This window comes from Allopusillimonas ginsengisoli, from assembly GCF_004153455.1.
Lineage (GTDB): Bacteria > Pseudomonadota > Gammaproteobacteria > Burkholderiales > Burkholderiaceae_B > Allopusillimonas > Allopusillimonas ginsengisoli.
Genome location: NZ_SDQE01000016.1, coordinates 1 through 57,333 on the forward strand (window position 1 = coordinate 1; position 57,333 = coordinate 57,333).

Sequence of the window (57,333 nt, forward strand, 5' to 3'; positions counted from 1 at the left end):
AAACCGGCAAGATTGTGGCGCCCCAGCTGTATGTGGCGGTGGGTATCTCCGGGGCCATCCAGCATCTGGCCGGCATGAAGGACTCCAAGGTCATCGTGGCCATCAACAAGGATGCCGAAGCGCCCATCTTCGGGGTGGCCGACTACGGCCTGGTCGCCGATCTGTTCACGGCCGTTCCCGAGTTGGCCGACCAGCTTTGACCTCGTCCTGCCTGCTTTGCTTGGATCTACGGTACGCTGGAAAGCTGACGCCCCCCCCTAACCCATCAATCCTCTATTTACGGTACTGACACTCATGAAATACGAAGATTTTCAATTTATACGCTTCGACCGCCATCCGGACGGCGTACTTCTGGTCACGCTGAACCGCCCCGAAGTCATGAATGCCACCAACGCCCGCATGCACTGGGAACTAACCAAGCTGTGGTCTCTCGTGAACGACGATCCAGCTGTCAAGGTAGTCATCGTGACGGGTGCCGGCGACCGCGCCTTTTCGGCAGGCGGGGATCTGGCCTGGGTGGAGGAAATGGTAGGCAACCCCGAGGTGGTAGCCACTGTCATGAAAGAAGCGGGTGACATTGTTTACAACATGCTGGCTTGCGATAAACCCATCATTTCAGCCATCAACGGCACAGCGGTGGGTGCTGGCCTCGCCGTTGCCTTGCTGGCCGACGTCAGCATCATGGCCGAAACCGCGCGCCTGACTGATGGCCACGCTCGGCTGGGGGTTGCGGCTGGAGATCACGCCGCCATCGTGTGGCCGCTGCTCTGCGGCATTGCAAAGGCAAAGTACTATTTGATGACAGCCGATTTCATAGACGGGAAAGAGGCCGAGCGTCTCGGTTTGGTCACGTTCAGTGTTCCCAAGGAACACGTTCAGGAAAAAGCCTTGGCTGTGGCTGCTCAACTGGCACGCGGCAGCCAGGTTGCAATTCGGGCCACCAAGAAATCGCTGAACAACTGGATACGGGCCGCCGGACCCATTTTCGACAATTCGCTGGCGCTCGAGATGCTGGGCTTTCTTGGGCCCGATGCCCGCGAAGGTTTAGACGCTGTGCGAGGCAAGCGCGCACCCGACTTTCCTTCCGCCAAATTGGCCAGCGAGTAAGCATGCTCAGATAGAGCGACCGCTTTTCAGCACATACACGTATAAACACCAAAGTACGGAACAAGTGCTTTATCAGTGTTGTCGCGGCCCGAATTGGCGAGTTCAATTGGCGCGATGGGCCGAGCTGATTGGGTTCCAGTTACAACTGCCTCAGTTTGAATGCTGAGCGTTTTTTTGTATCATTGAAACCTAACAAACAAACGTTAGTTAACAGCCTTAAACAAAACAATAAAGTCAGCTAATGACACTGTATGGAGACAGTATGACAATCACCAATAGTCTGTCGCTAGAGGCAGCGGCTGTGCAATTCATCCAGGAACTGAAGTATCAGCATCTGGATGCAGCCGCACATGCAGGCGTCAGCCGCCTTATGCGCGACCAACTTGCGCTGCAGATTGGCATTTCACAGATGCCCTGGTCAAAGCAACTGCTGAAATACGCCACCGCCCAGAAGCGTGTAGGCGTTAGCCGCGTCGCGGCCAACACCCAGACCATGAGCGCCGCGGATGCCGCTTTCGTCAACGGTTCTTATGGTCACGGTTTTGAATACGACGATGCCCATGGCCCCAGCTTCAGTCACCCAGGCAGTTGCGTAATACCCGCTGCGTTAGCGATCGGCGAAGAACTGGGGTCCACACTGGAAGAAGTCATTACCGCGATGGTCGCCGGCTACGAAGTCTATACCCGTATCGGGGTGCTGGCAGCGCCTGATTTGCTGCGGCGGGGCTTCCACCCACATGCTGTATTGTCCAACTTCGGCGCGGCAACTGTCGCAGCGAAGTTGCGCAAGTTCGACACACAGACTACGCTACATGCGCTTGCCATCGCACTCAGCCACGCCTCGGGCACCACGGAATACACCTCCACCGGCGGCTCCATCAAACGCATCCATGCCGGCATCGGCACTCGCAACGGTATGGTGGCAGCCGATATGGCTCAAGCTGGCATTACCGGACCGCGCGCATTCCTGACGGGCAGCAAGGGCTTCTTCCATACCTTTCTGCAGCGCGATCCAGGCAATGACGCCGCGCAGCGCTTCGGGCAAGACCAATCCTTTGAGATCGGCACGGTGTGGCTCAAGGCCTACTGCGCCTGCTACTGCACACATGCCTATATCGACGCGCTGCGCCCCTTCGCCACACGACGCAGCGACATCACCAATATTCACTTGAAGATAGCACCTCACTTCAACGTCGTCGTTGGTACCGCCAACGCTAACGCCTATGAACCTGAAAACATCGAGCATGTGCAGTTCAGCCTGCCTGTTCAGGCTGCATTCGCGTTGCTCGGCAAAGGGAATGGCTACCGAATCCATCGCGACTATCTGGACGGCAACGTTGACATGACATCCATTATCGAGATGGCTCGTGCAATCCACATCACCGAGGTGCCTGAACTGGAGCAAAAGTACCCTGGCAAGTTCGTTGCCGATGTCACCCTGACCTTCAAGGATGGAACATCACAGCACGTATTCGTCGAAGATCCCTTGGGCACGGACAAAAATCCTATGTCTGACGACGAACAGGATGCCAAGTTCATGGAGTTGACCACCGATGTGCTTGGCAATGCCCAGGCTCAAACTCTGCTGGTGACCCTGCGAAACATGACTCCACATATGCCGACGAGAGATCTCATGGCACTGTGCACCCCGCCTCAATAACTATATAGCCATCATCCAAAGGAGCAACGCATGATTTCACGCCGCCATTTCCTGCACACGCTACCCGCGCTTCCTGCAGCGCTGGCCTCCGGCATGACGCTGGCTAAGCCAATCGCGAAGAAGCCTATTCATCTGATGGTCGCCGCAGCGGCCGGAACAACCGTAGACGCAGCAGCGCGGTTCGTCGCCGAACCGTTGTCCAACATAGTTGGCGTGCCTGTCGTGGTCGAAAATCGCCCTGGTGCCGGAGGTGCACTGGGCAGCGCCGTGGTCGCCAGGGCACCGGCAGACGGCCACACGCTTTTAATGACCGGTGTGACGCACTTTGCCGCCCTCTACTCGGGCGAAGCTGCAGCCACCTACGACCCGCTGGCGGACTTCAAGGGAATAGCCCGTGTATGCAGCGCCGCACTGGCCGTGGTCGTGCCAACCAACTCACCTTACAAAACCTTTGCCGACCTATTGGCAGCCATGAAAGCCAACCCCGGCGAGATCAACTATGGCTCAGGCGGCGTGGGGAGCACCTCGCATCTGTGCACGGTCATCATGAATGACCGGACCGGCACCACCGCCAAACATATTCCGTATAAAGGAAACACGCAAGCCGTCACCGATACGGTGGCAGGCATTGTGGCCTTCACTTGCCAGGGCTCTGGCGGTGTTCTACCGTTGATCAAAGCTGACAGACTGCGTGCCTTGGCCGTGACCAGCCGGAAGCGCTGGGAGGCATTGCCCGATGTCCCCACCGCCATAGAAAGCGGCATTCCAGACTTCGAAGTAGCATCCTGGATGGGCGCATTCGCACCAGCCAAAACGCCTGATGCCATGATCGCATTGCTATCGGACGGTCTTGCCAAGGTCGCCCGTTCACCCGAGTTCAAAGCCTTTTGCGACAATCAATCCATGTACGTAGAGTTGGTAGAGCATCGTGAATTCCAGGCTGGCATGCCGGAAGAAGACGCCCACTGGCGACATGTCGCCGAGTTGATCAAACGCGCTTAGACACTGATTTTGAGTGGCAACGCGTAGCCGGCCAAGCGCCAGGCTACGCGTCGAAACGCAAGATACCGCTTTAGCGCCTGCGCGCGGGCAATCGGTGTACGCCACGCTCACGCGCTTACCGCGCACTAGCTACACAATGCGTTGCTCCCGCAACTTCGCAATGGCTGCAACGTCATAGCCGATTTCCGCCAAGACTTCATCGGTATGCTCGCCAGTGAGCGGTGGTCGCTGCCTAATTTCCGGTGGCGTACGCGACAGGGTGACCGGCGAAGTGAAAATCGGAATCTGCCGCGCCACACCTGGATGATCCATCCAGTGAATAACGTCTGCGGCGTTAATCGTCTCATCTTGAAGCGCCTGGCGGGGCGAGTTGACCGGACCGGCAGGAATTCTCGCCTTTTCCAGAAGCGCCAGGGCTTCGCTCTGCGACAAGTCTTTACACCACTCCGACATACGTTCACACAGCACCTCTCCGTGCTCACCACGCGACGTATCATCCGCGAAGCGTGGATCATCCAGCAGCTCAGGGTGGCCTACCAACTTCGTCCAGCGCTTGAACATCGGATGACCGATAACCTGCGTAATAATCCAGCCGTCTCGCGTCTTGAAAATATCCGAAGGGCCATAGCTGGGGCTGCGGTTGAGCATAGCCTGACGATCCAGTCCCAGCACAGCCTCTTCGATCAGCGCGCCGCTGGCCATGTTCAGCCCCGTCGATAGCAGCGAAGCGCTCACCTCCTGCCCCAATCCACTGCGCTGACGTTCATACAATGCGAGCATAGTGCCTAAAGCGCAAGAGAAGGCGGTTGCGAAGTCCACCACGGGCACCATGGCTTTCTGAGGTTGGTCGGGCGTGCCGGCAATGTGCACGGCACCACTCAACGCCTGTCCTACGCCGTCAAAGCCAACACGGTCGCGCACCGCAGGGTTGGCACCAAAAGCGGTGGAGGCTGTCAGAATGATGTCTGGACGGATCTGCCGCAAGCTCTCGTAATCCAGACCCAGGCTCTGCAAGGTACGTGGCGGCATATTGGCGATCACCACGTCGGCGTCCGCTACAAGTTTGCGCACGATCGCACGGCCTTCTGCACTATCCAAATCCAGCGTGATCGAGCGCTTGTTTCGATTAACCTGCAAGAATAGGGCTCCCTCCCCCTGCTCGGTCACTGGCACGATGAACCTATCCTCACCCCCGCCGACCCGATCAATGCGGATCACTTCGGCGCCATAATCCGCCAATAATGCTGCGCATAACGGTCCTGCAATGAAACGGCCAAAGTCCAGAACTTTGATTCCCTCAAGTACTTGCATCTTTTCTCTTTTCCATAGAAAGCATAGTTCATACAATGCAATCCCGCTGGCTTACCGGTCAACGCGACACAATGGTTTGTTCCGTACCTCGGCATATGAAAATTCACGATCCACCCTTCCCCCTGCCTATTGCATTTCCATTTTCCGGAACATCTATTTTTAATCGATCACAGCCACTCTCTTAGCCTGTTCCGCATAAGCTTGCCGTTGGCACCCATAGGCAACTCAGCGATGGCAATGATTCGCATTGGCAGTTTATAAGGCGCTAGATGTTCGCGCAGATACCGTTGCAACGCAGCCTCACCCGACGGATGCGCAGGGTCCTGCACTACAAAGGCAATCACCGCATAATTACCGTCTGCTTCCTTCCGACCTATGACTGCCGAATTCAAAATGCCTGGAAAGCGGTTGAGCACCTGCTCTACTTCTCCAGTGTTAACGTAGCGCTTTCACACCAGCCAGATCCACCAGGCGCGCCCACTTGTCGAACTCTTTAGGCGCGGAGACCTTCAAATCAGCAGGTCCCTGGATTGCAACATCGAGGCCCTGAGCCTCACATAGTTTCTTGAATCCAGGTGTGGCCGCCGCTTCCGTCATGGCGGCACCGATGACGTCCACGATGGAAGCAGCCGTCCCAGCACGTACCAAGGCCAGAATGGGCGTAACAAAGTCGTATCCTTCCAGTCCCGACTCATTCATTGTGGGTACATCGGGAAGCGATGCTGAGCGCTCGAGACTGGTGACCGCCAGAATCCGAATCTTGCCGGCGTGCAGCAAAGGCAACGTCACGCCTGTGCCATTGAAACCCACCTGAGCTTGCCCTGAAGCCACCTCCAGCGCCGCCTGCGAGGCCGACTTATAGGGCACATGCAGCATTCGGATATCGGCCTGCGTGCTCATCATGACTGCGGCCAAGTGAGAGGAGGTACCGGTTCCTGGCGACGAATAGCTCACTCCGTCCGGCATTTTCTTAGCAGCCTCGATCACATCTTGCACCGTTTGGAAGCGTGAATCCGCTGGCACAAACATCACAATAGGAGCCTGGGCGATCGACGCCACAGGCGTGAAGTCTGTCTCCGCATTGAAGGCGAGCTTGTCATACAGCGCGGGAAAGCTAAAGTGCGCACCGGTCGTAAACAGAATCTCATAGCCGTCCGGAAAGGATTTCGCAACATAGTCCGTACCAAGTGCTCCGCCTGCACCGGCCTTGTTTTCAACGACGATCGGCACACCCCACTTCTCGCTCATTTGATTGGCGATAAAGCGCGCCGTAATATCGGTGCCGGTGCCTGGCGCGTTACTGACGATGACACGCACAGGCTTATTCGGATAGGTGTCTGCCTGCGCGACAAAGGGCAGCATCACACTGGCAGCAGCTGCAATAAAAAAGCGACGCATAAACATTTTCATTTTAGTATCTCCAACATTTAATAGCTGTAGGTCAGCTCTAAGGTAAATGGCCAGGCAGATGGGTCAATGACCCGTGCTGTTCACCCAATCAGCACTATGCTGTGGGCCAAAGGTTTGAACTTCATTACATCGTCAAGCATCGTTGCCTGTGGCATGCCTCTTGCTCGCAAATCCATGGACGCCCTCCTCTAACGCTGACGACTGCGTACGGTAGCGATGCTGCATCCAACGCTCGTAGCGCAGTCCTTCCCTCAAGGGCAGCTCCATTGCATGGCGCGCCATCAGTTTCATGGTGGCCAAGGCCGTCGCATCCGCCGCGCCAATCTCCTGTGCAAGCTGCAGCGTTACATCATCCAGTTCATTGGCGGATACTGCCTGTGCAGCCAGCCCCATGTCCACCGCCTCGCTTCCCGTCATGCGACGCCCGGTCACAAGGTAGTACAGGGCGCGCTGCAATCCGAGCTTGCGGGGCAATCGCTGAGAACTGCCGCCGCTGGGCAGCAAATTGCGACGTATATGTTCGTCACCCAGTTGGGCCGCCTTGTCCGCGATGACCAGGTCGCAAGCTAGCGCCAGCTCGAAACCGCCCGCGACTGCAAAGCCATTGACACAGGCCAGCACAATCTGTGGCGCGGACTCCAAACGCTCAAAGGTTTCCTGCATCAGATCTTGGTGGCGCATGTGCGCCGCACGATCTTCGAGTATGCCGCTCGCAAGCCATTTCAGGTCATTCCCAGCGCAGAACGCTCGACCGCTGCCACGGATCACGAGAACCTTGATATCACTCGCCACTGCGCAATCCTTCACTGCATCGTAGAGCGCCTGCAACGTTGGCCCATCCAACGCATTCATACGTTCCGGGCGATTAAGCGTGAGGCGCCGTACATTTCGCGCGGGGTTATCAATCAGAAGCGATGCCATATTATTTCCCTGCACGTTCTCAAACACTCAATCCGACAGTTCCCTGGTTCGTATAGCGGTCAGCGCAGCCGTCGGGGCGCTCACACAAAGCGCACCAGCTCGTCCATAGGTGCGCGGCTGGTGCGGAACTGATTGACAGGATGACTATCTTCCGCATAGCCGAACGAGATACCGCAGACCATATGCTCCGTATCGGGGATGTCGAAGTAACTACGTACGAAGCGCGCATGGCGGGCCAATGCGGCTTGCGGTGTGGAAGCCACGCCATGTGCTTGGGCAGAAAGCAGGAAGTACGCAACTAACCCACCGGCATCCACTAAAGCATACGACCCGAGACAAGCGGGCACGGTAACTATCGCCACATGGGGCGCGCCAAACAGTTGGTAGTTCTCAAAAGCTTGGCTCGCACGTCGCTCCGTATCTTCACGGGTAATGCCCAGTGCTGTGTACAGAGCAAGGCCCGCGCTACGTCGACGCTGTGCATGCACCCCCTGGTATCCCGGAGGGAAAGGCAAGTCGGAGTCTATCGCCGAAGAGTTAGCAGCATGATCCACGAGTGCTTGACGGAAGTGCGCTGTGCTTTCCTCATTCGCGGTGATGACCAGTTTCCAAGGCTGCACATTGCACCACGAAGCGGAGCGACTCGCCATACTCACGATACTGCGGATCGTCTCGTGGTCCACCGTCCTCGACTGATAGGCACGACTGGTATAGCGGCTAGCAGTAAGACGATCAAGTGCGGAAAGGTCGGCGCATTGTGATTTCATGAGTTAATCCTTTCCAAGCGGCGGCACCGCGGGGACAGTGGAGAAGTGATGATTCAAGATATGCCAACGCCCCGCTGCCCGGTTCAGCACCAGCGTGGCACGCAACGCCGACCGCGTGCACTGGCCGTCTGACAGCTTGAAAGAAAATTCGGCCATGCCTTGCGCCAGCACACAGTCGCTGCCAAGAATGCGCAAAACGATGTCCGACAATGTCATCGCGCCGAAGTGAATCGCCCCCTCATATGACGCGAAGTAGCGTTGTATGGCCTCGCGTCCCACTGAGTGTCCAGGCCGCCCGCCGAACAACATGGCATCCTCTGTGTAGACAGCGGCGATGGCAGCCGCGTTCCACGTCTCTCCCGCACAATTCCAGTCGGCAAGCACTTGAGCCAAAGCCGCCTGGCCATCAGGCATATTGTTGGTTATCTGCATGGCGCATTGCCCTCTCTTTAATCAGCTTTGACACCGGCAACGCTCATCAGCTTGCGCCACTTCTCCAACTCGCCGGGGCCGGCAGCCTTGGCTGTTGCGGCATCCTGGACATCCACTTCCAGTCCTTGCTGCAGACACAATGCTTTGAATTCCGTAGATTGAGCCTGACGCGTCACAGCTTCCGACAGCATATCGATAACCGCCTGAGGCGTGCCATGCGGCGCAAAAATCCATACAGGCGAGGCCGCCTCATAGCCAGGAAAGCCTTGCTCTGCCACAGTGAGTACGTCAGGCAGGCTGAGCGAGCGCGTGGCGGTTGTCACCGCCAGAGGCCGCAGGCGACCGCCTTTGATCAAGGGCAGCACCGAGGACATGCCATTGAAACTCAAGTCAATCTGCCCCGAGGCCGCATCCAGCGCCACCTGGCCTGGCGCTTTGTAAGGTATGTGGTTCATGGAAATGCCGGCCATGCTGGAAAACAAGGCCGCAGCCATGTGAGAGGTAGTGCCATTACCAGAGGAACCGTAGGTAATGATGCCCGGGTTTTGCTTGGCCTCTTCAACGACGTCAGCCAAGGTCTTGTAGGGCGAGTCCGTGGCGACCGAAATGACCAGGGCGGAATTCGCCACTCGGGCGATAGGGTCAAAATCCTGTACGGCGTCATAAGGCGTATTCCGCACCAGCTGATTGGTATAATGCTGTGCATAGGTGGCAAGCAATGTGTACCCATCCGCCGGAGCCTTGGCCACAAAATGGGTGCCAATCACACCGCCAGCGCCAGTCTTGTTTTCAACAATGACAGGGGCGCCTATATCTTTGGACATGCCCGCTGCAATCTGGCGCGCCGTCAGATCGGAGCCCGAGCCAACGCCGGTGGCCACGACGAGATGAATGGGCTTGCCACCGGGAAATGCCTCCGCCAAAGCCGTTGTGGCAAAAGCGAGCGCCCACGTGGCAACGAATATATGTGTCGCAATACTGACAAATGCGCGTCTGAATATCATGTGAGCCTCCTTAGATGAATGTTTTTCGCGTTCGATATGCTTCAATTCGCGTCGCCGGCAGCCATTCTTGCAACGCCACAATGGCGTTATCCGTGCTCAATGCTGAAGGCGGCTCCGGGCGCGCTGCGGGTGTGCGAGAAAAACGCGGCCCGGGCGCCGGTTGAAAAACCCCTTCGATCTCGGTGATAGTGCCCCGCGCCTGAATATGCGGGTGGTAGGGTGCCTCGTCAAAATCCAGTACCGGCGCGATGCAGACGTCCAAACTACCTAACAATCGGGTCCATTCATCACGTGTTCGTTCTTTGAACTTTGCGGCCAGCACCTGCTTGGCCTGTGGCCATTGCGTTCGATTCATCTGTTCACGCAATAGTGGATGGTTCTGAAGCTGCAGTTTTTCCAGCAACTGCTGGTAAAACTTCCCTTCTATCGGGCCGACCGAAACGTACTTGCCATCGGCACACGCATAAACTTCGTAGAACGGTGCGCCAGAATCGAGGAGATTGGTACCACGCTGCTTGGTAAGCATGCCCGCCGCATGGAGGCCTAAGGTTACCGTCATTAGTGACGCCACACCGTCCACCATGGCCGCATCGATTACTTGCCCCTGCCCTGAGCTTCTTGCCTCCAGAATGCCTGCCAGCAACCCGAATGCAAGATACAAGGAACCGCCAGCATAGTCGCCAAGCACATTGAGGGGCATAGTGGGCGCCTGGCCTTCTCGGCCCATGGCATTCAGTGCGCCGGTAATAGCAATATAGTTAAGATCATGTCCTGCCACATGCGCCATCGGACCGTCTTGGCCCCAGCCCGTCACCCGGCCATATACCAGACGCCGGTTGCGGGCAAGGCATACGTCAGGACCCAAACCCAAGCGCTCCATGACACCAGGCCGAAACCCCTCGATCAGCGCGTCGGCCTGCGCGACGAGATCCAGAACCAACTCTCTGGCATCGGGCTCTTTCAGATCCACGCGGATGGATTTGCGATTGCGCAGTCCCAAGTCGTGCACCAAAGGGCGCGGCGCACCCAAGCCTGAAGGCACCTTGCGGTCCACGCGAATGACTGTCGCCCCCAGGTCAGCCAGAAACATCGCCGCCAATGGGCCCGGGCCAATACCCGCAATTTCCACTACCTTTATGCCCGCCAGAGGACCGGCGCGAGACCGAGTTGAAGACATTTCAGATAACCCCTTGCTCCTGCAAGCGCTGTAGTTCAGCCTCAGACAGATTGAGCAATCCTCGATACACGTCTTCATTGGAGGCGCCCAGCGCCTGCGCGGGCTGGTCGAACCGTACTGGTGATTCGGAAAACTGAATGGGCAGACCCATGCCCATCGCCGTGGCTCCACTGGAAACCAAGCCCGCATGTTCCAACGGCACCACAGCGCCGCGTGCCTGCAAGTCTGCATCGCTCAAGACCTGCTGCGGTGTGCGCACCTCGGCACAGGGTACGCCTCGTTTCTCTTGCAACTCGCGGATTACTTCGGCGCTGGTACGTTGAAGCAACCAGTCCTGAATAATCACGTTAATTTCGCCTGAGTGTTTGGTGCGTGGCCCCAATGCAGAGAAGCGCGGATCTTGCGCTAGCTCCGGTTGCGCCATGGCTTCGGTGAGGCGTTTGAACCACGCTGACTGAAAGGCAACGAGCGCCACGTACCCATCCTGAGTCTTATACACACCGAAGGGAGTCAACCGCTCCATGAAGTTCCCGGAGCGTTTCGGGTAGCCCTCCTTCAAGTAAACATCAAAGTGCTCTTCGGCCATCAACGAGGCCAGGCAATCGAGCATGGACACCTGCACATGCTGGCCCACCCCGGTTTTGCCTCGATGAATCAAGGCCGACAGAATACCGTTGACCGCAAAGAGCGGTGCAATCATGTCTGCCATCGGCAAACCCAGGCGCGTGGGTGGACAGTCGGGAAAGCCTGTGACATCCATGATGCCGCTCAGCGCCTGAACGATGATGTCCATGCCTTTAAGCTGAGGATAAAGGCTAGGCTCGCCAAACGCCTTTATGGAGGCATAAACGATCTTGGGGTTGGCTGCGCACACGCTGTTGTAGTCCACGCCCAGCCGACTCGTAACACCTTCGCTGGCATTCTCGATCAGCACGTCGCACTCTTTGGCCAGCCGCATGAACAGCTGCCGGCCTTCCGTGGATTTGAGATTCAGCGTAATACTTTTCTTGTTGCGCGCACGATTGAGGATAGACAGCGACACATCTTCCTCGTGGCGTACGCCAAAGTGAATGCCCTCCTGATTGACATACGGAGGATTGTTCCGGGCGATGTCGCCCCCGTCAGGAGACTCAACACGTATCACCTCCGCTCCCAGCCCTCCGAGTAGCAATGACCCGTAGGGGCCAGCCAGAGCTACCGTCAAATCGAGTACCCGAATGCCCTCCAAGGGCTTTGCCGCTGACATGCTAGTCTCCTGAAACCCGTCTACAGACTAGCCCTGAATAACTATCAGGACTGGTCTGTAGACAGCTTGTCACTGGTTTTATGAGTGCGCCTGGCACACTTATCCTGCGTACGCCGGCCAACCAGACACAAGCCCGTCGTGACGGCCGGGCCGGTGTGGCGCCAGTTGCTCAGTATGATTTCGGCAAGCCGAGCACTTTATGGGCTACAAAATTACATACCATTTCCTGCGAAACCGGCGCCAAGCGCAGTAGGCGGACTTCTCGCCACAACCGCTCAATGTGATATTCCTTCGCATACGCAAACCCGCCATGAGTTTGCATCGCCTGGTCGCAAGCCTGATAGCCAGCATCCGCCCCCAAGAATTTGGCGGTGTTAGCCTGCGGGCCGCATGACTGATGATTGTCGTAGAGCATGGCAGCGTGAAGCGCAACGCTTTCCGCACCCTGCAGACGCATCCAGCATTCAGCCAACGGGTTGGCCACCGCCTGATTTTTACCAATGGGTCGATCGAATACCACACGCTCATTGGCGTATTGCACCGCCATATCGAGCGCGGCATAGCCTATGCCGATTGCTTCCATCGCTACCACCACACGTTCGGGGTTTAGGCCGTCCAGCAGATGACTGAAACCCTTGCCCACCTCGCCGATAACGTTTTCTTCGGGAACCTCCAAACCATCGATGAAAACCTCGTTGGAGTCCACTGCTGCGCGACCCAGCTTATCGATAACGCGCACCTCGCAGTGCTTGCGATCCAGGTCAGCGTAGAACAGCGTCATCCCGTCGAGAGGACGTTTCTCATCACGCGGCGAGGTGCGCGCCAGTATCAGATACTTGGTTGCATTCTGCGCATTGGTGCTCCACACCTTCTGGCCGTTGATGATCCAGCGATCCCCCTTCTTTTCGGCACGCGTCTTGATCCGGGAAGTGTCCACGCCGGCCGTCGGCTCAGTCACACCAAAGGCCATCAGTGTTGTGCCGTTCACAAAGCCAGGTAATGCACGTCGTTTCAGATCTTCTGAGCCATGACGCAGGATAGGTGCAGGTGGAAAAACATAGAAGTGCATTGCGGAGGCACCACTCATGCCGGCGCCGGATGCACCTATTTCACGCAGCATTACCGCCGCTTCGGCCAGGCCCAACCCCATGCCGCCATACTCCTCGGGCATCATGATGCCCATCCATCCTGCTTCTGCAAAGGCATTCACAAAATCCCAGGGATATTTGCTTTCCTTGTCGCATTCTCGCCAGTAGGCCAGGTCGAACTTGTCAGCCAATGTGCGCGCTGCCTGACGGACATCGTTCAGTTGCTCTTCGCGCGCCGAGTAGACGGCAAAGTAGTTGGGTACATCGGACATGGTGTCTCTCCGGGTAACAGGTTACGTCTGCTGCGGACGCAGCATCATCAGACCAGTGCGCATGGCCGTGCAGACGATCTCGTCACGCTGGTTCTTTGCGACGTGCTTGAAAGTGACGATCCCCGAATCCGTGCGACTCTTCGAAAGACGCGTTTCCAGGATCTCGGTTTGGACGCGAATGGTGTCGCCGTGAAAGGTAGGCTTGGGAAAGGCGATCTCACCAAACCCCAGATTGCCCAACGTCGTGCCCAGCGTCGTTTCATACACCGTGATGCCCGCAACCAGCGCCAACAGGAACATGCTATTGACCAAGCGCTGGCCGTAGAACGTGTTCTTGCTGTACTCCGCATCAATGTGCAACGGCGCACAGTTGTAGGTCATGGCTGAAAACAAGACATTGTCAGTTTCAGTCACGGTTCGGCGTATGGCGTGTTCGATCACCATGCCAGGTTTGAACTCTTCAAAATAGAGGCCAGCCATTTGTCTATCTCCCGCGTAGTAATTAGCTGTTGAATGTGCGCGCGAGCTCAATGATTTCGCGAGCAGTCTTAACGTGCGCAATATCAATGTGCTCGCCATCGTAGATACAAGAAGCCCTGCCTTCGGACTGGGCATTCTCCAGCGCCACAATCATTCCTTCGTAAAATGCCACCTCTTCGTCTGAAGGGCTGTACATTTTGTTTACGATCTCGACGTTGGAAGGATGTAGAAGCAGTTCTCCGCTCATACCCAACTGGCGATCCTTTTCGGACGAAACCTTCAACCCCTCAAGATCGTGCACCTGCTGCCACACACCACCGATGGGCAATTTTCCGGCAGCCCGTGCAGCCATCACGATGCGCGACTTCAGGAACAACGTTTCGCGACCATCAAGCGACCAGACCGTATTCAGGGCTCGAGCGACGTCGGCGTTCTTGGCAGTAGCACCCACAATGGCCGGCACGCGTTCGCACGACGCGATTTCGTAGGCAAATTGCAGAGAGCGAGCTGTCTCCAGCAGTGGAATCACCTTGGTATGGCCCAGTTCGACACCATTGCGATACTCGGCCTCGGATAACATCGACGAAACGGTATGAATGTCTTCCGGACCGCAAGGCTTGGAGATTACGATGCCCTCCACGTGAGTGCTGACCACAGACAGAATGTCATCGAAGTCGTACAAATGAGGGCTACGATTAATGCGCACCCAAACCCGCTGCCCCTGTTCGGCCAGCCACGCCAGCTTTGATTTGACAATCTCTCGGGCTTCCGCCTTGTTGTCAGGAGGAACGCTATCCTCCAGATCCAGGATCAGCGCATCGGCCTTGGCCTTGATCGACTTTTCAATCCAGCTTGGCTTATTGCCCGGAACAAAAAGAAAAGAACGTATGGGTTTCATCTGCGTCGTCATGCCTACCTCGGGCTAGTGAATAGTCTGGCCATTTATATCTTGAAATCTACCTAACGATTGATAGTTAGTTTGACGTTTCCGAGGATTTCACACTACTGGGGTTTACACCTAAAAACCAGGAGAGCCAATTCTGAACTACGGAACAATCATCTGCCTTGGCATCACCAAGTCATCAACATTCCAGTATCGTGACTATCGTCAGAAAGGAGGAACTATGGACATGGGACTCGCGGGAAAACGCGTGCTGATTACAGGCGCCTCTCAAGGCATTGGCGCAGGTCTTGCAAAATCCTTTGCCACAGAAGGATGTGAATTATCACTGGTAGCACGCTCCGCGGAAAAACTCAGCGCGCTGGCGAGCGAATTGCAATCCGAACATGGCGTTCAAGTGAACGTGCTGGCGCTCGATATGACCCGACAGGGCGCAATTGCCGACATCATGGCGTTTGCAGGATCGTCCGATATTCTTGTCAACAATGCCGGCGCCATCCCCGGCGGCACCTTGTGGGAAGTCGACGAAGATGCATGGCGAAAAGGATGGGAACTCAAGGTGTTCGGCTACATCAACCTCACGCGCGCGATGTATACCGAAATGAAACATCGTCGGCAGGGCGTCATACTGAATAACATCGGCAATGGCGGGCAAAACTTCGACTTCAACTACATTGCGGGATCCAGCGGCAATGCCGCATTGATGGCGTTTACCTGCGCCCTGGGTGGACGCAGCCTCGAAGATGGCATCCGCGTGGTCGGCGTCAATCCTGGCCCCGTCGCAACCGACCGCATCGAGAAAGTACTTAAAAACCATGCGGCACGCCTGCTTGGAGATGAACAACGTTCCACTGAATTGCTAGCAGGCTATCCGCTAGGGCGTGCCGCATCAGTGGCGGAAATAGCCGATCTTTTTGTCTATCTCGCATCTCCACACTCGAGCTACACATCCGGCACCATCATTACGGTAGATGGTGGCATTACATCCAGACGCTCTGTCGCATGACGGCAAAACTAAGCGCTACAGCACAGCGCCTGCTGTGCGCAATGCTTCGAACTCATCCACCGTAAATCCCCAGTCACGCAGCACTTCTTCATTGTGTTGGCCAGGCTTTGGCGGTGGGTGCTGAATTGCGCCCGGTGTCCGGCTGAAGCGCGGCGCCGGCGCGGGCTGCATGACGCCATCAATGTGGGTGAAAATGCCCCTATCCTTAATATGCGCATTCTGAGGCGCTTCGGTCATGGACAATACCGGCGTGATGCATGATTGCGTCCCCTTTGCTAGCTCTACCCACTCATCCCGCGAACGAGTCTTGAACGCCTTGGCGAAGCGTTCTTTTAGCTGCGGCCAGCCAGCTTGGTCGTGCTGCTCAGGCAGCGCCTGTCCGGCCAAACCGAGCACGTCCAGCGCATCGCGATAGAAGCGACCCTCATTGGCGGCTATGCTCACATACTTGCCATCCCCGGTCTCGTAGACGTTGTACCAAGGAGCCCCAGAGTCGAGCCGATTTGCCCCACGCTCATCTTTCCAGTAGCCAGCGGCAAGAAAGCCATACAGCAGCGTCATCAGTGACGCTGATCCGTCCACCATCGCGGCGTCCACCACCTGCCCGTGTCCCGAGGTGCGACTTTCCAGAAGCGCGCTGACCACACCCAAAGCCAGATATAGCGAACCTCCACCAAAATCGCCTATCAGATTCAGAGGTATGGCTGGCGCCTCTCCAGCCCGACCCACCGCATGCAACACCCCCGTCAGCGAAATGTAGTTGATGTCATGTCCCGGCGCATGCGCCATGGGACCGTCCTGCCCCCATCCCGTCATGCGGCCATACACCAGGCGCTGATTGGCCTTGAGGCAAACCTCGGGCCCGAGCCCCAATCGCTCCATCACGCCAGGACGAAAGCCCTCGATCAACACATCAGCCTGCTTCACGAGACGCAGCACGGCTTTCGTAGCATCCGGTTTTTTTAGATCCATCCGTATGCTGCGACGGCCCCGATTGAGCAGATCGAATCGCGCATCGATAGGCGCGCCTCCATCGTGACCGGGCGGGCGATCGATACGAATCACTTGAGCGCCCATATCCGCCAGCAGCATGCAGCAAAACGGTCCAGGACCGATGCCGCCGATCTCCACAATTCTGATGCCTGCCAGCGGTCCATTAGCCTTCGTCGTCATCGCTGTGCTCATTTGTTTTTTTCCCTAGGCATTGTCGCCGTCTGGATCAAGTCGCAGTATGTCAGTCTTTCAGGAGGGAATGCAGGAGATCGTTGTCCTGCCCAATCTCCGGTGCGGAGCGCATGGGAGGCGGACGCCGCCTGTCGAAGGAAAGCGGCATGCCGACGAGTGCTATCTCGTCTTCACCACTCTTGCCCAAAATGCCCAGCGCTTGCGTTTGCTCATGATGGTAAAGTTCCGCCGTCGTCTGGATCGGCGCACAGGGCAGCCCCAGCTTAGCGAGGTGCTGCTGCCAATGTGCTCGCGTCTGTGTCGCCAGCCGTTCGCCAATCAATGTGTCTATCTCCATGCGATGCGCGAGGCGTGCGCTGTTGGTCGAAAACCGCTTGTCGACCGCCCATTCCGGATGCGCTAAGGCTTCGCAGAGTTTGGCAAACAAACGGTCATTGGCGCTGCTGATGATCACATAGCCGTCTGACGCCGCATAAGCACGGTGCGGCACGATAAATGCCACGCCCGAACCATGCCGCCCTCCGGGATTGCCATCCGCAGCGTAGTTGGCCACCCCAATCGACATCCAGGCAATGGCCGTTTCCAAAAGCGATCCGTTCACCGTGGCGCCAACGCGCTCGCGTTCGCGACGCAACAGTGCGGACACTATGCCAATAACCGCCCACATACCGCTGCCAAAGTCGACGATGGACACACCCGCGCGCACAGGCGCCTGCCCCTCTTCTCCGGTCAGACTCATAATGCCTGCAAATGCCTGCATGAGCGGGTCATAACCAGGCAGCGTGTTCAATGGGCCTACATGCCCATAAGCGCCCACTTCACAGTAGACCAGCGTCGGCTTGCGCTCACGCAGGCTTTCTGCATCCAGGCCATATTGCCCAATACTGCCTGGACGCAGATTGTGAAGAAAGACATCGGCATGCCGCTCGATCAGATCATGCAGCGTCGCCAGTTGAACGGGGTTCTTGATGTCCAGAGAGATGGACCGTTTGCCTCGATTGAGCGCATGAAAGGCCGCGCCACATCCCTTCCACTGGCTTGGGCCCCAACTGCGCGAAGAATCTCCGCTCGCGCGCTCGATTTTCCAGACTTCAGCGCCCAGTCCCGCGAGAATATGGCCTGCAAAAGGCGCGGACGCGCTGTCTCCAAGCTCCACCACGGTTACACCTGCTAAAGGTAAGTCTTCCTGCATCTGATCCCCCATTTCAGTTACCCGGCTTGCGGCGCCTGCAATGCTCCGCCCGAGGCCAGAACCTCGTTCGCCTGCTCCGGCGTTATTCCATATTCCCCCAGCAATTGCAACGTATGCTCGCCGTGGCGCGGCGCCGGATATCGCTGTTCGGGTTGGCTTTCACTCCATTCCTGCGGAATACCCAGCATTCTAAGTGTGCCCTCGGTCGGATGCTGCTGCAACTCAAAGAAATTCACCACTTTCATGTGGGGATCCTGTATCAACGTGTCGGGCGTATTCATTTCGATGATGGGTATATCGGCCTCATGCAGAATCTCGAGCCACGCTCGAGTCGTTTTGGTTTCAAAGGTTATGGCCAAAAATTCGTACAGGTAACCGATGTTCTCAGTGCGCCCAAAGATGGTGCTGTAGCGAGGATCTTCCGCCATATCTGCACGCCCGACAGCGATAAAGAACCGCTGCCAATGACGATCCGTATAAATGTTGACACCAATATAACCATCCTTTGTCTGATAGGGGCGGCGCTCGGGGCTCATCATGCGCGAATAGCCCCAATCTCCGATGGGCGGTTCGAATGTATACCCATATAAGTGGTCACCCATGACAAAATGCGCGAACGTTTCAAACATAGGAACAGCGACCGATTGGCCACGGCCAGTTTTCTCGCGGTAATACAGCGCCATGGCCACGGCATTGCATGTGGCCATGCCTACAACACGATCAGCGATGGCCGTAGCCACATAGGCCGGAGGACCGGCCTTTCTGCTTTGCAGCACAGGCATACCCACCGCGGCCTGAATCAGATCGTCGTAGGCCGGGCGATCCGCATAAGGCCCGCCAGCGCCAAAGCCGAATGCGCCGCAATAGATCACGCGCGGATTGATCGCCCTGACATCTTCGTATGAAAGTCCGAGCTTGGCCATCGCCTTCGGACGCAGGCTGTGCACCAATACATCAGCCGACACGATCATCCGCTTGAGCACGTGCAGGCCTTGCGCATGCTTGAGATCCAGCACGATGCTGCGTTTATTGCGATTCAAATGCAGGAATATGGCGCTCATGCCCTGATTTCGGCAAGGCCCGACGCCTCGCGTTGGATCTCCGTCCGGCGCCTCCACCTTGCATATATCAGCGCCCATGTCCGCCAAGAGTAAAGATGCGTAGGGGCCCATGAAATTGGACGTCAGATCAAGGACGCGCACTCCTGTCAAAGGACCGGACATGTCAATTACCCCTGCTTTAGATTGATCGTCTGGAAAAGCTGCTTCCAGATATCGACTTCTTCCTGAATCTCCTTGACGAAGCGTTCGGGAGAAGACTGTGGGACAGACCCCGTAAGCGTTGTTTCAACCTGCTTGCGAAACGCTTTATCCGCGAGTACTGTTTCCACATCGCGATTGATACGGTCCACGATCGATGGCGGTGTATTCTTGGGCACGAAAAATCCTGCCCACAACAGGGGTATATACCCCTCGTATCCCACAGCCTCTTTCAGTGTGGGAACTTCAGAAAGATTCGGGTAACGATCCGGGCTGATGGCTGCCAACGGTACAACCGCTCCATTATCGAAATAACCTTTGAGCGATGCCGGGTTATTGACGACAACCTGTGTATCACCGCGAATGACGGCCATGTTCATTTCGTTGATGTTGCTGAAATCCACTGGCGAATACTTCATATCCAGCTGCTGGTTCAATATGGAGAACGATAGGTTAAAGATGGAGGTCGGCCCTGTACCAGAAAAGAACACACCCTCTCCACTTTCCTTACTCAAGGCTACCAGAGCCTTCAATGTACCGGCCTTTCTTGCTGTTGCCTCGTTCGTTGCAATAACGAGCTGGTAGTTGAGAACCTTGCGCACCGGCACAAGGTCAGTAAGAGGATCAAACCTCAGGTTGCGCTGCGTGAACTTGGGCAGGATAGAGCTTTGTGTTCCCAACAACAGCGTATAGCCGTCTCGGGCATTCACCACATGCTCGGTGCCAATTACGCCGCCCGCGCCCGGCCGATTTTCGACAATAACAGGCTGCTTCCAGATTTCCGACAACTTGGGCCCCAGTAGCCGCGCCAGGGTGTCGCCGGAAGAGCCCGGGCCAATAGCCAGAACGATCTTCACCGGTTGCGTGGGCCATTCGTCTGCGTGGACATCTCCACTCGTCACCATACCGCTCATCCCTATGACAGCCGCGGCCATACTGACCTTCAGCCAACGGCGGCGCAGCGGGTAAATATTCCGTGCGTACTGCATTACCATGACTCGTCTCCTTGAATAGTATTTTGAACAACACTTTTATCTTTCTGTCCCTGCTGGTCGGGCAATACCCTCAGCCAGATCAAACACCGGAAGGTTCTGCTTGCCGCGCAGCTGAAACTCGACCTGTACAGCCTTGCCGATGGCGATGTCCTCTGGCGCACCGTTAATCTGGCTGAACAGGTAATAGCCCTCTTCCATCTGAATGAAGCCTACGGTATACGGTACGATCGACGCCCATGTTTGCGTAGGGCCGCGCATGACGGTGCTAAATGAGTACACAGTGCCGCGCCCGCAGGATTCTTTCCATTCAAGCGCCTGGACTCCACAATGGGGGCAAAACGAATGCGCTGGCCATACCGCCTGCTCGCAACTGCCGCAAACCTGATAGGTCAGTCGGCTCTCTTGGAGCGCCGACCAATATGGCTCGGCATCCAGCAGCGGATACGGCTGCGGCCACCCCTCTATATAGTTGATTTCACTCATGGAATACTCTGCTCAAACTTGAAGTTCACTGGGCTCTGGCCAGAATCGTTACCCCGCCCGCGGCAAGCATGCCGCCCGCGCCTTGAACCATCACGGTTCGAGGACGCGTGTTCGGCGATATGCCCAACCCTGCACCGCGGAGCTGGCGTACGGCCTCGACATAGCTGTCCATGTTGCAGGAGATGCCTGGTTGGCCGAAGGATAGCCAACCTCCGTTGGTGTCGGTCGGTAAATCACCATCCACGCCTGTACGGCCATCGCGGTACAGGTTGATTCCTTCGCCCTTTCGCGCGAAGCCGAGATCCTCCAGAATCATGGGTCCCATATGCGCAAAGTTCACCGATATCTGCGTCATATCTATGTCGGCAGGCGTAAGGCCTGAATGCGCGTAAGCCTGTCGGGCCGCTTCGGCCGTGGCGGTATATGTCAGATTGGGAAACGTGCCCAAGCCCGGGAACTTGCAACGGTGCATATTTATGCGATCAGTCAGATACTCATGCGTGGATGCCGATCCATATCCCATCACATAGATAGCACCTGGGATGGCGCGCGCCTTCTCCACCGATGTCACCACCAATGCCCCTCCCGTACCTCCGCCCCAGGTGGAACACATCCAGCGCCGCAACGGGGTCGCTACATATGGCGATGACAGCACCTTGTCGCGATCGATCTCGCCAAATCGGGCCTTGGCCGCATGGGGGTGATGCACGCCCCAGCGCTGGTTGGCGATCGCCACATCCGCCAGGTCTGCCTCCGTGATGCCGAACTCATGGAAGTATCGATGCGCTGCCTGCCCATAGAGTGCTGGAATAATGGGTCCGTAAGGAATCTCGAACTGTGGATCGGCATCGGCTTCAGCACCCATCGCGACCGCATCAACGAACAGCTCGGTCGCATCGCTTTGCAAGCACAGTACGTAGTCCGCCCTTCCCGACGCTATCATCTGAGAAGCCATCCCCACAGATGCCGTCAGCCCTGAGCCATGCATCGTCAACTCGGTGTTCAGTGTCACCGGCATGTGCATATGCGACACGAAGATATTGCTCCATTGCGAGCGCTTGTCAGCCCAGGGCGACCGACCCGTAAAGACTGCGTCAATCCGGTCCTTGCTGATTCCCGCGTCTGCCAGCGCTTTATGCGTAGCCTCCACGGCAAGTTGCAAAGGGTCTTTTCGGTTGCTGCGGGAGGCATAAGCATCCCCCATCCCCACGATCGCGGCGACTGGTTGGGAAGACATGAGCACTCCTCAACTTTGCACTGCAGGCAGGGAGGAAGCCACCAGCGCATCCAGATCTTCACGTTTGCGCAACATCAGCAGACTCCACTCGCCTTGCTGCACGATCTCTCCGTCCTGGTTCAACACCTTGATCAGAAATCTGGTGACACCATACTTGTCATCCTTATCCTTTTTGCCGATGACCTCGGCAACAGCATAGATGGTGTCGTTGATGCACACGGGCTTTAGAAAACGCATGTTATCGATGCCATAGTTGGCCTGGATGCCCAGACCAAACTGGATCAGGCCCGTGGCAATGGAGTAGGTGAGCGCACCCTGAACTAGGCGTTTGGCAAATCGGGTTTTCGACGAGTAGACAACGTTGGAATGAATAGCGATCCAGTTTCCGGTCAACGCACAATAGTTGACCACGTCAGTCTCGGTCACCGTGCGTCCGCCAGAACAGAAGGTTTGGCCAACCTCCAGCTCATCATACGTCTCGTTTATCTGATTATTAATCAAGGCACTCATGCCCGTCTCCTTATCAATGCATGAATTCGGTATCAGTTAAGCCGCATCGACTTTGCGATGATGGTCTTCTGAATCTGTGAAGTGCCGCCACCAATCGTGGACTGAACGCTTTCACGGAGATAGCGCTCCATATCCGCCTCAGGCAGATTGGCATAGCCGCCAAGCACTTGCATACCTGTCAGCGCGCATTGCTTCAACGTCTCGGAACCATACAGCTTGGCCATTGACACTTCCCGGCTGCACGGCACGTGGTCTGCCGCCAGTTTGGCTGCGCGATAACACAACAGGCGCGCCGCATCGACCTCAGTCTGCCGATCGGCCAGCATGTGCTTCAGCACCTGAAAATCCCACAGCTGCTTGCCGAACTGAATCCGTTCATGGGCGTAGCGCACCGCAGCGGACACAGCCGTCTGCGCATTGCCCACGTAAGCGGCGGCAACCGAGCATCGCTCCAGCTCCAGGTGCTCAGTAATGATCTTCCAACCCTGGCCTTCTGCACCCAACAGGGCATCGCCAGGAACGCGTACGTTGTCCAGGAATATTTCCGTTGTGCCTGTGGCATGGCGAGACAATGTCGGCAGTTTGTTGATAATCAATCCAGGCGTATCGTTCGGAATCAGCAGTATCGACAGCCCCCCGTGTTTGTCATGAGGGTCGGTGCGCACCAGCATGGCGATCACCACATCCCGGGCGGCCGCACCGCTGCACCACAACTTCTGACCACTCACTATCCAATCGCCATTCTCGTCGCGGCGTGCACGGGTCTTGGTGTTCGATGCATCTGACCCAGCGTCGGGTTCGGAAATCGATACCGAGAAACGAATTTTTCCATCGATAAAGGGTTGGATGTACCGCTGCTTCTGCTCAGGCGTGCCGAACTTAGCAATATTCATCGCCGTAAACGTTGGTACGAGAATCGCGGCAGCGAAGTCAAAACCGTACTTGCCCAAACCCTCGGCCATCAAGGTATAGTCAAAAATATTGCCTCCAGCCCCGCCCTCTTCTTCGCTGAACAGCAATCCCAGCCAGCCCTGCTTGGCGATTTTCTCGTAGGCTTCATAGGGATAGTCACGGTTCTGATCACACTTTCGGATGTACTCCAAAGTAATCTCGTTATCCATGAACTTGTTCACGCTATCGAGCCACATCTGTTCCGATTCATCGAGGAAATTTGCCATGATTCAGTTACTCCTTGGTGTAGTAGGTACGTTCGGAAATGCATCCGTTTGCAGATACCTACAGACTATGGAAAGCAGCCGATGAATCCAAGTTGCAAATTTCGAAATACAGCTTCGAGGAACCCGAAGCATGACTCAAACAGAAAGGCGCATGCGCTCGCCCTCAGCCTGCATGAATCTGGGCATCACGTCTTCTGTAGAAACGAATCCACGCGCCTTTGTTCAACGACCTTGCCGAGCCACCCGCTGGCGCTTACCGGCAACTGCGCGCCAACACCTCTGCCAATGCGCGTCCGCCTTGGCTGTCATCCCAAAGAGCTGCCCCAAGATGCGCGACCAACTTTTCACCGTTGTGCAAGCCATGGCCTTTTTCGGCAATCTGCACTTTGGTAAGTGGCTTGCGCGGCGTACCAACGCTGTCTACCACCAGGCTGTACTGTTCGTTGCCGTCGGTGAAGCGTATGCGTACACCCGTAGCGAAATGATTTGGGTAATACTCGCGTGTAATTGCCTCACTCAGCACAAAATGCACTTTCTGTGCAACCTCCAGAATCGCAGAGTCGTTCAGGTAGTCGTCCCCGTAAGCATCGTAGCGATAAGGCCCGTAAACCAGCGTTGCCCCGACGATATAGGGGCAACTGTACTGCGCGGCCATGCTGGATTGCGGATTCCTCAGCATGTGCTGATCGGCGATAAGCTGAGGGCCGCTGATGGTAATAGACTCAATCGTGGATAGGGGCACACTGAAACCGCTGGTGACTTCTCGCAGCGCATCAATGCTGGAATGGAACAGCCTGCAACAGGCGTAGGGCTTGAAGCTGATATTATGGATCTGCAATTGGGCGGCAGGTGTGACGTGGCGCAACTGGCCCCCGAATAGCGCCGCCAACCCATACATGCCCTCGACCACGCGATGCGGCGACGTGACCGAAGACATAAGCGCAAATTCCGCCGCCAACACGCCATTTCGAGCGCCAAAACCCGCGTGAACACGCTTAACCTCACCGCCGTTCGATTCGGCTGAAAACTGCATTGCACCGCAGGCTTGCGACAGCGCATGCCCCCAGGCGGCCGTCAGCATCTCTCGAGTGACGGCATGTGCGCGCTGATAGGCATGCAAGCAGATGCAGGCGGTGGCGGCTCCAAATGAGCCGAAGACCGAAGTAGGATGAAAGCCGCGATGCACCGTTTCCATGCCACCCGCCGAACTGCCGAGCAAAGCCATGGCTTCGTAGCCAGCGATCACCGCTCGAAAGAGATCTACCTGAGGGGCATCAGTCGCAGCAGCCTGAGCCAACGCGGCAGGAATGATCACCGAGCCCGGATGACTCAACGTTTCGTCGTGCGTATCGTCCAGTTCCATGCTGTGTGCGGCTGTACCATGCACCAGTGCAGCGATCGACGGATCAGCCAGCCAGCCTTCGCATAAAACCGGGCTCGCGCCTGTGCCAGAGAAGCGTTCAGCCCACCGGGCAATCTCACGCGTCCAGGGACGCGCCGCGCCCCACATCGACACAATGAAGTTATCCAGCAGCAGTTGGCGCAGCGCCTCGACATCGGCATCACGGGGTTGTGCATTGGCCACGAGAGCAATGTAATCCGCGAGCTCCGCGGTCATATCAATACCTGCTGCGTCACGTACGTAATCGCCGCCAAGTTTGGAAAGCTGAATCACGGTCTATACCTTGATTTGTGGTTATCCGTGTTGAAACTCCCCGCTACCGAAAGCAGAACGTACGGGGCTGATCAACGCTCATTTATCAGACGTGGACGTAGGCTTATGAAACGCTGGCCAATGCATCCTGACCAGCTCACGCGAAGCACCATAAGCGTAACAGCTGTCTATTTTCGTGGGTTTTCCGCTCGCGTCCACGGCGCTGACCTGGCTCGTCTGCAGCGAGTAGAGCGTCTGATAGGCGGCGCTCGCCAACGGAATCATCAGCTCTTTCAGATGCGTACACGTTTCGCCAGAAGGCAGACGTTTACGCAGCTCACTGTTCCAGCCAGGACCTATTCGTAATCCCACCAATGCTTGCAGGATGTCCCCGCCACCCGCGCATTCCCGATAGGGATATGCGTGAATAGCGGTGCCAATCTTGCGAATCACCAAGTCTTTGTCGAGCACTACCCTCAACCCATGGTCGTGGATGAACTCGCCGGCAGGCACCGTGCGCATCCCGCTGGGCGGTGCGAAGTCATGCGTCTTGCGATCGATAAGTTGTGCTTCAATCTCCAGCATGCCGTCGCTACGTCGAAATCCATGCAGATCGATACGCCGCCAGTGCAGTTCCTCACGCGTGACGTCGCTGTCGTTCGCCACATCGTCTGCCGTCTTGTCATCACTCATCCGGTACCCCTGCGCAAACATCCCTCAAGCCTTGGTAAGCTCGACCAGGCGACGCCATTTCTCAGATTCTTCTCGGGCGGTGGATTCTACCTGGCCCGCAGGCTGATAATCCCGCTCCAGAAACTGAGCGGCACAGAATGCCGCGAACTCTGGCGTAGCGGTGATCACGCTAAACGCTGCCGAGAGCTTGTTTATAACCGCATCCGGCGTATCCTGGGGCGCCATTACCCAGATAGGCGAAGCGAGATCGTAACCCTGAATCCCTGCTGCTTCATTAATCGTCGGCACATCGGGGAGATGCGCCGAGCGTTTTCCCGCCGTGACGGCCAACAAACGAAGATCACCACTTCTTACCAAGGGCAAAGCAGCTTGCCCTGAGAAAGCAACCTGCACCTGACCATTGACAGTGTCCACCAGAGCCTGTGAACCATTCCGGTAAGGCGCATGAGTCATTTCGATGCCGGCCATGGATGCAAGCAAAGCGCCGCTCATGTGTGAAGGCGTGCCCTGCCCCGCGGAACCATAATTAATGGAGCCGGGCGCCCGTTTGGATGCCGTGATTACATCGGCTACCGTTTTGAGGGGTGAACTTTTACCCGTGACCATGAACAAAGTAGTGCTCGCCAGCCGCGACACGGGTTTGAAGTCTGCCACTGCATCGTAAGAAGTTTGCGTCAGCCAAGGGGTAGTGTAATGAGTGGAGAATGTAATCAGGAGCGTATAGCCATCCGGCGCAGCGCTCGCCACATGCGCAGTGCCAATACTCCCCCCGGCCCCCGGCTTGTTCTCCACGACGACGGCAACTCCCCACGCTGCATTCAGCGCCGCCGCAACCTGTCGCGCCATCACATCGGTACCAGACCCCGCAGCAACTGGCGTAACGAATCTGACCGGATGATCTGGGTAACGACCTTGAGCAAGTGCCACTTTCGCTGTCAACATTGCCCCAATAGGCAGGTGGATCAGAAATGAGCGACGAGAGACCATGTTTGACTCCGAGGATTGGCTATGGTTACCCACAAGCAGAGAGATTGTTGACGCGAAATCTGTCGTGATCCGGGAAAACAATCAACGCGCGGGCTTCACGAGAACGAGACCTCAAGGCTTGCCGTTGATGGCTTGTTTCCAGAAATGGTTGGCATCCACCACTTCATCTCGGGCTTCGTCCAGCGTCGTGGAAGCCGGCTGAAGCGACATTTGCTGAAGCTTGTCCAGCACAACTGGATTCGCCAGCACCTTGCGCAAGGCTACGTTGAATTCTTGCGCCATCTCCTGGGGAAAATCTTTAGGTGCAAAGAAACCCATAAAAGTGTAGAACTCGAGCCCATCAACACCCAATTCCCTGAAAGTCGGCACGTCTGGCAGCAGTGGCGTACGCTCGGCGCCTGAAACCGCAATCACCCTAGCCTTGCCTGACCTGTACACCGCCATGGCTTCCGGCATGCCTGTAATGCCTGCCGGCACCTGGCCAGCCATCACACTCTGAATTACCGGTGCTGACCCACTGTAAGGCACGGGCTCCATCGGTAGCCCCCATTCGTGGGCCATCGCGTCGCCAACCACCTTTGGTGCGCCGCCCACAAATGGCACACCGTAAAAGCGTAACGCCGCGTCCTTTTTCACCGCTTCCGCGTATCCCACAAAATCGCTATAACTGCGGTCGACGGGAATGCTCAATGTCCAGGAAGTACGCGTCGCCTGCCCTAACGCCGTAAAGTCCTTCTCCGCATCGTATTGGGCGCCGGGGGTTGTCAACGGCACAATAATCAGCGAGTGATCAACCGTGAACAGCAATGTCGTCCCGTTCGGCGCGGCATCGCGCACAAACTGTGTGCCAATTTGCCCGCTCGCACCGGCTTTGTTCTCGATAACCACGACCTGGCCCAGTTCCTTTGCCAAGTCTTGCCCGAGGATACGGGCCACCACATCCGTACCGCCACCGGCCGCGTAGGGTACAACGATTCTAATGGGTGCCTGGAAGGATTGGGCTGCGCCTGCCGGTGAAATCGCGAAGCAAGCTATTGCGCAGAGAACGCCAAGGACTCTGGATCGTGTCCGCATAATGATGTCTCCTGCCTTATAAAAGGATTCAAGAATGGTTTTATAAGTACATCTTGAAGCGAGCGCGACACAAATCCAATTGGAGAATTTCGAAATGACAGTTCGCTATTGCCGAATTACGAAGGTATTGCTGCATCCATCGCCATCCAGCCGAACCCGATTGGGAGAACACACCCTTCATGCAAGACTTGGGCGGGCCGTCAAGGTTCTAGTTTATGGTCTTCTTCCTGGCCCACCGGCTGGCTTGTCAATTGCTTCATTAGCGCGGAAGCGGCGGGCCCCAGATTTCGCTCGCGCGATGTTGCTATCTGCAAAATGCGCTGCGCCCAGGAGTCGGTAATGGGCACGGCGATTACCCCGTCAAGCGCTGCGAGGCTAACTTCGCACTCCGGTTGAACAGTAACTCCCAGGCCGGCCTGAGACAAACTGATGGCTGCGCCTGTGCTGCGCACCGTGTACTTGGGTTTGTATTCTCGTTGCAACCGGCGCGCAGCGTTTGAAAATGCCGCGTGCATGGCCGTAACCACGATTAGATCCTCAGAGATCAGATCCAGAAACGAGATGCTGGAGCGCGCCGCCAGTTTATTTTTTTCCGGCACCACCGCAACCAGTCGGTCTGTACGATAGGGCGAAGTATGAACGCCGCTGAGATCCAGGCCTGGCGCCACCGCAAACACCCCGATGTCGGCGTCGCCATTCGCAACCGTCTGCACGATACTGGTATTTTCCAGTTCGCGTATCACCAGATCCACCTGGGGAAAATCCTGAATAAAAGCGCCCAGCTCACGTGAAAGAAATGGCACGAAAATAGATCTCGCAGATGCAACAAACACTTCGCCACGCAACCCTTCGCTAAACGCGGCGATCTCTCCCCGCATGTCGTCTAGATCCGCAAAAAGCTTGCGTATATACCGAAGCACCACCTCGCCGGCCGCGGTGGCAACCACGCCTTTTGGCGTGCGCTCCAGCAATTGAATGCCAGCGATCTCCTCAAAATCCTGGATACGCTTGGTCGCAGTGGATGCAGCAATGTTTTCCCGAATCGCAGCGCGCCCGATTTGCTGCTCCTCTGCGGCAGACAGAAACAGTTTGAGCGTGAACAAGTCCACTTGACGAATGAGGTGAGAACGGTTGAATGTCATGACCATGGAGAGAGAGTTCGTACACATTGAGCATCGCAAGTGCTTTTGATCAATCAATGCCGAATACCGCGCTACCCAAGTAGCTTGCCTTATTGAGCCTAAACCAACAATTCCAGCCCGATTAAAAGCCGCACAACCAGCTCAATTCTACTGCAACGGATTGCTGGATCCATTGTGTGCCTGAAACTCGCGGATCCATTTCATGGAGGCATTAGAGATAAAAAAAGCTTAACCGATTTAGATGACTCATGTTGACTGGATAGCCAACAAAGCCCTGCTGTCTCGTTATCCAAATAACCCGCCCCTGCATGGGTAGACTTTCGACAATCACAGTTTGCGACCATTGTTTGGACAGCTGATCGGCTACAGTACGCGCCAATAAATCCGCCACGCCTCCAGCAGAAAATGGGACAACTATCCTGACTGTGTCTGTCCGCTACCGTCTCGATCGCCCAGTTGGACCAGTGGCTCGGTGTTGCCCGGCGCAGGTGTACTCCAAGCCGCTCAAGGCCGTGCCCAAGATGGCTACTAAGCCGACCAAGGCCATGATTAAGGAGTCTCCTTCGCTTAGGCCCGTTGTGAGCCCATCTTCACGAGTTCCCCCGAGTAATTCGGCGCCATATTCATGTCTAATCATTCACTCAACTCCAGCGCCGCGTACATACCTCGCCCTGGCGCCTTGAGTGTATTTACGACCAGCTTCTCCCATGCAGCCTGGGGCCGTAGTTCCAGCGCCGCACCTTTTCATAGGCAATCTGGGCAGAGTCCTTATGCAAAGGATTGATGAGCACGCAATCTTCTTCGGGAACGATGATGGACGGCACTCGGGCCAGTACACTCTTGCCACTATCGAGCCAATTCGAGCCCCAGTCCATTGACACTTTTCCCCGCGGCAGTGCATCCCATCCCACTAGGCGCTGATAGTCCAACACCGTGGCTTTTTTCCAGAGGCTCTCTGGCACCGTCACTTTGACCAGGTAGCGGTTAAAGGGCAGCGTATGGCCGCTTAAGTGAACCAGCGTTTCAAGGCAGGCCAGCGCCCGGGTGGCAGCCACATACACTACGGGCTTGCCGGGATAATTCCACCGCCCACCACTTAATTTGGACCCAACCCCTTTGGGATCTTCTGCAACATAGCTTTCCGTGTCCGTCCCGATCTTCCACAGAACGACTGCATGGCTCATGCGTAGGCCCCGCTTTGCATCTGGAGCAGCATTTGCGAGACCAGGTTGCTACCCTTTTCGGTATCCATGTATGTACCAGGAGGAACGCCCCCAAAGGCGGGGTTGGGCTCTGAGAGCCATTGGCCAACCCAATTGGGTGCATCAAAGCCGTTCGGGTCGCCCGATTCTTCTACCATGTGCTGCACCTGGCCGATGAGCGATGCCAGCGCCAGCACGCGCTCGCTCCACGATGTATCGAGCAGCTCATCGTTCTTGATCTTACGCTTGGCCGTCGCTTCGGGCATCTTGATCCAGTCAAGCAGGCGTGACCTGGACACCCACATGTCGCCCGCCAACGCATCGATCATCCGGGCCGGCACGCCAAAGCGAACCATACGGATTTCATCGGCTGGGTCCAGGCTCGAGATATTCAGGTAGGAGGCTGTCCGAGCGGCGTCATCATCGCCCTCAAGGAGCAACAAAGCAGCATTTTCACCCAACGCCGCTGCCTTTGAGCGCGGGCTCGATGAAGTCGTTTTTGCGCTAGAGGAAGTCAAGGCGTACCCCACACGTGTAGTCCAAATGAGCTATTAGTATAGATCAATTGGCCCAAATATACAGCATGACCTAGAATTATCAATGAGTACCCTGGCCATGGGCATATTCGTCTGGTCCGCTTGCCAAACATTGTGATTCTTCAACTTGAAACCGGTGGCTAGCCCAATCACGTGCAATATCAAAGTCGTGAGCATAAAGCCACCGAAAAACGCCGCTGCGCTGCCATCGACAGGCAGCTCCGAGCCATGAGCAATCCCGTGAAACACTGCAAAGAACCCCACCAGCACCACGCTCGCCCATCTCGGCAAGGAAATACGGCTTATTACAAGAAGGCCAAGAACAAACAGGGATGCCAGGATCATTGGTTCAATCGCCGGAAGGCTGACCCCCATGACACCCAACAAGGCGCCTATCAGCAGCCAGCAAAGAAAGCTCAATGGCGTCCATATCGCTTCTCGAACACTTCTGTGAGTGAGGGCAGCCCACAGCCCGACGGCAAACATTGCAAAAAGATGGTCAAGACCTGTCAACGGATGTATGACACCCATGCTGAACATGTCGTTGGATAAGTGTTCATGCCCAGGATGCGCCAGGCGCACCGCGCATGATCATGCTAGGACTCAGCCTCGCTCTGTAAAGCGGATATGCAAGCGTCGGCCCGACCTTGAATGCCCAGAAATCTCAATTTCACTCAGCGGTTATCAGCAACATTTCAGCGGGCTGTTTACCTAGTGAGCGGGTTTTGTGTGGCAAGCTGGCATCGAAGTAAAGGCTATCCCCGGCTGACAGAATGATTGTACGGTCCTGCATTTTGACTTCCACTTTTCCGCGGATCACATGCAGAAACTCATCACCGGTGTGTTGAGACATATTGATGGGAACTGAAAACTCCATCTGGGGACGCACGATGAATGGTTCCATGCGCTTGACGGTTCTGTTCGCCGCCAACGCTTCGAATGCATGTGCGCCGTCCTGCCCAAGCTGAGATGACATGTAATGTCGCTCATTCTTGCGGACCAGGCATACCCGTTCGTCTTCGCCTTCCTCTCCGAGCAGTTTGCCTACGGTCAGATCCAGTGCTTTTGCAAGTTTAAGAACAGTGGAAATCGTAGGGCTTGAGACGCCGCGCTCAAGTTTCGAGATGTAGCCCTTGCTGAGTTCGGATTTCTGCGCCAACTGATCGATTGTTAGATTTTTTGAGCGGCGCAGGTATTTCAATCGTAATTGAATTGAGTCCATGTTTCCTAGATATCCTCGGTCAGTAGTACCCCTACCCGTTCTTTAACTTGGCGCTGCTGCTATGGAGACTGTGTGAATCTGTTACTCCCCTTCGTCCCGGCTAATCATAGCAAATCTATGATTCCCGCCCCGTTCAGGCTGTTCGAGATGAATTTATGTTGACACTCAATGTTCTTATAGGATACCTTGTTTCCCATAAGGTATAAAAATTGTCGATGATTCCTAATCCGCGTGGCTTCGCGCTGCGCCAGATGTGAGTTGCAGGAGGGACAGACAAAGGCGGCGCAGACTGCCTGATCTGATCAGCAGCCGCCATCCACGTCAGCAAGATCTTGAGCAGGCGTGATCGGCGGCATATTCAACGCAAGGAGATTTAGCATGGCCTGTACTTTTACTTTACGGCACGCGAGACGGATGCTGGTCTTGGCGATCGCCTTCTGCATGCTGTCTATGACGTTCACCAGCATGTCAAAGGCGCAAACCATTACCGCAGTCATGCAAACAGGGTTGCGCATTCTCGATCCGGTCCTCACGACAAACTACACGACGCGCAACTATGGCTACATGGTGTACGACACTCTGCTGAGCGTCGATGCAGACTACAAAATCCAGCCGCAGATGGTGGAGAAATGGACGGAGTCCGCGGACAAGAAAACCTACACTTTCACCTTGCGGGGAGGCCTGAAATGGAGCGATGGAACCTCGGTTACAGCGGAAGACTGTGTGGCATCCATCAAACGATGGGCGCAACTGGACACGACGGGGCAAGTTCTGATGACTATGCTCGAGGAGATTCGGATACTGGACGACAAAACCTTTGAGGTCATACTCAAAGAACCAACCGGACTGCTGCTCGAAGGGCTATCGAAACTCAGCTCTCGCCCTTGCTTCATGATGCCCAAACATATTGCTGAAACCCCAGCATCGGAACCCATTTCGGCGTCCATCGGTTCGGGCCCCTTCAAGTTTGTGGCGTCGGAGTTCAAGCCAGGCCTGAAAGTGGTCTTTGAACGAAACGAACATTATGTTCCGCGCAGTGAGCCGCCAAGCTGGACAGCCGGCGGAAAAGTGGTCAACGTTGACCGCGTTGTATGGGTTTCCATGCCCGACCAGATGACTGCCGTGAACGCTTTACTCAGTGGCGAAATAGACTACATGGAGTTGGTGCCCTATGACTTGCTTCCCATGCTCGAGAGCAATGAGGACATCAAGGTAGAAGTATTGGATGAGCTGGGGCAGTGGGCGCAATATCGGTTCAACTTCCTGTACCCCCCATTCAACAACAAGCAAATTCGTCAAGCTGCAATGTATGCGGTAGGACAGGAAAGCGCCATGAAGGCCGCTGTGGGCAATTCCAAATACTATGAAACCTGCGCAGCAGTATTTGGGTGCGGAACGCGTTACGCGAGTAGCTACGGAAGCGATATCGTTGTGTCGCCAGATGTGGAAAAGGCCAAGAAACTGCTTGCGCAGGCCGGCTACGATGGCACGCCCGTCGTTATCCTGAACCCGACGGATAACGCCGTGCTTTCGGCACTGCCCGTCGTTGTAGCCGCCGGGCTGCGCAAGGCTGGATTCAACGTAAAGCTAAAGCCCATGGACTGGCAAACTTTTGCTGTAGCACGCAATAGCAAGAAGCCTGTGGAAGACGGCGGGTGGAATGTGATTCCCGGCGCCAGCAGCTTGGTCGCAAGCAGCGACCCATTCAGCGCCACTGTGGCTGGGAGCGGAGCGAAGGCTTGGGCCGGCTGGCCTGATGTGCCTGAAATTGAAGCTTTGAAGCTCGAATTTGCCAGAGCCATCGATCCGGAAGAGCGCAAGCGAATTGCGGAAGAGGTTCAAAAACTGGTCATCGACAATGGGGTGATTATCCCCTTGGGGCAATACGTAGCTGCTGCGGCGTATAGCAAGACGCTGACCGGACTGCTGCACTCTCCCATTACAACATTCTGGAACGTCCAGAAGCCTGTCAAGTGAGTGGGAAATGCTAGCTTATATTACGCGGCGCATTCTGGCGACCATTCCGGTAATCGTCATGGTGGGTGTAGTGGTGTTTGCCATGCTTCGCCTGACTACCGGGGATCCCGCCGCCATCATGGCTGGCGACGATGCCAGCACCGAGCAACTGGAGCAGATGCGCCACAGCATGGGCTTGGACAAGCCCATATATGTGCAGTTCGCCCTATGGTTAATGCAGTTGCTGCAGGGCGATCTGGGCGTGTCGCTGCTTTCGGGAACAACCGTGTCAGGAATGATTTCGGATCGTATGGGCCCCTCGCTGGCGTTGGCGTTGGGCACAATCACGCTTACCCTCGCCGTGGCCATTCCTCTGGGCATGCTGGCTGCCTGGAAGCAAGGGAAGTTGCTGGACCGCGCCATCATGACGTTCTCAGTGTTCGGCTTTTCCGTTCCTGCATTTGTCGTTGCCTATCTCCTGATTTACCTGTTCTCCATCAACATGGGCTGGCTTCCAGTTCAGGGGTACAAGCCTTTGGCTGAAGGGGTCTGGTCATTTGCACAACGCTTGGTACTGCCCGTCATGGCGCTCAGTGCGATATATGTTGCGCTGATTGCTCGGATTACGCGCAGCAGCATCATCGAAGTCATGGGCGAGGACTTCATTCGGACCGCGCGGGCCAAGGGAGCGACCGAAAATGCTGTTCTGATGCGCCATGCGCTGCGCAATGCGGCGAGCCCCATCCTTACTGTTATCGGAATTGGCATTGCATCGCTGATCAGCGGCGTGGTGGTTATTGAAACGGTATTCAACCTGCCGGGGTTGGGACGGCTGGTGGTTGAGGCAGTGCTTGCGCGCGATTATCCCGTCATCCAGGGGCTTGTGCTGTTGTCTTCCCTTGTTTATGTCCTGATCAACCTTGCTGTCGACATTCTCTACTCCGTGTTTGACCCGCGGATCACATACTAAACAGAGAAATCATGCCCGATACTTCCTACCCAATATCGTTGGATCCCATGGCGCAAAGCCCCGCCGAGGACCAAGGCGTCCGGTCAGCCCAGCCGTCTCTGGTGGGCCAATTGAGAAGCATGCTAAAGAGCTGGCCGGTGCTTGTCGCATTTCTGATCCTCACTGTCATTGTCCTGATTGCTGTGCTCGCGCCCTTGCTTGGCACGGTTGATCCCGCGGCCATTGACCCGGCGTCTCGCCTTCGAACTGCCTCACTCACTCACTGGCTCGGAACAGACGCCTTCGGGCGCGACACATATTCGCGCGTGATGTACGGGGCGCGCGTGTCGCTATTGGTAGGTATCGGTGCGACCACAATGAGTGTGGCGCTGGGCCTGATGATTGGCGTGTTTTCCGGCTATTTCCGCATGGCCGATGCGATCATCATGCGGGTGATGGACGGCATTATGGCCATTCCAGGTATTCTGCTGGCCATTGCGCTGGTATCCCTTACCGGAGCTAGCCTGCTCACCGTACTGGTGGCCATTACCATCCCTGAAATCCCGCGCGTCGTCCGTCTGGTTCGCGGCGTGATTCTATCCGTACGGACAGAACCTTATGTAGAAGCCGCTGTGTCGCTGGGAACGCGCGTGTTCACCTTGTTGATACGCCATATGGTTCCCAACACCATCGCGCCATTGATTGTGCAGGGCACCTATATCTTTGCGTCAGCCATTCTTACCGAAGCAACACTCAGCTTTCTGGGCGTAGGTTTGCCTCCTGAAATCCCGTCGTGGGGAAACATGATGGCGGAGGGGAGAATGTACTTCCAACTTGTGCCTGGCCTGATCATGTACCCGGGCATCTTCCTCGCGTTGACGCTCTTGAGCGTGAATGTACTGGGCGATGTTCTGCGCGATGTGCTCGATCCAAGGATGGCACGGAAATCATGAAGAATTTGCCGATGAACAGTCACACCGCTTATGCCACTGCGAATAATGATGCGCCAGTTCTTCAGATCAAAGATCTGTCTGTGCGCGTAGTAGGAAATGCAACGTCCAGGCATGTCATTCAGAACCTGAATCTGGAGGTGCGAGCAGGCGAAACACTGTGCCTGGTGGGAGAGTCCGGCTCCGGAAAATCCGTCACATCCTTATCTGTCATGGGGCTCCTTCCTAATGACGGGCTCGCCGCCATGGGTGGACAAATCGTATTGGAAGGGGAGGACGTGCTGCGCGCCAATCCTGCACGCCTGCGTCAACTGCGTGCCTCGCGCATGGCGATGGTATTCCAGGAGCCCATGACGGCGCTCAATCCCGTGGAAACCGTAGGCGATCAGATAGACGAGGTAGTGCGTATTCACGGGGTAAAAAGCAAGGCCGAGCGCCGGACGATGGTATTAAACATGCTGCGCTCGGCACACCTTCCCGAGGTGGAGCGTATGTACGATGCCTATCCGCATCAGCTATCCGGTGGCCAGCGCCAGCGCATCGTCATCGCGATGGCGTTGATTCTCAAGCCCAGGCTGTTGATTGCTGACGAGCCAACGACAGCGCTGGATGTCACGACGCAAAAGCAGATTCTGCTGCTGATCCGCGAGCTACAGGAGCAGCACAACACGGCGGTGTTGTTTATCACACATGATTTTGGAGTGGTAGCGGAGATTGCAGATCGTATCGCTGTAATGCGTTCCGGGCGGATCGTCGAAGTAGGCGCCAAGGATGACATACTGGCCCGCCCTGCTCAAGCGTATACGCGCATGCTGGTATCGTCGGTGCCCAGTCTTATCCCCCGAAAAAGTCGCGCCATACAGGAAGCGTCGGTGCTCGATGTATCGGCATTGAATAAGACCTACATCACCAAGTCCATGTTCGGCATGCGTCGATCCGTGCCGGCTGCGCAAGATATAAATCTGACAGTTCGTCGTGGCGAGATTGTCGGTATCGTCGGTGAGTCCGGATCGGGAAAATCCACCGTGGCCCGTTGTGTCGTGAGGCTGCTCGATCCAACATCTGGCGCCATTCGTATCCATGGCGAGGATATTGCGCAGGTGGCCGGCGAACCATTGCATGCACTGCGGCGACGTATACAGATCGTTTTCCAGGATCCCTATCGTTCACTGAACCCGCGTGTCAAAGTGGGCGACTCCATTATCGAAGGATTGATAAATTTTGGCGTACCGCGCACGCAAGCCCTGCAAAAAGCAAGCGAACTGCTGAGTACGGTTGGCCTGGATGACGGCGCCCTGCAACGGTATCCGCATCAGTTTTCCGGTGGTCAGCGCCAACGCATATGCATAGCCCGCGCACTTGCGCTGGAACCAGACATCCTGGTGGCGGATGAAGCCGTTTCGGCGCTCGATGTCTCGGTACAAGCCCAAGTACTGGCATTGCTGGACGATATTCGCAAACGCACAGGTGTCGCTGTGCTGTTTATCACGCACGATTTGCGCGTCGCCGCACAGATATGCGACACGATAGTCGTCATGCAGTACGGCCAGATCGTGGAAGCGGGGCCTGCCGAAGAGGTGCTGACCTCACCCCGTCAGGATTACACACGTGCGCTGATTAGCGCCGCACCAGGACGCGACTGGGACTTTCAGAACTTCTGTCCCGCCTAACCTTTAAACCAGTTATTTCACTCACAAGGAAATCAGGATATGTATGCGAAGAGCGTAATTGAGTCAATCGAACTATTTCATGATGAGCTGATCTCCATACGGCGGGATATACACGCGCATCCGGAGCTGGGGTTTCAGGAGACGCGCACGTCCGATCTTGTGGCCAGAAGTCTGACCGCGTTGGGATATGAGGTGCACCGGGGAGTGGGCAAAACAGGTCTTGTGGGCGTACTTGAAGGTCGACGCAATACGAGTGGGCGCTGCATCGGCTTGCGCGCCGACATGGATGCGCTGCCGATTGTCGAAACAGGGCAGCATGAGTACACGTCAACCAGTCCAGGCGTCATGCATGCCTGTGGGCACGACGGGCACACCACCATGTTGCTGGGTGCCGCGCGCTATCTTGCCGAAACGCGGAACTTCGATGGCAAAGTCGCGCTCATTTTCCAGCCGGCAGAAGAGGGCCTTGGCGGCGCGCAGGCCATGATTGACGATGGCTTGTTTGAAAGGTTTCCCTGCGATGCCATTTACGGCGTGCACAACTGGCCCAGCTTGCCCGCTGGCGTGATCGGCGTATGTCCCGGCCCAGCCATGGCTGCGGCGGACAGCTTCGAGATTCACATTGAAGGACAAGGCGGACACGGCGCCCGACCCAACGATACAAATGATCCGATCGTCATCGTTGGACATTTGATTGGCGCGTTTCAAACTTTGGTATCGCGCAACACTTCAGCGCTCGATTCGGCCGTCGTCACGATAGCATCGGTTCGGGCAGGAAGCCTCCCCGCCATGAACGTCATTCCCAAGGATGCACACCTTACCGGCACCGTGCGGACATTCAGCCGCGACGTGCAGGCGCGGATCATGCAGCGAATGAAGGAAGTCACGACGGGCCTCGCGGCGACGTTCAATGCAAAGATCTCGCTTAAGTATCACTGCCGTATTCCACCGACCGTCAACAATCGGGAGTGCGCCGCGTTCGTGAGCAGCGTCGCCACCGAGTTGCTGGGCGCGGAGAACGTCGTGCCCGATCTGGCTCCAACCATGGGGTCGGAGGATTTTTCACTGATGCTGGAAAAATGCCCCGGCACGTATTTCCGTATCGGCCAAGGCGGCGCTGAAGCTGGTTGCCTGTTGCATACCTCAGCGTTCAACTTCAATGATGCGGTTATCCCCGTAGGCAGCGCTGTGTTTTGTCGCCTGGTCGAACGCAGCATGCCATTGATGTAAGTCAGGTTTAGGCCTTGTGTCAAACCAAACGCTTGGAGGAATGGCAACGGATTTGCATAAGCGCTGGGGGCCAGCCGGTCACCCAGATCGCTACGATTCCGCTGGGCTTGTTTTTCCACAGAGGCATTCATATCGAAACCTGGTAAGTAACGCCCCTCCCCTCCGAGGGTATCCCGCTGGACTCATAGTTTGCCCATAACTGGTTCTATTGGGGGCCGATCACCGATGCTAGTATCTTCAGCAAGCTGAAAGAGTACTGACAACACTTACACGAACGACCCAGTACTCACTATTAATTGAGTCCAGCATTATTGGAAAAAACGCTTGCTTCGTCTCTGCGTGAGCTCGAAGCTGGGCTAGTGCTGCTCCTGATTTTTTTATCTATCCGCAGTTGTGATAAGACGGCTTTATTGGGGATTTTTAACAAGAGGAGACAACAGCATGAGTATCCATGCCCGGCCACGTTTGGCCAGAGGTTCGGCAAGAATTTTCCGCCTCTCGGCGTGTGCATTGGCTGCCGCAGCTACGCTTTCTGCATGCGGCAGCAGCGATGACACCGCCTCGACCGAAACCGCTCAAGTGGTTTACAAAAACGGCGATATCCTAACGGTCGACAAGAATGATTCCGTCGCCCAGGCGGTGGGAGTGCGTGATGGCAAAGTCATCGTCGTCGGCACTGAAGAAGAGGTCAATGCATATGTAGGTTCGAGCACCGAAGTGATCGATCTTGCCGGTAAGACGATGGTTCCGGGCTTTTACGATGCTCACAGCCACTTCACCATGGCGGGCAACAACGCCAAGTTCGAGGTCAATCTGAACAGCCCACCGATCAGCACGGTGGAATCCATTGCCGACATTGTCGAGCTGCTCAAGAAAAAGAAGAGCGAAGTGGGCGAAACCGCATGGATTACTGGGTTCGGCTATGACGATACCCTGCTGCCTGAGCATCGTCACCCGACCAGGCAGGAGCTGGACGAGGTGTCCACGACCCAGCCGATACTCATTAGCCATGTATCCGGCCATATGGCGGTAGCCAACAGTTTCGCGCTGAATATGGCGGGCATCACAGCCTCGACGCCCAATCCGGACGGTGGAGAGATTGGCCACGGACCCGATGGCGAGCCCAACGGTTTTTTGACGGAAACTGCCGTTTCTCTGATCAAAGGCAAGCCTGCGCTCAGCGCCGAGCAAATTCAGGCAGGCATTAAAGCAGCCTCTGAAATGTATGCGTCCCAGGGCGTTACTACTGCCAATGACGGCGGGTCGGGCGCTCCAGGCATTACGGCGCTTGAAACCGCAGCTAACAGTGGTGACCTGGGTATCCGAGTGGTGGCATGGCCGTTCGGTCAGTTCAGCAAGGAGGCGGCTGATAAGCTTGAACTAACGAGTGGCAAGGTCAAGGTCGGTGGTATCAAACAGATCTACGATGGTTCCATACAAGGGTATACCGGCTATCTGTCCGAACCGTATTACACGCCTTACCATGGAGACGCCAGTTACCGGGGCTTTTCGCGCATCAGTAAGGAATCTCTGGATGCAAGCGTCATGGAAGCCCACAAAGCGGGATACCAGCTGTTTATCCATGCCAACGGAGATGCTGCAATCGATGATGTGCTGGATGCCTACAGCAAGGCACAAGCGGCATCCCCTAGATCAGACACTCGGCACGTGCTGATCCACGCACAGATGGCGCGCGAGGACCAACTTGACGAGATGAAGCGCCTGAACGCAATCCCCTCTTTCTTTCAATTGCATACCTATTACTGGGGGGATCGGCACCGCGATATCTTTATCGGCCCCGACCGTGCAAGCCGGATCAGTCCGGCCCAGTCGGCTCAGTCTCGTGGGCTGACCTACACCCTGCACGCTGACACACCGATCGTTCCGATGGAGCCCATTCTGATGCTCTGGTCCGCGGTGAATCGGATCTCGACCAGCGGCGCGGTCATTGGTTTTGACCAGACGATTTCGGTCAAAGACGCGTTGAGAGCCATCACGTACAGCGCCGCTTATCAGAATTTTGAGGAGGCTGAACGCGGTTCGATCGAAATCGGAAAATATGCGGACTTTGCGATTCTTTCAGCAAATCCGCTCGACGTGGCACCTGAAAATATACGTACTATTCAAGTCATGGAAACCATTGTGGAGGGAGAAACCGTCTTCAAGAAACCAAGCGGTTCCTGATTCTCAAAACAGAATGACGCGGTTCTCGTTGAACCGCGTCCCAGAACTTGAGCAAGCCGCGATGCAAGCCAGCAAAACCCTTCAGTAAACGGCCCAGAAAAAACTTGCGGCGCTGCAGATCAGTTTTCCCGCCGACGTCAAGAGACAGTGCGTTGAAAGATCAATGAGGTATTTTGGTTATCTATTGTCGAGGCCTTGAGCGCTGGCTCTTCGCCAATCGTCATTTTCGTCGCCCTGACTTGCGACCACCAAATTCGGCGAGGCTGATTCCAGCCAGGATCATCACCAGTGCGATGGCGTGATAAAGAAGAAAGGCTTCTCCCAGTGCGGTCACCGCCAGCAATGCTCCCCACAACGGCAGCAGATTAATAAACAGGCCGGCCCGGTTCGCCCCGATTAATTCCACCGCTTTAATGTAGAAAACCTGGGCTATAAGGGATGGAAAGATGACAATGTAAAGGATCGCTGCCCAGCCCCTTAGATCAGGCACAATCGTCTCGCCCCGCGCCGCTTCAAAACCCAGCATGGGCAGCGCCGCCAGGGTAGCGCCCACGCACAACGTGAACATCAGGCTAGTCCAGTGTATCGAGGGTTTGCTTCGCAGTGCCGCAGTATAGATACCGTACGCAATAATGGCGACAAGCATCAATGCATCACCAAAATTAACGTCAAGATCTATCAGGCGGGACAATTCGCCACCCATTGCAATGACGAGCACACCGATGAAAGAGAATACAAAACCAACCGCCTGCTCCACGCCTATACGACTGGAAAAAAGAATAAAGCTTGCTGCAAACACAAAAAGCGGCATGCCACCTTGCAAAATACTGGCATTGATTGCTGTGGTGTAGACAAGCGCATAATAGAGCGCCACGCTGAACACTGTGAAGCCAAGGGCTCCCAGAATCAACAAATAGCATAGCCGCGACCGTATGGCAGGCCAGTCGGCAGCAATCTGTTTTCGGCTGAACAAATACAGCACCACCATTACGCTGGCCCAGCGGATGGTGGCGAGAACCATAGGCGACGCGTGGCCTACTGCCAGCTTTCCCGCAATAGAGTTTCCCGCCCAGAAAAGTGTTGTCAACGCTAGCAGTACGTAAGCTTTATAGATGGCATATTCTCCGAATCGGAACCGCGGCTGTCCCCGGTTCTGCCCTGAAATGTGCCAACAATAATATCCCTTCCGCCAATTTTGCGTCAGCCAGAACTAAAAATCTCACGGCCGCGGCCGCAGTCTCGTCCAGCAAACCCCACATAGCCATCCCGACAGCGGCGTACAAGGCGCAGCACTGGGAGGCGGATCGGGAAACTCACACGCCGCCGCACAGTCGCGCGTAAAGACTAACGGCAATCACGGGTGGACATTGCACCCGGTGCTCGTTCGGTTTCGTGTCGGAGCGGCCCGCTTACTGGATCACTGGACGCATCGCTATCCGCTCTTCGACCTCCTGCATAACTGCCTCAGGATCGTCCCTGAGTTCGTTAAGGTCGATTGACACTTTTCTGCTATTGCGCAAATACAGCACGTACGCATCGTGACTTTCGTCTATCGCCAGAACTTGATCTCTCATGCGATGATTCAGCGCTACGGCGAACTTTTCGGTATCCATAATTACCTCCTTCGTCCTTCAAGCAAGCTGAAAGACCATCTTAGCAACACCGAAAGGAGAAAGCTAAATGCGTTTCAGATGGTTGCACGCTGTACGCCAAAGCCACCCAAATCACTGTGTAAAGCACTGGTGGGCATATGGTTTGCTGAAGAATCAGTCCACACGATGCGCGCCGGTCTGACCAGAACCTGCCCGTACGCGCAGACTGGCTCGGCAGCGGTGAAGACAATCTTGACGCTGTGCAGATAGATGCGCGCTACAACCAGGATGTCGCACCGCAGCAATGGGTTCACTCAAGCCTATAGCGAACCATCCGTCATCCATAAAAGGACACAGCAATGGCCAAAGCGAAAAAAGCCCATAAGAGTGAAGCGGAGCGCACAGCCAACGCCCACCGGAAAATTCAGAAACAGCAAAACCTGAAGGACGCCAGCAGCGCAAAAAAGCAGCCCCCGCGCAACAAGGCCACTCAGGCCGGGGCACGCAAGCATCCCGAGCCACCCATGCCGGCCCAGCATCTGGAAAAGCCCGGCACAGAAAAGGACATGCAACGCCAACCGCAATTCCAGGCGCCCGACTATAAAGGAAGCGGAAAGCTCGAGGGATTCTCCGCCATCGTGACGGGCGGCGATTCAGGCATAGGCCGCGCAGTGGCCGTTCTGTTCGCGCGCGAAGGCGCCGATGTCGCCATCATCTACCTTGATGAACATACCGACGCAAAGGACACTCAGCGGGCGGTCAAGGCCGAAGGCCGAAAATGCCTGCTGATTCCTGGCGACGTGAAGAACCCGGACTTCTGCAAGCGCGCAGTCAAGAAAACCATGAAGGCATTCGGAAAGCTCGACGTGCTCGTAAATAACGCGGGCTTTCAGGAACATGCCGACACGCTGGAGGACATCACCGACGAGCGGTTCGATCAGACCATGCGGACCAACATCTACGGCTACTTCTATATGGCTCGCGCGGCTGTACCGCATCTGAAGGAAGGCAGCAGCATCATCAATACCGGCTCCGTAACCGGCCTGAAAGGCCATGGGACTTTGCTGGATTACGCCAGCACAAAGGGCGCCATTCACGCATTTACCATGTCTCTGGCCGCCAACCTGGTCAAGCAAGGGATACGAGTCAATGCGATTGCGCCCGGGCCTGTCTGGACGCCGCTGAATCCAGCAGACAAGCCAGCTGACAAAATCACATCATTCGGCAAGCACACTGCGATGGGTCGGCCGGCACAGCCAGAGGAGTTGTCGCCTGCGTATGTCTTCCTGGCGTCGCCAGTCTGTTCAGGTTATGTGACAGGCATTGTATTGCCTGTCACAGGAAGTCCTGGGTAGGCAGCATCCGGATTGCTCCACAATCGGTCGATGGAAAGCACACAGCGCGTACAACCTACAAACCCGTTCACGACGCGAACTGAAACTGCTCGAACTGATGGAGCTTTTCTTCGATGCTTCTTTTATGCAAAGATTGACTGCCTTTCCCTACCCAGGTCCACTGCTGTAGCAACAGTTCCCGTCGCAAGCGATCCGCCTTGAGATCAACAACGGCAACTATCTCGCCGTCGACCATCACCGGAAGCCCCAGGTATCCAAACATGCGCTTTTCTTTAGGCACATAGGCTTCAAACAGGTGCTGGTAATCGAAGAATTTCTGCAGTCTTTTGCGTTGAATGATCAGCGGGTCGAAGGGAGAAAGAACGTGCGTACCAGAACTCGCATCAGGTATGTCTGCCAGGGTCTGCGGACACGCCCAGTATTCCAACTTACCTGCTCCCTCGATTGCCACAGGAACCAGACGCCTTTGCCGAACTCTGGTTTCGATTCGCTGGCGAATGAGGGGTTTGCGTTTTGGGTTCAAATGACAAACGGAGTCAAGGCTGACCAGGCCTTGCGCACGTAGCGATCTGTCGAGCAAATAGTTCTCCACTTGCTGCTCGGACGCTTTCTTTGGCGGACGACTCCATTGAAAGTGCCGATCCATAAGCTCGTATGTCTTCAACATACCGGCGCGTTCGCTGACCGTCAGCTTCCCGATATAGAAGGCCAATTGAAGCGCCCTTTTCGAAGGCTTGCGGCTTGCCCAAGCATGGTCTTTATCGACCAGCACATCATCATCGATATCACGAATCGATAATGCGCCGTGATCTCGAATGCGCGTGATAATTCTGCGAAGGTCGCCAGGCGTCACGCTGTTGAACCAACTTGCTGGTGATCTGCGATGTCGCTCCATGTCAGCGATGAAAAATTTCAGATCGCTCGTGGGCACGTACGACAATGCGTGAGTCCAATATTCAAAAATGCTTTTGTCTATCGTCTGCGCCTGATGCAAGTGATGACGTTGATACGTTGGAATTCGCGTCCAGAGAATATGGTGATGGCAACGCTCAATGACGTTGATGGTATCGATTTGCACATAGCCAAGATGCTCGACCGCCCTGGGCGTAGCCGCTGCGCCTTCGCCGAATGGCTCAGCCGTGTCGAGCCGCTGAGCACGTAGCCAGATATATCGAGCCTGCAGTTGGGTCAGCGGAAAAGGTGTCACGGTAAGTTCGGGTGTTTTCTATCAAAGATTTACCTTACCACTGACGCCACCACTTTGGGTGTCGGCCAAGTTTACCTAGATGGCATATAGCCCACCGGATATATCCTCTTCATCACACACAATGCGCACTTAAGTAGTATTTTCCTATACAAAACCACTTTAATACGTTCTTTTTTGTGCTGACTCGCTTCACTGAAATGGGCAGCTTTTCCGTCAAGGAGCGTGGCTTGTGATGAGTCGTTCGTGCGCATTCGCCTTGCCGGTCACCCAGTAACCACCTGCCTTGATCCAGCCTTTTGGATGGCCTTTTTCCTCGATGAGCCAGGAACGGATCGCGCGTGCGACATGCGCTTCGGCGGCTAGCCAGACGAACGTTTCCGGCGCAAGGTCAATACTTTCTGCGGTGGCCAGCAATGCCCCGGGATCGTCCGCAGCCGAAAGCGGACGATGGGCCCAGTGCGCTGCCAGGGTCGCAGCCGTTTCGAATGTTTGGTGTTCAGATGAACCAGATACGGCAACAATGCTGGTGATCTCTGTACCACTCACTGCTTCTTCGATGCGGCGACCAATTGCAGGCAGTGCAGTTTCGTCGCCAATCAGCAGCCAGCGCCGGACGTCCGGGGCAACAACCATCGAACCTTTCGGCCCGCCGATTTGCAGTCTGTCACCGGGGCGGGCGTTGAGCGCCCATTGTGTTGCCGGGCCCGCGTCATGGACAGCGAAGTCGATCACGAGCGAGTTTGCCTGCGCATCATAACGGCGCGGGGTGTAGTCGCGCCGCGCGATCATGCCCATACGGGTGGGCACGGAAAGCTTGACGTGATCGTCTGCGGCCAGGCTGATGAAATCGGAGAGTTCATCACCGGTAAACGTCACGCGCAACATGCCCGGCGTCAGGCGCTCGACCTGACTCACTTGCGCTGTGCGAACTTTCGATTCGTGGCGGATGCGCTCAACGCGAGGCCCCGAAGTATGTTTATCAAAGACGGATAAGATGCTCATGATGCCCTTTCAAATGTTTTGTGGATCGCGCGTAGCGCGCAATCGCGCTACGCGGCTGCACGCGCATCGTCTTTACTCGTGCTATCTCCGCCAACCTGGCTTGTCGTTGCCGGCCCGGCGAAAAGCAATTTCAAGGCAACGATCAGTGCCAGCGATACGGCAACGGCGCCCGCCAGATAGATAGCACTGATCCCCTGCGCATCAGCCAGCGCGCCAGCCAGCGGGCTGGTTGTGCCCAGGGCAATATCCATGAATGCCACGTAAGCGCCCATGGCAAGGCTACGGGTTTGCGGTGGAGCGCGCCGCACCGCTTCGACGCCGAATCCAGGAAAGGCCAGCGAGTAACCCAGTCCGGTCAGTATTGCTCCCAGGTAGGCGATGAGTGCGATATCAGCGCGCCAGATCAGCAACTGACCGACCGCTTCAATGGCCACGCTCACCAGCGCGACCTTCGCGCCGCCCAATTTGTCCGGCAGGTGCCCAAAAAGTATGCGCGCCGCGATAAACGCCAACCCGAATGCGGTGAACGCCAGCGAGGCATCTCCCCATTGCTTGGCAGCGAACAGCAGCGCGATGAACGCGGTAATCAAGCCGAAGCCCACGCTGGACAACGCCAGGCCCATGCCTGGCCAGAACACAGCGCCGAGCACCTTGTAAAACGGCGTGCGTTTGGCAGCGGTTGGCGCGACAGCGCGGACACGCGAAACCACGCTCAGCGCCAGCAAGGGAATGACAATCACGGCGACGGCGATCCCGCCAAAGCCCCATTGCTCATCCACGACGACGCCCAGGGGCGCGCCCAGTGCATAGGCCCCGTAGATGGCGATGCCGATCCAGACCATTACCTTGCCCGCGTTCTGCGGCCCGACCAGGCCAAGCGCCCAGCCCAAAGCACCTGTGACAATCAGGCTTTCACCCAGTGCCAGCAGGACACGGCCCAGCGCCACAATCCATACCGAGACGACCGGCGCGGAAACAAAAAGCAGTGATGCGATGTAGACCAGGCCGGAACTGGCCGCGCACAGGCAACCAACAGTCACGGCGAGCTTGGCGCCGCGCAAGTCGGCAAAGTTGCCCGCCCAGGCTCGTGACAGCAGCGCTACGACAAACTGCAGACCGATGATCAGGCCAACCACCAGCGTTCCCATGCCCAGCGTATCGTGAAGGTGCAGTGGCAAAACCGGCATCTGCAACCCGATGGTGAGAAAGCCAATGAAAACCGCCAGTGTGATAGGCAGCAAGGTCATGAAAACATTCGGAACGGGCGGCGGGGCTATACCGGGAGCAGATGCGCCCCCGGTTTTTTCTTGTGTTATATGCATACTCAAGTGTGAATTGTTCGATGTGTTGAATTGGCTCGGTGCGAGCAAGGTCTGGTGAGACGATTTGCACCGAGATAGCAAACTGAACCGACCGCCGGCGATCAACATAGACAACGCTTACAGGCCCATGCAGCACGGAATGGCTCTATGGGTAATAGCCAGGCTGGCCAATATCGTCGAGCAGGCTCGGGCCTTGCGGCGTCCACCCCAGCAGTTTGCGCGTGCGCGCGCTGGAAACAGACATATCTGACCCGACCATTTTGCCAAGCCAGCCGAAATGCTCGCGTGCACGCGACTCGACCGGCAAGCCCAGGCGTCTGCCGATCACTTTGGCGACTGCTCGGAAGGACACGGTTTCGTCCGCAACGGCGTGATAGACCGACTCAGTGACGCCTTGCTCAAGCGCCAGGCGATAGACGCGCGCGGCGTCCAGACGGTAGACCCCTGCCCAGTGCGGTGGCCTTGGCGGCGTCACGGGCCATGCCTGTCACCTGATGGCCAGCGGTGAGCAGCTCTTGAACGACGGCGGAACCCACCCAGCCGGTGGCGCCAGTAACGAAAACATGCATTGCGAATCTCCTGAAGAATGGCGCTTTGAACCGGCACCCAAACAAACACGATTAATTAGTCGCGTTAAGACAGAAGAATACGATTAATTAGTCACGTTTTCTATTCGCATTCGGATTCGCGTTTTTTGAACCGTTTCGCCCAGCCTCATTGGCCCCTGAAAACGTGTGCTTCAGCGGTACAGACTGGCGTTGTATCTTCCGACTTGTAATGGGTTGCTCAGGTTTTTAGTCAGGAAATTAGCGAACATTGATATGTTCAGGCTGCTCGCTGCGCATTTTTCCATGATCAGTAATAGTGTAGTTAACCTCACAATTAGGTTTAGATTTCCATTTTTGTGCGGTATACTTCACAAATGATGGAATTTGATCACACCGTAGACCCAATCCTTGAGCAATTGGTCTCCACTCGCAAGGAACGAAAAATTACCCAGGCTCAGTTGGCTGAGCTCGCCAGGGTGAGCCGACGCGCGCTCGTGAGCATAGAGGCTGGGGGCGATTGCACCCTATCCACGTTGCGCAGATTGCTGCAAGCCCTGGATCTGGATCTGCGGGTCGAAGACGCAAGCTACAACCCACCCACGCTAGAGGATGTCTATGCGGAAAACTCCGCCAGAATGGCCTCAAAGAACAGGAGGCCAAAGCCATGATCCTGGATATCTATGTTCAAGGGGTGAAAGTCGGCGTACTCGAACAGATAGACATTACGTCATTCATCTTCACCTATCTGCCAGGCGTCCCCCAAAACCATGCGGTGTCGCTTCTCATGCCGGTTCGCACCAAAAGTTGGGAGAGCCCCTTCCTCTTTCCGATATTCCAGGTGTCACTACCTGAAGGGACGCTTCGCCAAGCTCTGGAACGCAACTTCAGTAAGTTCTTTGATCGCTTCGACGACATGGAATTGCTCAGCGTCGTCGGACAGAGCCTTATTGGTCAAGTACAGGCGGTGCTTCAAGATGTCACGCCCACCCACACAAGCATGCATCAGTCATTGACATCTCTGCTTTCTCAAGACCTGAGGGAAATAACCTCGCATTACTTGGGCTCGGACCATGAGGGTCCCGGCATATCCGGCGGCTTCCTCAAATTTCTTGCCCATAGCCCTACCGAACCCGTTGAAGGGGCAAGCCGCACGCTCACTCTTCGCAACTGGGTGATAAAACTGAACGACCCGGATCGCCCTACGATCGTATTGCTCGAGCACTTCGGCATGATGGCTGCCAGGAAGATGGGCTTGCCCGTACCGCAAACTTACCTGTCCCCCGATTTTGACAGGCTGTTGATCGAACGCTTCGATATCGACCCGACAGGCAAGCCCCTGGGATTTGAAGACATGTGTGCGCTAACAGGACAGCCCGCAAGACTCAAGTTCAGTGGTTCGGTCGAACGCGTCATCAAGACCATACACGCCTTTTGTCCGGGACAGCTCGCGCTTGCAGGCTGCGAGCAGTTTTATGCGCAGTATTTGTTGTGCAACACCATACGCAACGGTGATGCGCATTTGAAGAACTTTGGACTGCTCTATGGCCCCGAGCATCCGCCCGCTCTGGCCCCAGTCTATGACATGTTGTCTATGTCCACATATGCGCCGAGGCATGATCATGGCGATGCCATGGATACGCTTGCTCTCACTTTTCGCGGCAGCAAGCGCTGGCTCAACGGTGCGGAATTAAAGCGGCTGGGCGCCGTATGCGGCATCTCGCCAGCCCATCAGTCCAAGTACAAGAAACGCATGACCCAGGCGCTTCTGAACACAGCGCAAGAAGTAGTGGCGTTCCAGCAGAAGAATCCAGATGCGGGCTTTGGGCCGCAGGCCATGCGCATGCTCGAACTCTGGTCATATGGCATGCGCGAGATCAACGAAGCGGCTGCGGATACGCTCCGTGAAGTGTCGAGAAAACTGGAGCAGGCCGCTGGTACTTGAGCGGAGCACGTGGTTTGCGCTAGCCCCCTGGATCCAACACAAAAGCCACCTCAAGCGCTGGCTTGGCCCACTCTGGTGTATTCACAGCCTCGTCAAGCGTTGCGGGATAGAAACGCTTGGCGGCACACATCTCCACAAACAACAAGTCGTCACTTCCCTCAGCAAAAAATCGTTGTAATGCGCCCCTTCTGGATGAACAAGAACAACAATAATAATAAATCTCATTATCGTTCTATAATCGCCAGGGCTTTTTGATCGGGATTTTTGTGTCTGCTCGCCAATTCCGACAAGAAGGGGAAGGGCGTTGCGTTCGAACATTTTTGGGACTTCCAAGCCCGAATAAACGCTCAGAACAAACAATATAGAGAAAGGGAAGGTCTCAGTGATCGAGCATACTGTACATACACGTAAAGCCAATACAGCTTATGTGGCAAGGCGCCTACCGTCGGGCGCATTGACTACGCTGGTGCTTTCAATCGCTTTCGCGCTCGTCGCAGCGCCCCAGCAGGCGCAGGCCCAGAGCGCCAAGCCGAAAACCAGAACACAGCCCGCTGACGAGGCAGTGCAACTGGATGCAGTGGTGATCAACGCGAATCAACTCGGCGAAATTACCGAGGACAGCGGTTTATACACGCCCGGCGCCATCGCCACGGCAACTCGGCTGGTGCTGACCCCTCGCGAAACACCCCAGTCCATCAGCGTGATCACGCGCCAGCAAATGGATGATTTCAACCTGACATCCATCGACGATGTCATGGAATACACACCCGGCATCAGTGTCGTTACCTATGATAGCGAGCGCACCGAATACTATGCGCGGGGGTTCGCCATCCAGAACTTCCAGTATGACGGCATACCCATGACACGCAATTCCGCCTACTCGGCGGGCAACACCCTGAGCGACACGGCAATCTACGACCGCATCGAGGTGCTCAAGGGCGCCACCGGCCTGCTGACAGGCAGCGGCACGCCGGGCGCCACCATCAACCTGATCCGCAAGAAACCCACACGCAACTTCCGCGGCCACGTCTCGGCCGGCGTGGGCCGCTGGGACGACTATCGGGGCGAGGTCGACGTTGGCGGACCGCTGAACGAGAGCGGTACCTTACGGGGTCGGGGCGTCGTGGCTTATCAGGACAAAAATTCTCATCTGGATCGGTACGGGCGCGAAACATCGGTGTTCTATGGCATTCTCGAGGCCGACCTCACCCCGGACACACTACTGACCCTGGGCTTCGATTATCAGGACAACAAGCCCAAGGCATCCACCTGGGGTGGCATCCCCCTGTTGAACGCGAACAGCCAGTTCAATGACATGCCGCGTTCGTTCAACAACGGCGCCAACTTCAGTCACTGGGATCAATACACCCGCACCGCGTTCGTTACGCTGGAACATGCGTTCGCCAACGACTGGGTGGCCAAGGCCCAGTTCAATCACCAGATCAACGGTTACGACGCAAACCTGGGCGCGGCAGCCAGCGGGTTCCCCAATCCCGCCGACGGCTCCGGCACTTCGATGTGGATAGGCCAATACATCGGCGAGACCAAGAGCAATGCCTTCGATACTTATCTGAGCGGCCCGTTCAGCCTTGCGGGACGCGAGCACGAGCTTGTCGTGGGCGCAAGTATTTCTGAAAGCCGGTGGAAGAACGACGGTTACTGGAATGCGCCTGGCTACAACACCAGCGTCACGGACTACTACAACTGGCAGGGCAACGTACCCGCGCCCGCGTGGCCAGGCGGCCCCGACTACACCGACGACGAAACCACACGGGAGCGCGGTTTGTATGCCGCCGCGCGCTGGAATCTGCGCGACGACCTCAAACTGATCACTGGCGGGCGCTGGGCCACCTATCGCAGCAGGGCTCAGAATATGAACGAGTCGGGCGTGTTCGTGCCTTATCTGGGCATCATCTACGACCTGAACGATAACTGGTCGGCGTATGCCAGCTACACCAGCATCTTCAGCCCGCAATCGTTACAGGATGAGCAAGGCAAGACGCTGGATCCGCTCGAAGGCAACAACTACGAAGCGGGGATCAAGGCATCGTTCTACAACGGACGCCTGAATGCGTCGGCCGCGATCTTTCAGCTCGAGCAGGATAATTTCGGTATCGAGAGCGGCGGCACTACGCCCTCAGGGGGCGTGGCCTATCGCGCGGCGCAAGGGGTCAAGACCAAAGGCTTTGAGCTCGAGCTGTCGGGACAGCTGACGCCTGCGTGGCAGGTCAGCGCCGGCTATACGCACAACGTGTCGCGCCAAGAGGGTGATCGCGTCAGCACCTTGACACCGGCCAACCAGTTCAGCGTGTTCACCAGCTACAAGCTGGGCGGGCAACTGTCGGGCCTGACACTTGGCGCAGGCGCGCGTTGGCAGGACAAGACCTGGGGCATGATTTCGGCCCCCGACGGACAGTCCGTCAAGCACACCGTAGACGATCTGCTGCTGGTCGATCTGATGGCCCGCTACGACTTCACCAAGCAGTTGTCTGGAACGCTGAAGGTCTCCAATCTACTCGACAAAAAGTACTACACCATATTCAGCTGGTACAGCACCTACACATGGGGCGAGCCTCGCAATATCATGGCGAACTTGCGTTATCAGTTCTGAAGCCATGCCTGAACGCTTTCCGCAGAGGAAGGCTCGCGCACGCCGGCGCATCCATGCTGGCGTGCGCGTTGTCGGAGAATCTGGTTAACGACGAGGCGGCGATTGACGCTTCAGTATGTAGGCTGTACTATATTGAGAATGATCGTTCTCAATAAATTATGGCCTCAAACTCTAAGCTCTCAGACATGGAAGCGGCGCTGCTGGACAGCACGGAACAGTTGATATACGCGAATGGTATCCACGCTACGGGGATGGACGCCATCGTCAAGCACTCGGGCGTGGCACGCAAGATAATCTATACCCGGTACTCGACCAAGCAAAAACTTGTCGCTGCTACACTGCGCCGCCGCCATGTACGTTGGATGGAATGGTTCGTGGCGGCCACCTCCGTGGCGGCGCATCCGTACGAGCGAATTCTCTCCATGTTTCCGGCATTGGAGTCATGGTTTGGAACGCCAGATTTCCATGGCTGCGCTTTCTTGAACGCAGCAGGTGAAATTGGCGATCCGGACGACGAGATACGCCAAGTCGCGCGCATGCATAAAGAGCGGCTACTGACATATCTGCAAGACTTGACACGCGCAGGAGGCTATCGCGACCCAGATTCGCTGGCGCGCCAACTCTTAATGCTCATCAATGGCGCTATTGCTGACGCGATGATTTTCAGCGGTGTGCAAGCCGCACAAGCCGCGCACAGTGCAGCCTGCCAACTCATGCAGACATCTTTGCGCGAATCCGGACATTCACCTCTCACAACAAAGGAATGATCTATGTCGCCAACCAACGACACTCGCCCGCCACTACCTCCGTTTACTGAAGCGTCCGCCATACAGAAAGTTCGACAGGCGGAGGACGGTTGGAATACTCGCGACCCTGCAAAAGTAGCGAAGGCCTACAGCCTGGACACCCGATGGCGCAACCGGGCCGAGTTCGCCACCAACCGGGAAGAGGCTCAGGCATTCCTCGAGCGCAAATGGGCCAAAGAACTGGATTACCGACTCGTCAAAGAGCTCTGGGCATTTGGCGGTAACCGCATAGCTGTTCGTTATGCCTATGAATGGCACGATGATTCGGGCAACTGGTTCCGGTCGTACGGCAACGAGAATTGGGAATTCGGCGCCGACGGATTAATGTGCCGACGTTATGCATCTATCAACGACATGCCGATCAAAGAGTCCGAGCGCAAGTTTCACTGGCCTTTGGGGCGACGCCCCGACGACCACCCAGGGCTATCCGAGCTAGGGTTGTAATCTCGGACGGAACCAATATATGGCGGGCCGAGCGCTACGCTCGCCACATGCGTCGCAACACGGATGGTTTGGACTGCGCGCGGTAGTCGCTGGGTTTCTTGCGCAGTCCAAGAAAAACACCTCAAAAGCTGAGTACCTATCCAACTTTCGAGGTGCAATTAAAACCCAGAGCGTTTCATGACGCCGTTCTTCACACCGCCTCAGTCATACTGCAGAACAACGTCATTCAATTAGGACGGTTGGCAAGAATTAAGCTGCAGCAGATATCATTGAGGCTCCACGCCCGCCTTCCTAAACAATTCCGCCCATTTGACCAGCTCTTGGTCGACCTTGGCGCTTAACGCCTCCGGATTTGCATCATCCACCAGCACTGTTGCACCCATGCTCTTCATTCGCTCAGTAAATGCGGTGTCTACTGTTGCTGCCTGTAAGGACGCTACCAGCTTATCCAAGATTGGAGCAGGAGTGCCTTTAGGTGCCCATAATCCAACCCAAATACCTACTTCAAAATCCTTGAAACCGGCTTCTGTCATGGTAGGCAGCTCTGGCAAGGCAGGCATTCGCTGCGGGCTGGTCACCGCATATGCCTTGACTGTATGGGCCAGAATATGCTGGGTAGTATTAGTGGTTTGATCGCACATGAGATCGATCTGCTTACCCAACAAATCGTTCATGGCTGGACCAGTTCCTTTGTAAGGGATATTCAGAATATCGACACCGATGGCCCTGGAAAGCATGATGCCGCATAGGTGCGCCGCCGAGCCAATTCCCGCATTACCTATAGTCACGTCATCCGGATGCGCTTTAACATAATCGACCAACTCTTGTATATTGTTTGCCGGAAAGTCGGATCGCGCAATCAGGGTCATAGGGACATCCAGCACCAGCCCAATAGGATCAAAACTATTTTTTGCATCGTAACCAGGTTTTTTATACAGAGACGGCGCTGTAGTGAATCCAGCATGCATTTGCAAAATGGTATAGCCATCTGGCGCAGCGTTGGCGGCATAGCTGATGCCGATGGTACCTCCCGCGCCCCCTCTGTTTTCGACTAAGATTGTCTGGCTCATATTTTGACGCAAGGCCTCAGCAAGTGAACGCGCCGCATTGTCACTCGGCCCGCCCGCCGAAAACGGAACAATCATGGTGATGGGGCGCTCAGGGTAATCCGCAGACTGCGCGAAGGGAGCAAATAGAAAAAGACTAGTGGAGAAAAGAGCTCCTAGCCGTTTATGAAATTGATACATACGAACCTCCAAGTCTAGATTTGCATTCATTAAGTTTCCGCCACGGCCATCTATCGTCGACCCTGCGGTATTTCCTAAACACATCCTGTCCTACATGTTCGATAAAAAACTTTTTGACTTCTAAACTGGCTTGCGTCCGTCTACATACGGCGCCAGAACTTGAGTGACGAAGGTATTAGCGGGAACGGAGATACTGTTTTCTCGGGCCAACGAAACGACACCTCCGCTTAGCCATGGCAATTCCAGCCGGTTACCTTTTTCGAGATCGTGATACATAGATGACGTCATGGAATAATCGACGTCATCGGCCAATTGCATACATTGCCTTGCGTAATCCTCGGGAAGGCTTACGCCACGTGCACGACCGAGTGCGACCACCTCATTGAAAATGGTTTGCAAAAGGGCGCGGCTATTTTCATGTTCCCGCACAGGACCGATGGTCAGATGCGTCAGGCAAGTCATAGAGGATAGGCCGACGAGGAAGGCATACTTTTCCCAAAGCACGCGCTCGATATCATCGACCAGTAGGGCATCCACCCCCGTGGAAGCGAAAGCGTTGACAAGCTCTCGAGAGCGTCTTGTGCTACGTCCGCCGTATTCACCCACCCGGATACGTTGCAAGGGGCCGACCTGCTTGATGACACCCGGACGACCAATAGATGTAGCCACATAAGCCACACCACCCATGACGGCGCTTTCTCCGAAGGCTCGCTTAAGATGGATGTCTTTGATCACGCCATTCTGAAGAGACAGGATCGCCGTATCCGGTCCCGTAATCTTCTTAATTTGGGACGCGATTGCCTCCAGATCCCACATCTTCACAGCAATCAGAATCAAATCCGGTTGCTTCAGGCTGAGGATGTCATCGGTCACTTTTACGCTGGACAGCGATTCCACAACACCGGACTCATTCTCGATATGCAGCCCCGATGTCCGCATTGCTTCCAAATGTGCGCCCCGGGCGACGAAAGTGACGTCGTGCCCAGCACGTACTAGTTTGAACCCGTAAAAACCTCCTAAACCTCCGGAACCAATAACAGCAATTTTCATGGATTTCCTCCACCAAATGGTTAACCACTTTAACAAATGGTTATATTATGGTAGGACCAAGTAGCGCTGTCAATTTTTTATGAGTGAGTTCATTTGGCCGGTTCCAGGCGGACGGTTACACATGAGGGTTTGGGTCGCCGCTAGGAAACTTTGAGAAAAGCCGCTATGACGTATTGCAAATGTTGTCGTGCCGCAGCTGTCGCTCCTTCTGAGTCACGATTGCGAATTGCATTCAAAATTTGATCGTGTTCTCGACGGGATTCAACACGACGCTCTTTGGTCAGAAAGCGCTGGCGTAATCCGCCCCATTCAGCGGCAGCATACGCCTCTGTAAACGCCTGATAAGCGCTGATCAGCACCGGATTGTGGGTCGCTGCCGCAATGGCAGCATGAAAATCCCGGTCAGCGATCTCATAAGAGTCGAAGTCGTTGGCACGATGATAGGCCTCGGCACACTCCTTTAGCCGCTCCATGTCTTGTTTACGGCCATTCATCGCGGCAAGGCCTGCAATATTAGGCTCGAAGGCCACACGCGCTTCGATAATCTGGCGTGGCGTAGCGTCCAGCGATGAGGTTATCCCGGAAGAATCGCTACCACCTTTAGGTGCCATATATGTGCCGCTGCCTATTTTTCGTACGACATACCCTTCCGCCTCCATTACAGAAAGCGCTTCCCGAACTGCGCCGCGACTCAGCTCCAGCACCTGCGCCAGTGCCCGTTCGGTTGGCAATTTCGCGCCCGCTTGAGCATTTAAATCCAGTAAATATCGCCGCACTGTTCGTAAATTATCGTTGCTGATCATGCCTTCTCCCTTACTAAGCATCGGCTATTGAATACATGAGGCGCTCGTCCGGAATTGAGTCGCATCAGAATACATAAATTGGCTAACCATTATATCCGTTATAGGCAAATTGGTTTTATTGGAGTACCATAA

The 57,333-nt window shown here is 55.8% G+C and carries 55 protein-coding genes and 1 pseudogene; 17 read left to right on the plus strand and 39 right to left on the minus strand.

Annotated elements, in window-relative coordinates; translation table 11 throughout:
* The 4 genes from ERE07_RS19560 to ERE07_RS19575 form a co-directional block, all read left to right on the plus strand.
* On the plus strand, positions 1-200 hold a 200-nt coding region (locus ERE07_RS19560), incomplete at its 5' end, for an electron transfer flavoprotein subunit alpha/FixB family protein (RefSeq protein ID WP_209021196.1).
* A gap of 94 nt (positions 201-294) precedes the next feature.
* The gene (locus tag ERE07_RS19565; protein ID WP_130010725.1) at positions 295-1,107 is read left to right on the plus strand and encodes an enoyl-CoA hydratase/isomerase family protein; all 813 of its coding nucleotides are present in this window, start codon (positions 295-297) and stop codon (positions 1,105-1,107) included.
* A gap of 262 nt (positions 1,108-1,369) precedes the next feature.
* Positions 1,370-2,767: an MmgE/PrpD family protein gene (locus ERE07_RS19570; protein WP_167671012.1), complete on the plus strand. Its 1,398-nt coding sequence runs from the start codon at positions 1,370-1,372 to the stop codon at positions 2,765-2,767.
* A gap of 30 nt (positions 2,768-2,797) precedes the next feature.
* Positions 2,798-3,769 (plus strand): Bug family tripartite tricarboxylate transporter substrate binding protein, encoded by a 972-nt coding sequence (locus ERE07_RS19575; RefSeq protein WP_130010727.1) that lies wholly within the window; start codon positions 2,798-2,800, stop codon positions 3,767-3,769.
* A 129-nt stretch (positions 3,770-3,898) separates the two neighbouring features.
* Here the strand turns inward: ERE07_RS19575 and ERE07_RS19580 are convergent, their stop codons facing one another.
* The 12 genes from ERE07_RS19580 to ERE07_RS19635 all read right to left on the minus strand — a co-directional run bounded on the left by ERE07_RS19580 (position 3,899) and on the right by ERE07_RS19635 (position 14,787).
* A complete protein-coding gene (locus ERE07_RS19580; RefSeq protein WP_130010728.1) occupies positions 3,899-5,080 on the minus strand; it encodes a CaiB/BaiF CoA transferase family protein in 1,182 nt (393 codons plus the stop codon).
* Positions 5,081-5,247: 167 nt separating this feature from the next.
* Positions 5,248-5,496 carry an AMP-binding enzyme gene (locus tag ERE07_RS19585; RefSeq protein WP_130010729.1) on the minus strand — a complete coding sequence of 83 codons (249 nt, stop codon included), beginning with the start codon at positions 5,494-5,496 and terminating at the stop codon, positions 5,248-5,250.
* A gap of 19 nt (positions 5,497-5,515) precedes the next feature.
* A complete protein-coding gene (locus ERE07_RS19590) occupies positions 5,516-6,490 on the minus strand; it encodes a Bug family tripartite tricarboxylate transporter substrate binding protein (RefSeq protein WP_245153792.1) in 975 nt (324 codons plus the stop codon).
* A gap of 132 nt (positions 6,491-6,622) precedes the next feature.
* Positions 6,623-7,411, minus strand: coding sequence for an enoyl-CoA hydratase/isomerase family protein (locus ERE07_RS19595; protein ID WP_130010730.1), 789 nt, complete (start codon positions 7,409-7,411; stop codon positions 6,623-6,625).
* 80 nt (positions 7,412-7,491) lie between these two features.
* A complete protein-coding gene (locus tag ERE07_RS19600) occupies positions 7,492-8,178 on the minus strand; it encodes a nitroreductase family protein (protein ID WP_130010731.1) in 687 nt (228 codons plus the stop codon).
* Positions 8,179-8,181: 3 nt separating this feature from the next.
* On the minus strand, positions 8,182-8,610 hold the full coding sequence (locus ERE07_RS19605) for a YybH family protein (protein ID WP_130010732.1): 429 nt from the start codon (positions 8,608-8,610) through the stop codon (positions 8,182-8,184).
* 17 nt (positions 8,611-8,627) lie between these two features.
* Positions 8,628-9,614, minus strand: coding sequence for a Bug family tripartite tricarboxylate transporter substrate binding protein (locus ERE07_RS19610; RefSeq protein ID WP_130010733.1), 987 nt, complete (start codon positions 9,612-9,614; stop codon positions 8,628-8,630).
* Between the two features lie 10 nt (positions 9,615-9,624).
* Positions 9,625-10,791: a CaiB/BaiF CoA transferase family protein gene (locus ERE07_RS19615; protein ID WP_130010734.1), complete on the minus strand. Its 1,167-nt coding sequence runs from the start codon at positions 10,789-10,791 to the stop codon at positions 9,625-9,627.
* Position 10,792: 1 nt separating this feature from the next.
* Positions 10,793-12,037 (minus strand): CaiB/BaiF CoA transferase family protein, encoded by a 1,245-nt coding sequence (locus tag ERE07_RS19620; protein ID WP_130010735.1) that lies wholly within the window; start codon positions 12,035-12,037, stop codon positions 10,793-10,795.
* Positions 12,038-12,206: 169 nt separating this feature from the next.
* Entirely contained in the window at positions 12,207-13,397 is a 1,191-nt protein-coding gene (locus tag ERE07_RS19625) for an acyl-CoA dehydrogenase family protein (protein WP_130010736.1), read from the minus strand.
* Positions 13,398-13,418: 21 nt separating this feature from the next.
* Positions 13,419-13,877: a MaoC family dehydratase gene (locus tag ERE07_RS19630; RefSeq protein WP_130010737.1), complete on the minus strand. Its 459-nt coding sequence runs from the start codon at positions 13,875-13,877 to the stop codon at positions 13,419-13,421.
* Between the two features lie 22 nt (positions 13,878-13,899).
* Positions 13,900-14,787: an HpcH/HpaI aldolase/citrate lyase family protein gene (locus ERE07_RS19635; protein WP_130010738.1), complete on the minus strand. Its 888-nt coding sequence runs from the start codon at positions 14,785-14,787 to the stop codon at positions 13,900-13,902.
* 214 nt (positions 14,788-15,001) lie between these two features.
* On the opposite strand from ERE07_RS19635, the gene ERE07_RS19640 reads away from it, so the two are divergent.
* Entirely contained in the window at positions 15,002-15,784 is a 783-nt protein-coding gene (locus ERE07_RS19640; protein ID WP_130010739.1) for an SDR family oxidoreductase, read from the plus strand.
* A 15-nt stretch (positions 15,785-15,799) separates the two neighbouring features.
* Here ERE07_RS19640 and ERE07_RS19645 read toward each other — a convergent pair whose 3' ends face one another.
* The 17 genes from ERE07_RS19645 to ERE07_RS19725 all read right to left on the minus strand — a co-directional run bounded on the left by ERE07_RS19645 (position 15,800) and on the right by ERE07_RS19725 (position 32,333).
* Positions 15,800-16,969 (minus strand): CaiB/BaiF CoA transferase family protein, encoded by a 1,170-nt coding sequence (locus ERE07_RS19645; protein ID WP_425330997.1) that lies wholly within the window; start codon positions 16,967-16,969, stop codon positions 15,800-15,802.
* A 49-nt stretch (positions 16,970-17,018) separates the two neighbouring features.
* Entirely contained in the window at positions 17,019-18,161 is a 1,143-nt protein-coding gene (locus tag ERE07_RS19650) for a CaiB/BaiF CoA transferase family protein (RefSeq protein ID WP_130010740.1), read from the minus strand.
* A 17-nt stretch (positions 18,162-18,178) separates the two neighbouring features.
* The gene (locus ERE07_RS19655) at positions 18,179-19,384 is read right to left on the minus strand and encodes a CaiB/BaiF CoA transferase family protein (protein ID WP_130010741.1); all 1,206 of its coding nucleotides are present in this window, start codon (positions 19,382-19,384) and stop codon (positions 18,179-18,181) included.
* A 5-nt stretch (positions 19,385-19,389) separates the two neighbouring features.
* Positions 19,390-20,415, minus strand: coding sequence for a Bug family tripartite tricarboxylate transporter substrate binding protein (locus ERE07_RS19660; protein ID WP_245153794.1), 1,026 nt, complete (start codon positions 20,413-20,415; stop codon positions 19,390-19,392).
* A 36-nt stretch (positions 20,416-20,451) separates the two neighbouring features.
* Positions 20,452-20,898: a Zn-ribbon domain-containing OB-fold protein gene (locus ERE07_RS19665; RefSeq protein ID WP_130010742.1), complete on the minus strand. Its 447-nt coding sequence runs from the start codon at positions 20,896-20,898 to the stop codon at positions 20,452-20,454.
* 25 nt (positions 20,899-20,923) lie between these two features.
* The gene (locus ERE07_RS19670) at positions 20,924-22,135 is read right to left on the minus strand and encodes a thiolase family protein (protein ID WP_130010743.1); all 1,212 of its coding nucleotides are present in this window, start codon (positions 22,133-22,135) and stop codon (positions 20,924-20,926) included.
* Positions 22,136-22,144: 9 nt separating this feature from the next.
* On the minus strand, positions 22,145-22,645 hold the full coding sequence (locus ERE07_RS19675; protein ID WP_130010744.1) for a MaoC family dehydratase: 501 nt from the start codon (positions 22,643-22,645) through the stop codon (positions 22,145-22,147).
* 32 nt (positions 22,646-22,677) lie between these two features.
* The gene (locus ERE07_RS19680; protein WP_130010745.1) at positions 22,678-23,823 is read right to left on the minus strand and encodes an acyl-CoA dehydrogenase family protein; all 1,146 of its coding nucleotides are present in this window, start codon (positions 23,821-23,823) and stop codon (positions 22,678-22,680) included.
* A 253-nt stretch (positions 23,824-24,076) separates the two neighbouring features.
* The gene (locus ERE07_RS19685; protein ID WP_245153795.1) at positions 24,077-25,498 is read right to left on the minus strand and encodes an MmgE/PrpD family protein; all 1,422 of its coding nucleotides are present in this window, start codon (positions 25,496-25,498) and stop codon (positions 24,077-24,079) included.
* Positions 25,499-25,576: 78 nt separating this feature from the next.
* A complete protein-coding gene (locus ERE07_RS19690) occupies positions 25,577-26,170 on the minus strand; it encodes a DUF2889 domain-containing protein (RefSeq protein WP_130010746.1) in 594 nt (197 codons plus the stop codon).
* 24 nt (positions 26,171-26,194) lie between these two features.
* Entirely contained in the window at positions 26,195-27,157 is a 963-nt protein-coding gene (locus tag ERE07_RS19695; RefSeq protein WP_130010747.1) for a Bug family tripartite tricarboxylate transporter substrate binding protein, read from the minus strand.
* Between the two features lie 111 nt (positions 27,158-27,268).
* Entirely contained in the window at positions 27,269-28,231 is a 963-nt protein-coding gene (locus ERE07_RS19700; RefSeq protein ID WP_130010748.1) for a Bug family tripartite tricarboxylate transporter substrate binding protein, read from the minus strand.
* A gap of 200 nt (positions 28,232-28,431) precedes the next feature.
* Entirely contained in the window at positions 28,432-29,400 is a 969-nt protein-coding gene (locus ERE07_RS19705; protein WP_245153796.1) for a LysR family transcriptional regulator, read from the minus strand.
* A 662-nt stretch (positions 29,401-30,062) separates the two neighbouring features.
* Positions 30,063-30,557 (minus strand): RES family NAD+ phosphorylase, encoded by a 495-nt coding sequence (locus ERE07_RS19710; RefSeq protein WP_130010749.1) that lies wholly within the window; start codon positions 30,555-30,557, stop codon positions 30,063-30,065.
* Complete coding sequence (locus ERE07_RS19715; RefSeq protein ID WP_130010750.1) at positions 30,554-31,093, minus strand: antitoxin Xre/MbcA/ParS toxin-binding domain-containing protein; 540 nt, start codon at positions 31,091-31,093, stop codon at positions 30,554-30,556. The genes ERE07_RS19710 and ERE07_RS19715 overlap by 4 nt, the downstream gene beginning before the upstream one ends.
* Positions 31,094-31,126: 33 nt before the next feature.
* Positions 31,127-31,651, minus strand: a complete 525-nt coding sequence (locus ERE07_RS22410) for a HupE/UreJ family protein (protein ID WP_425330998.1) — start codon at positions 31,649-31,651, stop codon at positions 31,127-31,129.
* Between the two features lie 130 nt (positions 31,652-31,781).
* On the minus strand, positions 31,782-32,333 hold the full coding sequence (locus ERE07_RS19725; RefSeq protein ID WP_130010752.1) for a helix-turn-helix domain-containing protein: 552 nt from the start codon (positions 32,331-32,333) through the stop codon (positions 31,782-31,784).
* 378 nt (positions 32,334-32,711) lie between these two features.
* On the opposite strand from ERE07_RS19725, the gene ERE07_RS19730 reads away from it, so the two are divergent.
* The 6 genes from ERE07_RS19730 to ERE07_RS19755 all read left to right on the plus strand — a co-directional run bounded on the left by ERE07_RS19730 (position 32,712) and on the right by ERE07_RS19755 (position 41,272).
* The gene (locus ERE07_RS19730) at positions 32,712-34,310 is read left to right on the plus strand and encodes an ABC transporter substrate-binding protein (RefSeq protein ID WP_245153798.1); all 1,599 of its coding nucleotides are present in this window, start codon (positions 32,712-32,714) and stop codon (positions 34,308-34,310) included.
* A gap of 7 nt (positions 34,311-34,317) precedes the next feature.
* Positions 34,318-35,259, plus strand: coding sequence for an ABC transporter permease (locus tag ERE07_RS19735; RefSeq protein WP_130010753.1), 942 nt, complete (start codon positions 34,318-34,320; stop codon positions 35,257-35,259).
* A 47-nt stretch (positions 35,260-35,306) separates the two neighbouring features.
* Complete coding sequence (locus tag ERE07_RS19740; protein ID WP_130010795.1) at positions 35,307-36,191, plus strand: ABC transporter permease; 885 nt, start codon at positions 35,307-35,309, stop codon at positions 36,189-36,191.
* Positions 36,188-37,858 (plus strand): ABC transporter ATP-binding protein, encoded by a 1,671-nt coding sequence (locus ERE07_RS19745; protein WP_245153799.1) that lies wholly within the window; start codon positions 36,188-36,190, stop codon positions 37,856-37,858. Before ERE07_RS19740 ends, ERE07_RS19745 begins: the two co-directional genes overlap by 4 nt.
* A gap of 39 nt (positions 37,859-37,897) precedes the next feature.
* On the plus strand, positions 37,898-39,088 hold the full coding sequence (locus tag ERE07_RS19750; RefSeq protein WP_130010754.1) for a M20 aminoacylase family protein: 1,191 nt from the start codon (positions 37,898-37,900) through the stop codon (positions 39,086-39,088).
* Between the two features lie 441 nt (positions 39,089-39,529).
* On the plus strand, positions 39,530-41,272 hold the full coding sequence (locus tag ERE07_RS19755) for an amidohydrolase (protein ID WP_130010755.1): 1,743 nt from the start codon (positions 39,530-39,532) through the stop codon (positions 41,270-41,272).
* A 220-nt stretch (positions 41,273-41,492) separates the two neighbouring features.
* On the opposite strand, the gene ERE07_RS19760 is transcribed toward ERE07_RS19755, so the two are convergent.
* Together ERE07_RS19760 and ERE07_RS19765 are read right to left on the minus strand one after the other, a co-directional pair.
* A complete protein-coding gene (locus ERE07_RS19760; RefSeq protein ID WP_342366252.1) occupies positions 41,493-42,476 on the minus strand; it encodes a DMT family transporter in 984 nt (327 codons plus the stop codon).
* Between the two features lie 205 nt (positions 42,477-42,681).
* Complete coding sequence (locus tag ERE07_RS19765) at positions 42,682-42,885, minus strand: hypothetical protein (RefSeq protein ID WP_130010757.1); 204 nt, start codon at positions 42,883-42,885, stop codon at positions 42,682-42,684.
* Between the two features lie 338 nt (positions 42,886-43,223).
* On the opposite strand from ERE07_RS19765, the gene ERE07_RS19770 reads away from it, so the two are divergent.
* Positions 43,224-44,219, plus strand: coding sequence for an SDR family oxidoreductase (locus tag ERE07_RS19770; protein WP_130010758.1), 996 nt, complete (start codon positions 43,224-43,226; stop codon positions 44,217-44,219).
* 67 nt (positions 44,220-44,286) lie between these two features.
* Here ERE07_RS19770 and ERE07_RS19775 read toward each other — a convergent pair whose 3' ends face one another.
* The 5 genes from ERE07_RS19775 to ERE07_RS22415 form a co-directional block, all read right to left on the minus strand.
* Positions 44,287-45,426: a winged helix-turn-helix domain-containing protein gene (locus tag ERE07_RS19775; RefSeq protein ID WP_130010759.1), complete on the minus strand. Its 1,140-nt coding sequence runs from the start codon at positions 45,424-45,426 to the stop codon at positions 44,287-44,289.
* A 213-nt stretch (positions 45,427-45,639) separates the two neighbouring features.
* Complete coding sequence (locus ERE07_RS19780; protein ID WP_130010760.1) at positions 45,640-46,428, minus strand: siderophore-interacting protein; 789 nt, start codon at positions 46,426-46,428, stop codon at positions 45,640-45,642.
* A gap of 47 nt (positions 46,429-46,475) precedes the next feature.
* Positions 46,476-47,675 (minus strand): arabinose transporter, encoded by a 1,200-nt coding sequence (locus ERE07_RS19785; protein WP_245153801.1) that lies wholly within the window; start codon positions 47,673-47,675, stop codon positions 46,476-46,478.
* A 220-nt stretch (positions 47,676-47,895) separates the two neighbouring features.
* The gene (locus ERE07_RS19790) at positions 47,896-48,225 is read right to left on the minus strand and encodes a Rossmann-fold NAD(P)-binding domain-containing protein (protein WP_209021197.1); all 330 of its coding nucleotides are present in this window, start codon (positions 48,223-48,225) and stop codon (positions 47,896-47,898) included.
* Positions 48,149-48,319 carry an NAD(P)H-binding protein gene (locus ERE07_RS22415; RefSeq protein WP_209021198.1) on the minus strand — a complete coding sequence of 57 codons (171 nt, stop codon included), beginning with the start codon at positions 48,317-48,319 and terminating at the stop codon, positions 48,149-48,151. Before ERE07_RS22415 ends, ERE07_RS19790 begins: the two co-directional genes overlap by 77 nt.
* A gap of 353 nt (positions 48,320-48,672) precedes the next feature.
* On the opposite strand from ERE07_RS22415, the gene ERE07_RS19795 reads away from it, so the two are divergent.
* The 5 genes and pseudogenes from ERE07_RS19795 to ERE07_RS19815 all read left to right on the plus strand — a co-directional run bounded on the left by ERE07_RS19795 (position 48,673) and on the right by ERE07_RS19815 (position 54,101).
* The gene (locus ERE07_RS19795) at positions 48,673-48,966 is read left to right on the plus strand and encodes a helix-turn-helix domain-containing protein (protein ID WP_130010762.1); all 294 of its coding nucleotides are present in this window, start codon (positions 48,673-48,675) and stop codon (positions 48,964-48,966) included.
* Positions 48,963-50,039: pseudogene (locus tag ERE07_RS19800) on the plus strand (type II toxin-antitoxin system HipA family toxin); the annotation flags it as partial. The gene ERE07_RS19795 and the pseudogene ERE07_RS19800, both read left to right, overlap by 4 nt.
* Positions 50,040-50,667: 628 nt before the next feature.
* Positions 50,668-52,851: a TonB-dependent siderophore receptor gene (locus tag ERE07_RS19805; protein WP_425330999.1), complete on the plus strand. Its 2,184-nt coding sequence runs from the start codon at positions 50,668-50,670 to the stop codon at positions 52,849-52,851.
* Between the two features lie 158 nt (positions 52,852-53,009).
* Complete coding sequence (locus tag ERE07_RS19810; protein WP_130010764.1) at positions 53,010-53,618, plus strand: TetR/AcrR family transcriptional regulator; 609 nt, start codon at positions 53,010-53,012, stop codon at positions 53,616-53,618.
* Positions 53,619-53,621: 3 nt separating this feature from the next.
* The gene (locus ERE07_RS19815) at positions 53,622-54,101 is read left to right on the plus strand and encodes a nuclear transport factor 2 family protein (RefSeq protein ID WP_130010765.1); all 480 of its coding nucleotides are present in this window, start codon (positions 53,622-53,624) and stop codon (positions 54,099-54,101) included.
* Positions 54,102-54,367: 266 nt separating this feature from the next.
* Here ERE07_RS19815 and ERE07_RS19820 read toward each other — a convergent pair whose 3' ends face one another.
* The 3 genes from ERE07_RS19820 to ERE07_RS19830 all read right to left on the minus strand — a co-directional run bounded on the left by ERE07_RS19820 (position 54,368) and on the right by ERE07_RS19830 (position 57,201).
* Positions 54,368-55,348, minus strand: coding sequence for a tripartite tricarboxylate transporter substrate-binding protein (locus ERE07_RS19820; protein ID WP_130010766.1), 981 nt, complete (start codon positions 55,346-55,348; stop codon positions 54,368-54,370).
* 120 nt (positions 55,349-55,468) lie between these two features.
* The gene (locus ERE07_RS19825; protein ID WP_130010767.1) at positions 55,469-56,398 is read right to left on the minus strand and encodes a ketopantoate reductase family protein; all 930 of its coding nucleotides are present in this window, start codon (positions 56,396-56,398) and stop codon (positions 55,469-55,471) included.
* A gap of 140 nt (positions 56,399-56,538) precedes the next feature.
* A complete protein-coding gene (locus ERE07_RS19830) occupies positions 56,539-57,201 on the minus strand; it encodes a FadR/GntR family transcriptional regulator (RefSeq protein WP_167671014.1) in 663 nt (220 codons plus the stop codon).
* Between the last annotated feature and the right edge of the window lie 132 nt (positions 57,202-57,333).

What these genes read in the sequence shown, in the direction of transcription:
- ERE07_RS19565 (WP_130010725.1), top strand. Translation starts at nt 295, where the DNA reads ATGAAATACGAAGATTTTCAATTTATACGCTTCGACCGCCATCCGGAC.
- ERE07_RS19570 (WP_167671012.1), top strand. Translation starts at nt 1,370, where the DNA reads ATGACAATCACCAATAGTCTGTCGCTAGAGGCAGCGGCTGTGCAATTC.
- ERE07_RS19575 (WP_130010727.1), top strand. Translation starts at nt 2,798, where the DNA reads ATGATTTCACGCCGCCATTTCCTGCACACGCTACCCGCGCTTCCTGCA.
- ERE07_RS19580 (WP_130010728.1), bottom strand. Translation starts at nt 5,080, where the DNA reads ATGCAAGTACTTGAGGGAATCAAAGTTCTGGACTTTGGCCGTTTCATT.
- ERE07_RS19590 (WP_245153792.1), bottom strand. Translation starts at nt 6,490, where the DNA reads ATGAAAATGTTTATGCGTCGCTTTTTTATTGCAGCTGCTGCCAGTGTG.
- ERE07_RS19595 (WP_130010730.1), bottom strand. Translation starts at nt 7,411, where the DNA reads ATGGCATCGCTTCTGATTGATAACCCCGCGCGAAATGTACGGCGCCTC.
- ERE07_RS19600 (WP_130010731.1), bottom strand. Translation starts at nt 8,178, where the DNA reads ATGAAATCACAATGCGCCGACCTTTCCGCACTTGATCGTCTTACTGCT.
- ERE07_RS19605 (WP_130010732.1), bottom strand. Translation starts at nt 8,610, where the DNA reads ATGCAGATAACCAACAATATGCCTGATGGCCAGGCGGCTTTGGCTCAA.
- ERE07_RS19610 (WP_130010733.1), bottom strand. Translation starts at nt 9,614, where the DNA reads ATGATATTCAGACGCGCATTTGTCAGTATTGCGACACATATATTCGTT.
- ERE07_RS19615 (WP_130010734.1), bottom strand. Translation starts at nt 10,791, where the DNA reads ATGTCTTCAACTCGGTCTCGCGCCGGTCCTCTGGCGGGCATAAAGGTA.
- ERE07_RS19620 (WP_130010735.1), bottom strand. Translation starts at nt 12,037, where the DNA reads ATGTCAGCGGCAAAGCCCTTGGAGGGCATTCGGGTACTCGATTTGACG.
- ERE07_RS19625 (WP_130010736.1), bottom strand. Translation starts at nt 13,397, where the DNA reads ATGTCCGATGTACCCAACTACTTTGCCGTCTACTCGGCGCGCGAAGAG.
- ERE07_RS19630 (WP_130010737.1), bottom strand. Translation starts at nt 13,877, where the DNA reads ATGGCTGGCCTCTATTTTGAAGAGTTCAAACCTGGCATGGTGATCGAA.
- ERE07_RS19635 (WP_130010738.1), bottom strand. Translation starts at nt 14,787, where the DNA reads ATGACGACGCAGATGAAACCCATACGTTCTTTTCTTTTTGTTCCGGGC.
- ERE07_RS19640 (WP_130010739.1), top strand. Translation starts at nt 15,002, where the DNA reads ATGGACATGGGACTCGCGGGAAAACGCGTGCTGATTACAGGCGCCTCT.
- ERE07_RS19645 (WP_425330997.1), bottom strand. Translation starts at nt 16,969, where the DNA reads ATGAGCACAGCGATGACGACGAAGGCTAATGGACCGCTGGCAGGCATC.
- ERE07_RS19650 (WP_130010740.1), bottom strand. Translation starts at nt 18,161, where the DNA reads ATGCAGGAAGACTTACCTTTAGCAGGTGTAACCGTGGTGGAGCTTGGA.
- ERE07_RS19655 (WP_130010741.1), bottom strand. Translation starts at nt 19,384, where the DNA reads ATGTCCGGTCCTTTGACAGGAGTGCGCGTCCTTGATCTGACGTCCAAT.
- ERE07_RS19660 (WP_245153794.1), bottom strand. Translation starts at nt 20,415, where the DNA reads ATGGTAATGCAGTACGCACGGAATATTTACCCGCTGCGCCGCCGTTGG.
- ERE07_RS19665 (WP_130010742.1), bottom strand. Translation starts at nt 20,898, where the DNA reads ATGAGTGAAATCAACTATATAGAGGGGTGGCCGCAGCCGTATCCGCTG.
- ERE07_RS19670 (WP_130010743.1), bottom strand. Translation starts at nt 22,135, where the DNA reads ATGTCTTCCCAACCAGTCGCCGCGATCGTGGGGATGGGGGATGCTTAT.
- ERE07_RS19675 (WP_130010744.1), bottom strand. Translation starts at nt 22,645, where the DNA reads ATGAGTGCCTTGATTAATAATCAGATAAACGAGACGTATGATGAGCTG.
- ERE07_RS19680 (WP_130010745.1), bottom strand. Translation starts at nt 23,823, where the DNA reads ATGGCAAATTTCCTCGATGAATCGGAACAGATGTGGCTCGATAGCGTG.
- ERE07_RS19690 (WP_130010746.1), bottom strand. Translation starts at nt 26,170, where the DNA reads ATGAGTGATGACAAGACGGCAGACGATGTGGCGAACGACAGCGACGTC.
- ERE07_RS19695 (WP_130010747.1), bottom strand. Translation starts at nt 27,157, where the DNA reads ATGGTCTCTCGTCGCTCATTTCTGATCCACCTGCCTATTGGGGCAATG.
- ERE07_RS19700 (WP_130010748.1), bottom strand. Translation starts at nt 28,231, where the DNA reads ATGCGGACACGATCCAGAGTCCTTGGCGTTCTCTGCGCAATAGCTTGC.
- ERE07_RS19705 (WP_245153796.1), bottom strand. Translation starts at nt 29,400, where the DNA reads ATGTGTACGAACTCTCTCTCCATGGTCATGACATTCAACCGTTCTCAC.
- ERE07_RS19710 (WP_130010749.1), bottom strand. Translation starts at nt 30,557, where the DNA reads ATGAGCCATGCAGTCGTTCTGTGGAAGATCGGGACGGACACGGAAAGC.
- ERE07_RS22410 (WP_425330998.1), bottom strand. Translation starts at nt 31,651, where the DNA reads ATGTTCAGCATGGGTGTCATACATCCGTTGACAGGTCTTGACCATCTT.
- ERE07_RS19725 (WP_130010752.1), bottom strand. Translation starts at nt 32,333, where the DNA reads ATGGACTCAATTCAATTACGATTGAAATACCTGCGCCGCTCAAAAAAT.
- ERE07_RS19730 (WP_245153798.1), top strand. Translation starts at nt 32,712, where the DNA reads ATGGCCTGTACTTTTACTTTACGGCACGCGAGACGGATGCTGGTCTTG.
- ERE07_RS19735 (WP_130010753.1), top strand. Translation starts at nt 34,318, where the DNA reads ATGCTAGCTTATATTACGCGGCGCATTCTGGCGACCATTCCGGTAATC.
- ERE07_RS19740 (WP_130010795.1), top strand. Translation starts at nt 35,307, where the DNA reads ATGGCGCAAAGCCCCGCCGAGGACCAAGGCGTCCGGTCAGCCCAGCCG.
- ERE07_RS19745 (WP_245153799.1), top strand. Translation starts at nt 36,188, where the DNA reads ATGAAGAATTTGCCGATGAACAGTCACACCGCTTATGCCACTGCGAAT.
- ERE07_RS19750 (WP_130010754.1), top strand. Translation starts at nt 37,898, where the DNA reads ATGTATGCGAAGAGCGTAATTGAGTCAATCGAACTATTTCATGATGAG.
- ERE07_RS19755 (WP_130010755.1), top strand. Translation starts at nt 39,530, where the DNA reads ATGAGTATCCATGCCCGGCCACGTTTGGCCAGAGGTTCGGCAAGAATT.
- ERE07_RS19765 (WP_130010757.1), bottom strand. Translation starts at nt 42,885, where the DNA reads ATGGATACCGAAAAGTTCGCCGTAGCGCTGAATCATCGCATGAGAGAT.
- ERE07_RS19770 (WP_130010758.1), top strand. Translation starts at nt 43,224, where the DNA reads ATGGCCAAAGCGAAAAAAGCCCATAAGAGTGAAGCGGAGCGCACAGCC.
- ERE07_RS19780 (WP_130010760.1), bottom strand. Translation starts at nt 46,428, where the DNA reads ATGAGCATCTTATCCGTCTTTGATAAACATACTTCGGGGCCTCGCGTT.
- ERE07_RS19785 (WP_245153801.1), bottom strand. Translation starts at nt 47,675, where the DNA reads ATGACCTTGCTGCCTATCACACTGGCGGTTTTCATTGGCTTTCTCACC.
- ERE07_RS22415 (WP_209021198.1), bottom strand. Translation starts at nt 48,319, where the DNA reads ATGCATGTTTTCGTTACTGGCGCCACCGGCTGGGTGGGTTCCGCCGTC.
- ERE07_RS19795 (WP_130010762.1), top strand. Translation starts at nt 48,673, where the DNA reads ATGATGGAATTTGATCACACCGTAGACCCAATCCTTGAGCAATTGGTC.
- ERE07_RS19810 (WP_130010764.1), top strand. Translation starts at nt 53,010, where the DNA reads ATGGCCTCAAACTCTAAGCTCTCAGACATGGAAGCGGCGCTGCTGGAC.
- ERE07_RS19815 (WP_130010765.1), top strand. Translation starts at nt 53,622, where the DNA reads ATGTCGCCAACCAACGACACTCGCCCGCCACTACCTCCGTTTACTGAA.
- ERE07_RS19820 (WP_130010766.1), bottom strand. Translation starts at nt 55,348, where the DNA reads ATGTATCAATTTCATAAACGGCTAGGAGCTCTTTTCTCCACTAGTCTT.
- ERE07_RS19825 (WP_130010767.1), bottom strand. Translation starts at nt 56,398, where the DNA reads ATGAAAATTGCTGTTATTGGTTCCGGAGGTTTAGGAGGTTTTTACGGG.
- ERE07_RS19830 (WP_167671014.1), bottom strand. Translation starts at nt 57,201, where the DNA reads ATGATCAGCAACGATAATTTACGAACAGTGCGGCGATATTTACTGGAT.